This window comes from Sphaerisporangium sp. NPDC005289 (assembly GCF_040607455.1).
In the GTDB taxonomy this organism is placed as follows: Bacteria; Actinomycetota; Actinomycetes; order Streptosporangiales; family Streptosporangiaceae; genus Sphaerisporangium; species Sphaerisporangium rhizosphaerae.
On sequence record NZ_JBEXGS010000001.1, the window covers coordinates 390,168 to 447,502 of the forward strand.

General features: G+C 71.4%; 49 protein-coding genes (2 of these 49 cut by a window edge). 29 read left to right on the forward strand and 20 right to left on the reverse strand.

Translation table 11 applies throughout. The features are described from left to right. The 7 genes from mdcA to ABZT47_RS01485 form a co-directional block, all read left to right on the forward strand. A protein-coding gene (gene mdcA / locus ABZT47_RS01455; protein ID WP_354834863.1) for a malonate decarboxylase subunit alpha crosses the window boundary here: on the forward strand, positions 1–1,659 show its 3' portion. The gene continues 18 nt to the left of window position 1, outside the view; the window shows 1,659 of its 1,677 coding nt (coding positions 19–1,677); the start codon falls outside the window, past its left edge; it ends in the stop codon at positions 1,657–1,659. 6 nt (positions 1,660–1,665) lie between these two features. Continuing rightward, positions 1,666–2,667, forward strand: coding sequence for a triphosphoribosyl-dephospho-CoA synthase (locus ABZT47_RS01460; RefSeq protein ID WP_354834866.1), 1,002 nt, complete (start codon positions 1,666–1,668; stop codon positions 2,665–2,667). After that, positions 2,655–2,948 carry a malonate decarboxylase subunit delta gene (locus ABZT47_RS01465; RefSeq protein ID WP_354834869.1) on the forward strand — a complete coding sequence of 98 codons (294 nt, stop codon included), beginning with the start codon at positions 2,655–2,657 and terminating at the stop codon, positions 2,946–2,948. The genes ABZT47_RS01460 and ABZT47_RS01465 overlap by 13 nt, the downstream gene beginning before the upstream one ends. After that, a complete protein-coding gene (locus ABZT47_RS01470) occupies positions 2,945–4,807 on the forward strand; it encodes a biotin-independent malonate decarboxylase subunit beta (protein WP_354834871.1) in 1,863 nt (620 codons plus the stop codon). Before ABZT47_RS01465 ends, ABZT47_RS01470 begins: the two co-directional genes overlap by 4 nt. After that, positions 4,804–5,529: a malonate decarboxylase holo-ACP synthase gene (locus tag ABZT47_RS01475; RefSeq protein ID WP_354834874.1), complete on the forward strand. Its 726-nt coding sequence runs from the start codon at positions 4,804–4,806 to the stop codon at positions 5,527–5,529. Before ABZT47_RS01470 ends, ABZT47_RS01475 begins: the two co-directional genes overlap by 4 nt. Further along, the gene (locus ABZT47_RS01480; protein WP_354834877.1) at positions 5,526–6,566 is read left to right on the forward strand and encodes an acyltransferase domain-containing protein; all 1,041 of its coding nucleotides are present in this window, start codon (positions 5,526–5,528) and stop codon (positions 6,564–6,566) included. The genes ABZT47_RS01475 and ABZT47_RS01480 overlap by 4 nt, the downstream gene beginning before the upstream one ends. 208 nt (positions 6,567–6,774) lie before the next feature. Next, complete coding sequence (locus ABZT47_RS01485; RefSeq protein WP_354834880.1) at positions 6,775–7,227, forward strand: DUF5980 family protein; 453 nt, start codon at positions 6,775–6,777, stop codon at positions 7,225–7,227. Positions 7,228–7,310: 83 nt separating this feature from the next. Here ABZT47_RS01485 and ABZT47_RS01490 read toward each other — a convergent pair whose 3' ends face one another. Next, the gene (locus ABZT47_RS01490) at positions 7,311–7,850 is read right to left on the reverse strand and encodes a TIGR03086 family metal-binding protein (RefSeq protein ID WP_354834883.1); all 540 of its coding nucleotides are present in this window, start codon (positions 7,848–7,850) and stop codon (positions 7,311–7,313) included. Between ABZT47_RS01490 and ABZT47_RS01495 the strand changes: the two genes are divergently transcribed. Next, entirely contained in the window at positions 7,849–8,676 is an 828-nt protein-coding gene (locus ABZT47_RS01495) for a helix-turn-helix domain-containing protein (protein WP_354834886.1), read from the forward strand. The genes ABZT47_RS01490 and ABZT47_RS01495 overlap by 2 nt on opposite strands. A gap of 168 nt (positions 8,677–8,844) precedes the next feature. On the opposite strand, the gene ABZT47_RS01500 is transcribed toward ABZT47_RS01495, so the two are convergent. Beyond that, positions 8,845–9,318 (reverse strand): VOC family protein, encoded by a 474-nt coding sequence (locus ABZT47_RS01500; protein WP_354834889.1) that lies wholly within the window; start codon positions 9,316–9,318, stop codon positions 8,845–8,847. A gap of 304 nt (positions 9,319–9,622) precedes the next feature. Here ABZT47_RS01500 and ABZT47_RS01505 point away from each other — a divergent pair, with 304 nt between their 5' ends. Continuing rightward, the gene (locus tag ABZT47_RS01505; RefSeq protein WP_354834891.1) at positions 9,623–10,528 is read left to right on the forward strand and encodes an NAD(P)H-binding protein; all 906 of its coding nucleotides are present in this window, start codon (positions 9,623–9,625) and stop codon (positions 10,526–10,528) included. A 161-nt stretch (positions 10,529–10,689) separates the two neighbouring features. Here the strand turns inward: ABZT47_RS01505 and ABZT47_RS01510 are convergent, their stop codons facing one another. Together ABZT47_RS01510 and ABZT47_RS01515 are read right to left on the reverse strand one after the other, a co-directional pair. Continuing rightward, on the reverse strand, positions 10,690–11,142 hold the full coding sequence (locus ABZT47_RS01510; RefSeq protein WP_354834893.1) for a MarR family winged helix-turn-helix transcriptional regulator: 453 nt from the start codon (positions 11,140–11,142) through the stop codon (positions 10,690–10,692). Positions 11,143–11,262: 120 nt separating this feature from the next. Continuing rightward, positions 11,263–11,700 carry a MarR family transcriptional regulator gene (locus ABZT47_RS01515; protein WP_354834895.1) on the reverse strand — a complete coding sequence of 146 codons (438 nt, stop codon included), beginning with the start codon at positions 11,698–11,700 and terminating at the stop codon, positions 11,263–11,265. Positions 11,701–11,799: 99 nt separating this feature from the next. On the opposite strand from ABZT47_RS01515, the gene ABZT47_RS01520 reads away from it, so the two are divergent. Together ABZT47_RS01520 and ABZT47_RS01525 are read left to right on the forward strand one after the other, a co-directional pair. After that, complete coding sequence (locus tag ABZT47_RS01520; RefSeq protein ID WP_354834897.1) at positions 11,800–12,381, forward strand: TIGR03086 family metal-binding protein; 582 nt, start codon at positions 11,800–11,802, stop codon at positions 12,379–12,381. Between the two features lie 130 nt (positions 12,382–12,511). Then, a complete protein-coding gene (locus ABZT47_RS01525; protein ID WP_354834899.1) occupies positions 12,512–12,925 on the forward strand; it encodes a VOC family protein in 414 nt (137 codons plus the stop codon). A gap of 159 nt (positions 12,926–13,084) precedes the next feature. Here ABZT47_RS01525 and ABZT47_RS01530 read toward each other — a convergent pair whose 3' ends face one another. Beyond that, positions 13,085–13,774: a carboxymuconolactone decarboxylase family protein gene (locus tag ABZT47_RS01530; RefSeq protein ID WP_354835440.1), complete on the reverse strand. Its 690-nt coding sequence runs from the start codon at positions 13,772–13,774 to the stop codon at positions 13,085–13,087. 100 nt (positions 13,775–13,874) lie between these two features. Between ABZT47_RS01530 and ABZT47_RS01535 the strand changes: the two genes are divergently transcribed. The 4 genes from ABZT47_RS01535 (at position 13,875) to ABZT47_RS01550 (ending at position 17,859) form a co-directional block, all read left to right on the forward strand. Next, positions 13,875–14,522, forward strand: coding sequence for a TetR/AcrR family transcriptional regulator (locus tag ABZT47_RS01535; RefSeq protein WP_354834901.1), 648 nt, complete (start codon positions 13,875–13,877; stop codon positions 14,520–14,522). Between the two features lie 115 nt (positions 14,523–14,637). Next, on the forward strand, positions 14,638–15,351 hold the full coding sequence (locus ABZT47_RS01540; RefSeq protein ID WP_354834903.1) for a TetR/AcrR family transcriptional regulator: 714 nt from the start codon (positions 14,638–14,640) through the stop codon (positions 15,349–15,351). Between the two features lie 274 nt (positions 15,352–15,625). Continuing rightward, on the forward strand, positions 15,626–16,819 hold the full coding sequence (locus ABZT47_RS01545) for a hypothetical protein (RefSeq protein WP_354834905.1): 1,194 nt from the start codon (positions 15,626–15,628) through the stop codon (positions 16,817–16,819). After that, the gene (locus ABZT47_RS01550; RefSeq protein ID WP_354834907.1) at positions 16,816–17,859 is read left to right on the forward strand and encodes a hypothetical protein; all 1,044 of its coding nucleotides are present in this window, start codon (positions 16,816–16,818) and stop codon (positions 17,857–17,859) included. Before ABZT47_RS01545 ends, ABZT47_RS01550 begins: the two co-directional genes overlap by 4 nt. A gap of 141 nt (positions 17,860–18,000) precedes the next feature. Here ABZT47_RS01550 and ABZT47_RS01555 read toward each other — a convergent pair whose 3' ends face one another. After that, a complete protein-coding gene (locus tag ABZT47_RS01555; RefSeq protein WP_354834909.1) occupies positions 18,001–18,624 on the reverse strand; it encodes a maleylpyruvate isomerase family mycothiol-dependent enzyme in 624 nt (207 codons plus the stop codon). A gap of 174 nt (positions 18,625–18,798) precedes the next feature. Here ABZT47_RS01555 and ABZT47_RS01560 point away from each other — a divergent pair, with 174 nt between their 5' ends. Beyond that, positions 18,799–19,803, forward strand: coding sequence for a sigma-70 family RNA polymerase sigma factor (locus ABZT47_RS01560; protein WP_354834911.1), 1,005 nt, complete (start codon positions 18,799–18,801; stop codon positions 19,801–19,803). Here the strand turns inward: ABZT47_RS01560 and ABZT47_RS01565 are convergent. Then, entirely contained in the window at positions 19,796–21,151 is a 1,356-nt protein-coding gene (locus ABZT47_RS01565) for an ATP-binding protein (protein ID WP_354834913.1), read from the reverse strand. The two genes, ABZT47_RS01560 and ABZT47_RS01565, sit on opposite strands and share 8 nt — an antisense overlap. Positions 21,152–21,238: 87 nt before the next feature. After that, positions 21,239–21,988 (reverse strand): hemerythrin domain-containing protein, encoded by a 750-nt coding sequence (locus ABZT47_RS01570; RefSeq protein ID WP_354834915.1) that lies wholly within the window; start codon positions 21,986–21,988, stop codon positions 21,239–21,241. A gap of 364 nt (positions 21,989–22,352) precedes the next feature. On the opposite strand from ABZT47_RS01570, the gene bla reads away from it, so the two are divergent. Beyond that, complete coding sequence (bla, locus tag ABZT47_RS01575; protein WP_354834917.1) at positions 22,353–23,327, forward strand: class A beta-lactamase; 975 nt, start codon at positions 22,353–22,355, stop codon at positions 23,325–23,327. Between the two features lie 404 nt (positions 23,328–23,731). On the opposite strand, the gene ABZT47_RS01580 is transcribed toward bla, so the two are convergent. Continuing rightward, positions 23,732–24,745, reverse strand: coding sequence for a GlxA family transcriptional regulator (locus ABZT47_RS01580; RefSeq protein ID WP_354834919.1), 1,014 nt, complete (start codon positions 24,743–24,745; stop codon positions 23,732–23,734). Between the two features lie 97 nt (positions 24,746–24,842). Here ABZT47_RS01580 and ABZT47_RS01585 point away from each other — a divergent pair, with 97 nt between their 5' ends. Then, positions 24,843–25,253: a hypothetical protein gene (locus tag ABZT47_RS01585; RefSeq protein WP_354834921.1), complete on the forward strand. Its 411-nt coding sequence runs from the start codon at positions 24,843–24,845 to the stop codon at positions 25,251–25,253. A gap of 193 nt (positions 25,254–25,446) precedes the next feature. Here the strand turns inward: ABZT47_RS01585 and leuA are convergent, their stop codons facing one another. From leuA to ABZT47_RS01605, 4 genes are all read right to left on the reverse strand, one after another. Beyond that, complete coding sequence (gene leuA, locus ABZT47_RS01590) at positions 25,447–27,159, reverse strand: 2-isopropylmalate synthase (protein WP_354834923.1); 1,713 nt, start codon at positions 27,157–27,159, stop codon at positions 25,447–25,449. Positions 27,160–27,583: 424 nt separating this feature from the next. Continuing rightward, positions 27,584–28,012 carry a DUF4259 domain-containing protein gene (locus ABZT47_RS01595; protein WP_354834925.1) on the reverse strand — a complete coding sequence of 143 codons (429 nt, stop codon included), beginning with the start codon at positions 28,010–28,012 and terminating at the stop codon, positions 27,584–27,586. A 9-nt stretch (positions 28,013–28,021) separates the two neighbouring features. Continuing rightward, a complete protein-coding gene (locus ABZT47_RS01600) occupies positions 28,022–35,053 on the reverse strand; it encodes an RHS repeat-associated core domain-containing protein (protein ID WP_354834927.1) in 7,032 nt (2,343 codons plus the stop codon). Positions 35,054–35,128: 75 nt separating this feature from the next. Next, a complete protein-coding gene (locus tag ABZT47_RS01605; RefSeq protein ID WP_354834929.1) occupies positions 35,129–38,596 on the reverse strand; it encodes a LamG-like jellyroll fold domain-containing protein in 3,468 nt (1,155 codons plus the stop codon). 271 nt (positions 38,597–38,867) lie between these two features. On the opposite strand from ABZT47_RS01605, the gene ABZT47_RS01610 reads away from it, so the two are divergent. From ABZT47_RS01610 to ctaD, 3 genes are all read left to right on the forward strand, one after another. Continuing rightward, on the forward strand, positions 38,868–39,866 hold the full coding sequence (locus ABZT47_RS01610; protein ID WP_354834931.1) for a winged helix-turn-helix domain-containing protein: 999 nt from the start codon (positions 38,868–38,870) through the stop codon (positions 39,864–39,866). Positions 39,867–39,896: 30 nt separating this feature from the next. Continuing rightward, positions 39,897–40,142: a DUF2630 family protein gene (locus ABZT47_RS01615; RefSeq protein WP_354834933.1), complete on the forward strand. Its 246-nt coding sequence runs from the start codon at positions 39,897–39,899 to the stop codon at positions 40,140–40,142. 251 nt (positions 40,143–40,393) lie between these two features. Continuing rightward, entirely contained in the window at positions 40,394–42,061 is a 1,668-nt protein-coding gene (ctaD, locus tag ABZT47_RS01620; RefSeq protein WP_354834935.1) for a cytochrome c oxidase subunit I, read from the forward strand. A 25-nt stretch (positions 42,062–42,086) separates the two neighbouring features. Here ctaD and urtE read toward each other — a convergent pair whose 3' ends face one another. The 5 genes from urtE to urtA form a co-directional block, all read right to left on the reverse strand. Next, positions 42,087–42,779, reverse strand: coding sequence for an urea ABC transporter ATP-binding subunit UrtE (urtE, locus tag ABZT47_RS01625; RefSeq protein ID WP_354834937.1), 693 nt, complete (start codon positions 42,777–42,779; stop codon positions 42,087–42,089). Beyond that, on the reverse strand, positions 42,779–43,561 hold the full coding sequence (urtD, locus tag ABZT47_RS01630; RefSeq protein ID WP_354834939.1) for an urea ABC transporter ATP-binding protein UrtD: 783 nt from the start codon (positions 43,559–43,561) through the stop codon (positions 42,779–42,781). The genes urtE and urtD overlap by 1 nt, the downstream gene beginning before the upstream one ends. Continuing rightward, complete coding sequence (gene urtC, locus ABZT47_RS01635; RefSeq protein ID WP_354834941.1) at positions 43,558–44,745, reverse strand: urea ABC transporter permease subunit UrtC; 1,188 nt, start codon at positions 44,743–44,745, stop codon at positions 43,558–43,560. Before urtC ends, urtD begins: the two co-directional genes overlap by 4 nt. 70 nt (positions 44,746–44,815) lie before the next feature. Continuing rightward, positions 44,816–45,682 carry an urea ABC transporter permease subunit UrtB gene (urtB, locus tag ABZT47_RS01640; RefSeq protein ID WP_354834943.1) on the reverse strand — a complete coding sequence of 289 codons (867 nt, stop codon included), beginning with the start codon at positions 45,680–45,682 and terminating at the stop codon, positions 44,816–44,818. 210 nt (positions 45,683–45,892) lie between these two features. Beyond that, a complete protein-coding gene (gene urtA / locus ABZT47_RS01645; RefSeq protein WP_354834945.1) occupies positions 45,893–47,122 on the reverse strand; it encodes an urea ABC transporter substrate-binding protein in 1,230 nt (409 codons plus the stop codon). A gap of 327 nt (positions 47,123–47,449) precedes the next feature. Here urtA and ABZT47_RS01650 point away from each other — a divergent pair, with 327 nt between their 5' ends. From ABZT47_RS01650 to ABZT47_RS01675, 6 genes are read left to right on the forward strand one after another with little or no spacing between them, the layout of a single operon-like run. Then, positions 47,450–47,752 carry an urease subunit gamma gene (locus ABZT47_RS01650; protein ID WP_354834947.1) on the forward strand — a complete coding sequence of 101 codons (303 nt, stop codon included), beginning with the start codon at positions 47,450–47,452 and terminating at the stop codon, positions 47,750–47,752. Positions 47,753–47,778: 26 nt separating this feature from the next. Continuing rightward, a complete protein-coding gene (locus ABZT47_RS01655; protein ID WP_354834949.1) occupies positions 47,779–48,174 on the forward strand; it encodes an urease subunit beta in 396 nt (131 codons plus the stop codon). Beyond that, a complete protein-coding gene (locus ABZT47_RS01660) occupies positions 48,167–49,897 on the forward strand; it encodes an urease subunit alpha (RefSeq protein WP_354834951.1) in 1,731 nt (576 codons plus the stop codon). Before ABZT47_RS01655 ends, ABZT47_RS01660 begins: the two co-directional genes overlap by 8 nt. 13 nt (positions 49,898–49,910) lie before the next feature. Then, the gene (locus ABZT47_RS01665) at positions 49,911–50,642 is read left to right on the forward strand and encodes an urease accessory UreF family protein (RefSeq protein WP_354834953.1); all 732 of its coding nucleotides are present in this window, start codon (positions 49,911–49,913) and stop codon (positions 50,640–50,642) included. Continuing rightward, positions 50,632–51,330 (forward strand): urease accessory protein UreG, encoded by a 699-nt coding sequence (ureG, locus tag ABZT47_RS01670; protein ID WP_354834955.1) that lies wholly within the window; start codon positions 50,632–50,634, stop codon positions 51,328–51,330. The genes ABZT47_RS01665 and ureG overlap by 11 nt, the downstream gene beginning before the upstream one ends. 11 nt (positions 51,331–51,341) lie before the next feature. Then, a complete protein-coding gene (locus ABZT47_RS01675; protein WP_354834957.1) occupies positions 51,342–52,400 on the forward strand; it encodes an urease accessory protein UreD in 1,059 nt (352 codons plus the stop codon). A gap of 60 nt (positions 52,401–52,460) precedes the next feature. Here ABZT47_RS01675 and era read toward each other — a convergent pair whose 3' ends face one another. After that, entirely contained in the window at positions 52,461–53,381 is a 921-nt protein-coding gene (era, locus tag ABZT47_RS01680) for a GTPase Era (protein ID WP_354834959.1), read from the reverse strand. A 137-nt stretch (positions 53,382–53,518) separates the two neighbouring features. Next, positions 53,519–53,857 (reverse strand): cytidine deaminase, encoded by a 339-nt coding sequence (locus ABZT47_RS01685; RefSeq protein WP_354834961.1) that lies wholly within the window; start codon positions 53,855–53,857, stop codon positions 53,519–53,521. Positions 53,858–54,218: 361 nt separating this feature from the next. Here ABZT47_RS01685 and mycP point away from each other — a divergent pair, with 361 nt between their 5' ends. Together mycP and ABZT47_RS01695 are read left to right on the forward strand one after the other, a co-directional pair. After that, positions 54,219–55,397: a type VII secretion-associated serine protease mycosin gene (gene mycP / locus ABZT47_RS01690; protein WP_354834963.1), complete on the forward strand. Its 1,179-nt coding sequence runs from the start codon at positions 54,219–54,221 to the stop codon at positions 55,395–55,397. Between the two features lie 231 nt (positions 55,398–55,628). Then, positions 55,629–57,335, forward strand: the 5' portion of a protein-coding gene (locus ABZT47_RS01695; protein WP_354834965.1) for a serine/threonine-protein kinase. It continues 708 nt past the right edge of the window; only the first 1,707 of its 2,415 coding nucleotides appear in the window; it begins with the start codon at positions 55,629–55,631; its stop codon lies beyond the right edge, outside the window.

Sequence of the window (57,335 nt, forward strand, 5' to 3'; positions counted from 1 at the left end):
TGGACAGTGGGACGCAGGGAGACGGGCGCCAGAGACTGGGCGCGGCGGCGGGGCGCCAAGCGTGAGCGCTTGGAGGCCGTGCGGCCCTTCGCCTCCGGACGGGTGCTGGACGCCGGACACGTGCGTGAGGCCCTGGAGGCGCTGCTCCGCCCTGGCGACCGGGTGGCCCTCGAAGGGGACAACCAGAAGCAGGCGGACTTCCTCGCCGAAGCGCTGGCCGGCTGCGATCCGGGCGTGGTGCACGACCTGCATCTGCTGATCTCCTCCATCAGCCTGCGCGAGCATCTGGACGTGTTCGAGCGGGGCGTGGCCCGCCGCCTCGACTTCGCCTACGCGGGCCCGCAGAGCGTGCGCATGGCGCAGCTTCTCGCCGACGGCAAGGTCGAGGTGGGGGCGATCCACACCTACGTCGAGCTGTACGCGCGGATGTTCGTCGACCTCGCGCCGGACGTCGTACTGCTCTGCGCCGAGCAGGCGGACCGCGAGGGCAACCTGTACACCGGCGCCAACACCGAGGACACCCCGACCATCGCCGAGGCGGCGGCCTTCCACGACGGCGTGGTGCTGGTCCAGGTCAACGAACTGGTGGACGAGGTCCCCCGGGTGGACATCCCCGGCGGCTGGGTGGACCTGGTCGTGCGGAGCCCCCGGCCGTTCGCGCTGGAGCCGCTGTTCACCCGCGACCCGCGCCACATCGGCCAGGTGGAGATCCTGATGGCCATGCTGGCGCTGCGCGGCATCTACGAGCGTCACTCGGTGACCACGCTGAACCACGGCATCGGCTACGACACCGCCGCGATCGAGCTCATCCTGCCGACGTACGGCGAGGAGCTGGGCCTGCGCGGCAAGATCTGCAAGCACTGGACGCTCAACCCGCATCCGACGCTCATCCCCGCCATCGAGAGCGGCTGGGTGGAATCGGTGCACTGCTTCGGCGGGGAACCCGGCACCGAACGCTACGTGGCCGCCCGCCCCGACGTCTTCTTCACCGGCGCCGACGGCTCGCTGCGGTCGAACAGAGTGCTCTGTCAGCTCGCGGGCCAGTACGCCGTCGATCTGTTCATCGGCTCCTCGCTCCAGATCGACGCCTGCGCGAACTCCTCGACGGTCACCGAGGGGCGCCTGGCCGGTTTCGGCGGAGCGCCCAACATGGGACACGATCCGCACGGCCGCAGGCACGCCTCTCCCGCGTGGCTCAGCCTGCTCACCGGTGAGGCGCCAGCGATCCGAGGACGCAAGCTCGTCGCGCAGGTCACCCAGACCTTCCGTTCCGGCGGCACTCCGGCGTTCGTCGAGTCCCTGGACGCCGTCCTGGTCGGCGAGGAGACGGGCATGCCCATACCCCCGATCATGATCTACGGCGACGACGTCAGCCACGTGGTCACCGAAGAGGGAGTGGCCTACCTCTTCAAGGCCACGAGCATGGCCGAACGGCGCGAGGCGGTCGCGGCCGTCGCGGGCGCCACCCCGGTCGGCCGCGACATGGACGAGCGGCGCGTGGAGGCGCTGCGCCGCGACGGCCTGGTCGCCCTGCCCGAGGACCTCGGGGTCGACGTCCGCAAGGCGCAACGACGCCTGCTGGCGGCGCGCAGCGTCGAGGATCTCGTCGCCTGGTCGGGCGGCCTCTACGATCCACCGGCCCGGTTCCGGACCTGGTGAGGCCCGATGTCCACGATGCGCGAGCGGAGTCCGGCACGAGCACCGAGGCCCTCGGCGGACGTGCTCGCCGACATGGCCGTCCGAGCGCTGTGCGAGGAGGCGCGGTTGAGCCCCAAGCCCGGCCTGGTCGACGGGCGCGGCGCCGGCGCGCACGGGGACATGGACCTGGCGCTCCTGCTGGCCTCCGCCGAGGCGCTGCGGCCCGCGTTCCGGTCGCTCGCCGACGCGGCCCGGCGGACGGCAACCGGCGCCGGTCCTCGCGGGGAACTCGGCCTGCGCGAGGAACTCCAACCCCGCCGGGGACACGGGCCGCGCGACGAGTACGAACCTCGACGGCTACTCGCGCTTCGCGAGGAACTGGGACGGATCGGCCGCGCGGGTGAGGCCGCCATGTCACGGGTCACCGGAGGGGTGAACACGCACCGCGGCGCGCTGTGGACCCTCGGACTGCTGGTCGCCGCCGCCGCCATCGGCGCCGCCACCGACCGCGAGGCCGCTCGCGTGGCGGCGCGGCTCGCCGGCCTTCCCGACCGGAACGTCCCGGCGGGGGCGATCTCCCATGGCGAGCGGGCGCGGCGCCGGTACGGGGTGAGCGGGGCGCGCGGCCAGGCCGTGGCGGCCTTTCCGCACGTCATCGACGTCGCGCTCCCGCGACTACGCCTGGCCGGAGCGGCCGGGCTCCAGCAGGACGCGGCCCGGTTGGACGCCCTGCTGGCGGTGATGAGCCTGCTGGAGGACACCTGCGTCCTGTACCGGGGAGGGCTGGACGGCCTGCGCGTCGTGCGGTCGGGCGCCGAGCGCGTCCTGGCCGAGGGCGGCGCCGGTACGCGGCGCGGACGTGCCGCGCTCCTGGAACTGGACGAGCGGCTCGCCGCCCGGCGGCTGTCGCCTGGCGGTAGCGCCGATCTGCTGGCCGCGGCCCTCTTCCTCCACTTTGTCCCGTGGACGTCGCCCGGCGACGCACGGCCGTGCCGACGTCAAGGGAGGCGTCCCGCATGCAGACGCTGAACTACGAGTTCCCCGCCGATCGAGAGCCCGCCCGGCGGGCGCACGTCGGGGTGGTGGGGTCGGGGGACCTGGAGATCCTCATGACCCCGGAGGCGTCCGGCGGCGCTCGGGTACGCGTGCGCACCAGCGTCGACGGGTTCGACACGGTGTGGCGCACCGTGCTGGAGCGGTTCTTCGCGCGTCACCGTGTCGCCGGAAGCTTCGAGCTCAACGACTTCGGGGCGACGCCGGGCGTGGTCACCCTGCGCCTGCGGCAGGTGATCCAGGAGGGCGGCATATGACCTCCGCGCCGCTCCCTGGACAGGCGCCCCCGGACCGGGTGGCGCCGGACCGGGTGGCGCCGCTCGCCCGCGACAGCTTCATCGAGCTGCACGCCCGGGCGCGCGCCACCGCGCTGCTCGACGACGGCACCGCCCGCGAGCTGTGCGGCCCCTTCGACCGCATCGAGTCCCCCTGGCTGGCGGCCCAAGGGGTGGTCCAGCAGTCCGACGACGGCGTCGTGGTGGTCAAGGGAGAACTCGACCGGCGACCGGTGGTCGTGATCGCCATCGAGCAGGCGTTCCAGGGCGGCGGCATCGGAGAGGTCTCCGGAGCCAAGATCACCGCCGCGCTGTCCCTGGCCGCCCAGGACAATCGGCACGGCGTCACGACCGCCGCGATCCTGCTGCTGGAGACCGGTGGGGTGCGCCTGCAGGAGGCGAACCTCGGCCTGGCCACGGTCGGCGAGGTGTGCTCGGCGGTCCTGGAGCTGCGGGCGCTGAGCCCCGCCATCGGCGTCATCGCCGGAGCGCTGGGCTGCTTCGGCGGCATGAGCATCGCCGCCGCGCTCTGCACCGAGCTGATCATGACGAGGGAGGGGCGTCTCGGGCTCAACGGTCCCGAGGTGATCGAGTCCGAGGCGGGCGTCGCCGAGTTCGACGCCTCGGACCACACGCTGATCTGGGCTATCCACGGCGGCACGCAGCGCACCGCGACAGGTCTGGCGGACGTGCTCGTATCCGACGACGTGGCCGAGGTGCGATCCGCCGTACGCGAGGCCCTGGGACGCGGCGTGCCGGACGAGCACCGCTCCCAGCGGATCGGCGAGCTGCGGGCGCTCCTGGAGGCCGTCGACCCGGCGCACCCGCCGGACCCGGCCGACCTGCCCGCCCTACGGACGAACGCCGCTCCTGTCGGCAGCGCCGCACGGACGAACGCCGCACCCGGCGAATCCGCAGTACCCGCGAACGCCGCACCCGGGGAAAGCGCCGTACCGGCCAACACCGCACCCGTACCCGCCAATGCCGCACCCGGGGAAAGGGGGCGCCCGACGATGACGAGGGACGCGGCGACGGCGTCGCGGGGACTGGCCTGGATACGCGGGCTGGCCGGAGGGGAAGTGGGGTTCGTGGTCCCGTCCATGGTGACGGCGGACGTGATGCTGGGGGACGATTCGGCCCGCTTGCTCGCCGTCGTGCCCGACCCGAGCAGCCCCTACCACCGTGCTCGTCGGGGCGAAGTCGGGCTCCGCGAGGGGCTCGCGCTCGCCGAGGCGGTGACCGAGGTCGTCACCACGGACGCCGGGCTGCCCGAGGAGCGACGTCGTCCCATCGTCGCGGTCGTCGACGTGCCCAGTCAGGCGTACGGACGGGTCGAGGAACTGCTGGGCATCCACCACGCGCTGGCCGCCGCCGTGGACGCCTATGCCTCGGCCCGCACCGCCGGGCATCCCGTGATCGCGCTCATCGTCGGAACGGCGCTGTCCGGCGGATTCCTCGCCCACGGTTCGCAGGCCGGCCGGATGCTGGCGCTGGACGACCCGAAGGTGGTGATCCACGCCATGCACGAACAGGCCGCCGCGCGGGTGACCCGGCGGACCGTCGCCGAGCTGGAGGAACTGGCCCGGCGCATCCCTCCGCTGTCCTACGACGTCGCCGACTGGGCGAAGCTCGGCCTGTGCGACGAACTGCTGGACGTCGGCGATGCCGACGAGCCGACCGGCGAGGACGTGCGGCGGGTGCGGGCCGCGCTGACCGCGGCCGTCGGACGAGCCCGCCACGGACCTCGCGACCTGAGCGACCGCCTCACCTCACCCGCCGCCCTGCGCACCCGGGCCGCCTCACGCCGCATCCACGAAGCGCTCACGGCCCAGTGGCGGTGACCGGGCGACAACGATGGCGGCCGCACGACCTGGTGCGGATCACCGACATCGCGGAGATCGCTGACGCGCTGCCTGACTGGTCCTGCGCCGCGCTCCAAGACGCACCGTTCAATCCGAACCAGCCCGCATTGCCCGACCACCCCCGGCTGGAAGACGCGCTGCCGGGGTGGGCCTCGGCCTCGCTCGCCGTCTGCCCTTGGGTCGTCGTGCGCCGGGCGCCGCATCCGTTCGGCCTCATCCCGATCGGCGTACGCGGCCCCGACCGGTGGCAGCGTCATGCCGCGCTGGTCCCCTCCCACGCGGTCACCCGCACCGTGTCGCCCGAGGACCTGCGGGCTCGGCGCCCCGCCGATCGCCGGCTCGCCGTCACCCTGTCCGCCGTCGCCTCACTGCTGGCCAACGAGCCGGGAGGAGAACCCGGAGATGGCGGTCTGGTGTGGGGGCCCACCGGAGGAGTCGGCTTCGAACTCGCCACCGGGCGCGTCGTCACCCATTCCGGAAGCGACCTGGACCTGCTGGTCCGAACCCCGCACCGGCTGGATCGAGCGCGGGCCGCGCACCTGGCGACCGCCTTCGCCGCCCTGCCCGCCCGGGTGGACTGCCAGTTGGACACCCCCCTCGGCGGGATCGCCCTCGCCGACTGGGCACGCCCGGACGACCCGGTCATGGTGCGAACCGACCACGGCCCGGAACTGGTGGACGACCCCTGGGCGCTCGCATGACCGCCGGCCACCCGCCCCGCCCACGATCCGGCGGCACGGCTTCTCCCAACCCCGCGGCTGATCCGGCGTCCGTCGCCGTGGAGCGGCCGTTCCCATGGACGGCCGACCGTCTCAGGGTCGCGTACCTGTATCCGGGCCAGGGGACCCAGCGACCGGGGATGCTCCATGACCTGCCCGATCACCCGGCCGTCATCGCGACCCTCGCCGAGGCGGAGCAAATACTGCCCGGGTCGTCGCGGCAGGACTCCGCACCCGCGTTGCGGTCCACCGTCACCACGCAGGTCGCCCTGTGCGTCGCCGGGGTCGCCGTGACCCGGGCACTCGCCGCGGAGGGCGCGACTCCGGACGTCGTGGCCGGGCACTCGGCGGGCGCGTTCGCCGCCGCCGTCGCCGCCGGGGCCCTCACCTTCGCCGAGGCGCTCATCGCCGTACGCCACCGCGGCGAATTGATGCGCGACGCCTATCCGTGCGGGTATGGCATGGCGGCCGTACTCGGGTTGGGCGTCGCGCAGGTGCGGCGCGTCGTCGCGTCGGCCGCCACCGACGCGGACCCGCTCTACGTCGCCGTCATCGACACCGACCAGATGGTCGTGGTCTCCGGTGGCGTTCGCGCGCTGGAGCGCCTGTCCGCCGAGTCGTCCCGCGCCGGCGCCCGCCGCGTCCAGCGTCTCGACATCGGCGTGCCCTCACACTGCCCGCTCCTCGGCCATGTCGCCGAGGTCATGGCCGACCATCTGGCCGCGATCCCCCGGCGCCGGCTCACGGTCCCGTTCATCGGCGGCGCGGGCCGGCTGCTCCGCGACACCGACACCGTCCTTGCCGACCTCGCCCACGGCATCGCCACGACGGTGAGATGGCGTGACGCGAACGCGCTGCTCGGCGAACTCGGCACGGCACTGTTCATCCAGACACCGCCGGGGCACGTCCTGGCCGGCTTCGCACGGGCCGCGCATCCATACGCCCGCTGCGTCACCCTTTCCGACACCCCCATCGCCGAGGCCGCCCTGCTCACCCGCCACGCCCGTACCGGCACGTGAGCCCGCCACGAGCGGCCTCCTCAGGCGTCGATGCCCTCTCCGGACGTGCGCCTCGCGCATGGAGGACAGAGCCGCGTCCGGCGGCGGTCAGAGCGATGAAATCTGTGTCTGCCGAGACTCAACAGGCGCGTCTTCTCAAAGTGGTTGAAACAGTCAATAATGGCAGCGCGGTAGTAATCATCTGCACCTCGACGTCCAGGAGGTACCAGTGAGAACGACCCTTCGCGCCCTCAGACTGACGCTCGGCGTGACAGCCGGGCTGGCGCTGACGGTGTCCGGCGCCTTACCGGCCTCGGCAACGGCCTCCGCCACGAAGACCTCATCGGTCAGCACAGCGCCGACGTGGGAAGTGCGCGACATCGGGCAACGCATCTGCGTCACATCGCAATACGGTCACCCGGGCACGTACTTCTTTGTTCCGGTCTATGGAACCTGGTCGACGACCCTCACGACCGGAATACGGAACCTGCCCCCCGGTTCGACCAGCGTGGGCGGCACACCAATCCTGCCCGGCTCGAACTACGGCTCGACGATCAACGGATTCGTCCAGCTGACAGTAGCACCGGCCCCCGTCGGAACCTACGTCGCAGAGGTGTGGGCCTCGGACGGAACAGTGACCCAGACCGCCCCCGCCACCATCAACGTCCGCGAGAGCTGCTGAAGGTCGGAGCGCACGGCGGTCTCGGTCGACAGAGCCCAGGGTGACGGCGGTCCGCCGTCACCCTTCGCAATGAGCAGGGTAGGTCACGGGGTCCAGGCCGGGTCGCGGCCGATGAGGCCGAGGAGGCGGGCGAAGGGCGGGGCGTCGTCCGGTACGGCCACCGGGGGGCCGAAGGCGCCGCGTTGTCTGCCCATCTCGACCATCTGGTCGGTGAAGCGCTCCGCCCGCGAGACGGCCTCGGCGTCCGGTTCGTACTCCTGGCCGGTGGCCGTGGCCAGGTCCCAGCCGTGCACCACCATGTCGACCAGCCACAGTTCGGGCAACGTGGCCATCGGCAGGCCCATGTCGCTGGTGCCCTCCCACGCCTCGGGCTTCGTCCAGGCGGCCAGCATGCGCTCCGCCCGTTCGGGGAAGTCGCCCGCGTAAGGGCCCTGCACGGTTCTCGGCCCCTTGCGCGCCAGCGACTCGAACATCTCCGCCACCCACTCGATGTGGCTGATCAGGTTCTTGACGTCGAACTTCTCGCATGGCGTCGGGAGGCTGAGCTGCTCGTCCCGTACTCCGCGCACCAATCTCGCGGTCTGTTCGGTGGCACGCCTCATCACCGGCATCATGTCGTCCATGGCTGCCATCATGCCGCGCTCGCCCGAGGCGCGGCTTGTAGAAACGCGACAGCGCGGCTGGGTGAACCCGTACGCGGGGCTCGCCGCCTTCGACTTCGCCCGCCAGGCGCCGTCATCCGACATTTCGGCCTATGTGGACCACTTCTGGGTGGTGACCTGGACCGGCCTCGCGGAGCCGTACGAACAGCGCATCGTCTCGCATCCGACCGTCAACATGACGATCACCTGGGACTTCCACCGGATCGCAGGGGTCATCAAGGGCGGGTTCTCCTACACGATGCGAGGCGACGGTCGCGTGCTCGGCGTCCGTTTCCGGCCCGGCGGCTTCCGTCCGTTCCTCGACGGCCCGGTGTCCCAGCTGACCGGCCGTTTCGTGGAGATCGGAGAGATGTACGGCCCGGCCGGCGCAGCCCTGGTCGAGGACGTCCTGGCCGAGCCCGACACCGCGGCCGCCATCGCACTCATCGAGACCTTCCTGTCGAGTCTCAAGCCGGTGCGGGATCCCGTCGCCGAGGAGGTCGCGGCGCTGGTGGACATGGTGGAGAGCGATGGGTCCGTGACGAGGGTGGACGAGCTGGCCGCCAGATCGGGGCGGTCGGTCCGCTCGCTTCAGCGGCTGTTCCGGGACTATGTCGGCATCGGCCCCAAGTGGGTGATCCGCCGCTTCCGGCTGCACGAGGCCGCCGAGCGGATCAACGACGGCCTGGAACTCGCCACGCTGGCCGTCGAACTCGGCTACACCGACCAGGCCCACCTGACCCGCGACTTCACCGCCGCCGTCGGCATGCCCCCCGCCGCCTACGCCCGGCTGACGAACCGCCCCTGACTCATGCCACCCGCCGTACGCCGCCGTCTCCCTGAGTGGTCGCACGGAGGCCGTCGGTGCTGATCACCCCGGTGACACTTCGAGATGGACACCGGGCCCCCCGCACGCGGCAGGAAGGTACCCGGTGCTTCGGCCGGCGTCCCTGGAGTCCGCCACCGATCGTCCCTGTCAGCGGCCGGGGGCTCGTTGCTTGACTTCCTGGAGCACCCAGCCGTTGCCGTCCGGATCGCTGAAGGCGGCATACGAGCCGTAGTCGGCGCGGAGCTCGTGCGGGCCGGCGACGCGTGCCTGCCCCGCGGCGCGGTGGACGACGTCTCCGGCGGCGTGGCCGTGGTGGAAGATCCCTCCGGCATCGTGGAACACCTCGCCCACCTCGATGCCGCGGCCGACGAGCTCCGCGCGAGCCTGCTCGATGTCGCGGACCACCAGGTACAGGCCCTGGGCCGATCCCGGCGCGGCGGGGGTCATCCCCTCGCCGAACATGATCGAGCACTCGGAGCCGGGCGGCGTGAGGTGCACCACGCGGAAGTCCTCACCGGCGGCCTTGTCTAGGTCCAGGCGGAATCCCGCCTTCTCGTAGAAGGCCTTGGCCCGGTCGACGTCGGAGACGGGCAGCACGATGACTTCGAGTTTCAGATCCATTTGTTTCCCTTGATTCTCGGCGTCGATGAGGGCCGGACGTGCCGGTCGGGCATGCCGCCACGCTGCGCACCGCTTTGCCGTCCCTCATATACGAGCATATGCTCTTATCGCAGTACGCAGGCACCCGGCCCGGAATGGCCGTGTCCTGTGCCCGCGCTTGGGCGCACTGTCGCGTCACACCACGCGGCGTCCTGTGGGTACGACCCTCCGCCGACTCGGCCGCGGGTCCGCCGTTCCTTCACGCGGCATGGCATGCCTGACCACACCCGCACTCAGATGCGGTCACCGATAAGGAGCTCGACCGATGGTCGCCAGTGACCTTGTACTCATCGCCGGGGCCGGCGGCGTGGGCCGTATGGTCCTCGACCGGTTGCGCGCACAGGATGTGCCGGTGCGGGCGATGGTCCGCCGCGACGATGATCGTGCCGCCGAGATGCGCGCGCTCGGCGCGGAGGTCGTCGTCGGCGATCTGACCCGGCCCGAGACCGTGGCGGCCGCGCTGGAGGGCGTGGGGCGGATGTACTTCGCGATGCCCGTGTCGCCGGACCACCTGCTGGCGGCGACCGTGGTGGCCACCGTGGCGAGAGAGCACGGTGCACTCAGCGGCCTGGTGGGGCTGTCCCAGATGACGGTGTCGCAGATGACCGCGACCAGCACCGCGGAGTCGCACCAGCAACGGCTGCACTGGCTGGCGGAGCAGGTGCTGAACTGGTCGGGCCTGCCGGTCGTGCACCTCCGTCCGACGTCGTTCCTGGACAACCCGCTGTTCACCACGCTGGCGGCGCGGTCGATCCGGGCGAGCGGCACCATTGAACTGCCGTTCGGCACCGGGCGCACCTCTCCGATCGCCGCGGAGGACGTCGCGCGGGCGGCCGCCACCGTACTGCGCGACCCGGCCCCGCACATCGGGCACGTCTACGAGCTGACCGGGCCCCGCGCGGTGGACATGAACGAGATGGCCGAGGAGTTCTCGCAGGCGTTGGGACGTCCGGTCTCCTACATCGACGTTCCTTTGGACCGGTGGCGGGCCGAGGTGCTCGCGAAGGCGGGCCTGCCGCCGCACACCGAACAGCACATCGCCACCATGGCCAGGCTGCACCGGGAGAACCGCTACGACCGCACGTCCGGCGACCTCGAACGCATGACCGGCGCGCCCGCCCAGACGATCGAGGCCTTCGTGACCGCCCGGAGGGACTTCTACCTGGGCTGACACCGCTCGAGCGACCGCGCCGCGGGCTTACATGGCTCGTGGCCAGGGACTGATGGTCGCGGGGGCTCGTGACGCGGGGGCACGTGGCCGGGGGCACGTGGCCGCGGGGGCACGTGGCGGCGGGAACCGGCTGCTCTTGGTGGTGTTCCCAGAGCCGCGCCTCACTCGGCCCAGGGTTGGAAGCCGGTGTGGAGGACGGCTCCGAGGGAGGCGCGCAGCCGGGCCGCCTCGCCGGTTCCGAAGGTCTCCTCGAACCGGGCCTGCACGTCCCGCCACAGAGGCAGCGCGGCCTCCAGCCGGGAGAGCCCCTCAGGTGTGATCGTGACGACCCGCGCACGGCGGTCGGACGGCGACGACTCGACGGTCACCAGCCCCTCCCGGACGAGTGGCTTGAGGTTCGAGGCCAGCGTCGTGCGGTCCATGGCGATCATTTCGGCCAGCCCGGTGATCGTCGTCTCGCCGTGGACGCTGAGCTTCTGCAGGATGCTGAACTGCGTCGCGCGGAGACCGGCCGAGGCCAGGGCCTTGTCATAGGTCGCGCCGAGATAGCGAGCCGCCTTACGCAATGCCAGGTTGTTGCACGAGTCGTAGTGCTTCGCCGGCGCGGGATCCATCGTGTCCTCCAGAGCTTCTCCGTCCAGGATAAGAGCACATGCTCCCAATTGCGGCACCGCGCGCCCACGACCGCTCGGGGCGCCGGTTCGCGGAACCGAACCCAAAGCGTCGCCGGTGTACTAGGTACCGATGATCTCGTCGCGCGGAAGCGCCGCGAGGGTGCGTAGTCCACGGAGAAAGGCGTCGCGGTCCCGTTCGGGAAGCCGGGCCAGGAGGCGTTCCTCGTTACGCCGGATGGCGGCCTGCGCGGCGTCGCGTACGCGGCGGCCCTCAGCGGTCACCGACAGCAGGCGGGCGCGCCGGTCGCCGGGGTCGGGAGTGCGCTCGATGAGTCCTGCTCGCTGGAGGCGGTCCAGCACTCCGATGATGCGCGTCTTGTCGGCGCCGATGGACTCGGCGAGCGCGGCCTGGGTGCGCAGCGGCCGCTCGCCGAGGGCCAGCAGGACGGAGTACTCCCACATGGACAGGCCGTGCTCGCGCAGGACGGGCAGCTCGGCGTCGATCAGCGCCCGGGTCAGTGGGCTCATCATCGCAGCCAGGTCGGGGCGGTCGGGCACGCCAGCACTATACGGGTTGACAGATAATATGCCTACGTAGATCATAAGCACTTGCATATTATCTACTAATGCTTACGAATCACTCGAAGGAGAGCCGTCATGGACATACGTGAGCTCGATCGGCGCGCGGTGCGCGCGAGCGTCGACGTGGTGGCCGCGGTGACCCCCGCCGACCTGCGCCGCCCGACCCCGTGCACCGGCTGGGCGCTGTCCGACCTGCTCGCCCACATGACCGCCCAGCACCACGGCTTCGCCGCCGCGGCCGAGGGGAACGGCGACGACCTGACCGCCTGGAAGGTCCACCCGGCCGGCGATGACGCCGTCCCCCGCTACGCCGAGGCGGCCGAGCGGGTGATCGCCGCCTTCGCCGGCGAGGACGTGCCGGGCCGCACGTTCTCGCTGCCCGAATTCGGGCCGGACGCGCGTTTCCGCGCCGAGATGGCCATGTCGTTCCACTTCATCGACTACGTGGTGCACGCCTGGGACGTCGCCCGCACGCTCGGCAGGCCGTTCACCCCCGAGCCGGACCTGGTGGAGGCCGCCTGGCCCTACGCCCTGGCCGTCCCCAACGGGGAGGAGCGCCTGGCCCCCGGCGCCGCGTTCGCCCCCGCCCTGCCCGCGCCGGCGGACGCGTCCCGCTTCCACCAGATCCTCGCCCTGCTCGGCCGCATCCCAAGCTGAGCCCCCCGAGGGGCTTCCTGAAGGGCCCTGGGGATCGAGCCGGAAATGTCGCCGACGGAGGGTACGGTCGGATCTCGGCATCTATCCGACCTGGGAAGATCCCTCCTCCGTTACGATCCAGGAGCGTACTGTGACCTCAGTTCTCAACCCCTACATCAGCTTCACCGGCCAGGCGCGGGAGGCCATGGAGTTCTACAAGAGCGTCTTCGGCGGCGCCCTGACGCTGAACACCTTCGGCGAGCTGGCCGCGCAGCACGGCGGCGACCCCGACCAGATCATGCACGCCTTGCTGAGGACCGACAGCGGATTCACGCTCATGGCCTCCGACACCCCGCCCGGGATGCCGCACAACCCGGGGGACAACATCGCGATCAGCCTCAGCGGGGACGACGCCGAGGACCTGCGCGCCTACTGGAAGGCGCTCAGCGACGGCGGCACGGTGACCGTCCCCCTCGAGAAGCAGGTGTGGGGCGACGAGTTCGGCGCGTGCGTGGACCGGTTCGGCATCTCCTGGATGGTCGACATCGTCGCACCTCAAGCCTGATCCATCCACACCGCGAGCCTCGGCCGACGCCGGGGAGGACCGCGCCGGCGAGACCGCGGCCCTCGCCGGCGCCATCCGAGGCCGTGCGCCCGGCGGCACCGTCCGGTCCGCAGCCCACACGACACGGGTGAGACGTCAGGCGGTCAGGCGGTCAGGCGGTCAGGCGAAGACGGCGCCCGTCTCGGTGAACAGGGCGTTGAGGACGCGGAGGGCGCGCCAGGTCTTGGTCATGCCGAACTGGGCGGAGAACCGCACGACGGCGCGCACATCCTCGGGCGTCGCTCCGGAGGCGAGGGCACGAGTCACATGGACGCGGAAGCTCTCCTCCAGGGTCTGGAACAGCACGTCCACGGTCATCGTGGCGAACGCGCGCTCGCGCACGCTGAGCCGCCGCATCCCGGCGCGCATGCGCGACTGCAGGTCCATGTAGTCGGCGAACGGGGCGTCGAGGTTGCGCACCGCCCGCCGGACGGGCGCGGGGATCGGGCTGCCTTCGCCCTCGATGTCGAGCTCGTGGCCTTCTCCGGCCGGCTCCGGGAGGCCCTGTTCGCGCTCGATCTCGACGAGCCGGGCCAACGCGGCGAGGGCGGCCGGGTAGCCGCTGTCGTAGGAAATGAAGCGCAGCAACTCGCGCAGGTCGTCGGCGCTCACGCCGTGCCGCGCCGCCGCCGCGACGTGAAGCTCGAACGGGAGCCCGAGAGTCTGCTGGCAGACGTCGGCGACGACACTGAGCAGGGCCTTCTCCCGCATCGACAGCTCGGCGATCTCCTCATACATACGCCGGTCGGTGGCGGCGCTCATCTCCGCGAAGGGCGCGTCCAGCGCCTTCACCAGGATCTCGGACGTCATGTCCACGGTCTTCCTCCATCGATGAGTTTGACGGGTCGTAAGTTAACAGCTGTAGCGCTACGACTGTAGTGCAACGCTCACCCGCATACAATGGCCGCTCATGGACGTGAGCTCTCCGCCCAAGGACGGCACCCCTCGCGGCAACGGCGGCGCCCGGGGGCGCAACCCCCGTGGCCAGGGGGAACGGTTGCGCGAAGAGATCATCACCGCCGCCCTCGTCCTGCTCGACGAGCTCGCCGACGACCAGGCGCTGTCCCTGCGGGCCGTCGCCCGGCACATCGGCATCGCGGCGACGTCGGTCTACATCCACTTCGCCGACCGGGACGCCCTCGTGCTCGCAGCTCTGGAACGGTGCCACCACGACCTCGTGCGCGGCATCGACCAGGCCGAGGCCGCCTCCCCCGACCCCGTGGCCCGGCTACGCGGGCGCACCCTGTTCCTCGGGAGGTGGGCCCGCGAGCACCCTGGGCTGTACAAGGTGATGCACGAGAGCACGCTGAACCGGCGCAACGCCATGGCGTTCAAGCAGGAGCTCGCCGAGCGCACCACCGCCGCGGTGCAGCGCTGCATGGACGCCGGGCTGGCCCCCTCCGGCGACGCCGAGGCGGTCTCGCTGGACCTGCGCGCCGCCGTCCACGGCAGCGTGTCGATGCGGGTCAACCAGCCCGACCTGCCCTGGCCTCCGCTCGAAGACCAGGTCGACCGCTTCCTCACCAAACTCGTCGGCGTCCCGGTCTCGCGACCCTGACCGTCTCCGGCCGGACGACAGCGGGCATCCGACGACCTCGCCGTCGGCGCATAAGACCGCTCCGGTTCAGAGCGGTGCTCTCTGAGCATGCCGGTGCTCTGGTACAGTCGACGGGGTGAACGCCAGCCGCACCGCCCGTGAGCGGGTCAGAGCCGAGCTGATCGGCGAGATCAAGCAGGTCGCGCGGCGCCAGCTCGCCGAGCAGGGGGCAGCGGGGCTGTCGCTGCGCGCCGTCGCCCGAGAGCTGGGCATGGTGTCCTCGGCCATCTACCGCTACTTCCCGAGCCGCGACGACCTGCTCACCGCGCTCATCATCGAGGCGTTCGACGCGGTCGGCGCGGCCGTCGAGGAGGCCGAGGCCGCCTGCCCCCGCGACCGCCACCTCGATCGATGGATGGCCTCCTGCCGGGCCGTGCGCACCTGGGCTCTGGCCCACCCGCACGAGTACGCGCTCATCCACGGCTCCCCCGTGCCCGGCTACGTGGCCCCGGAGGACACCGCCGTGGCCGCCGCGCGCGACGGCATCGTCATGGCGCGCATCCTGCGCGACGCCCATGAGGCGGGCGAGCTGTCCCCGTTGCCGGGCCTGCCGCCCGCCCCCGCGTCCTTCGTCCCCGACGCGCAGGGGCTTCGCGAGGCTCTGTTCGTCGATCTGTCCGACGACGTCATCGCGCACGCGCTCGCCGCCTGGACCTCCATCTACGGCTTCGTCAGCTTCGAGCTGTACGGCATGTACAGAAACGTCATCGAAGGCGACCGCGCCGCCGCCTTCGACCACACCGCCCTCACCCAGGCCCACATCATGGGCCTGGCCCCGACACCGAACTGACCCCCGCCGGGAGCCGGAACCACGCGGGCCACGGAAGCACGTAGTAGAGGCGAGCGGATGCGGACGGCCGCGCGATGGATGACACCCACTCGCCGGTCGGCCGAGACACACCGGATGCGATCACCGTCGTCACCTGACCGGACGCGAGAGCCATCGTGACCTTGTAAGGTTCCCGGCCTTTGGAACGATGTACGGGTGAGCGGCCCACGACCGGCACGCCACCTGGGGGGTCGGGTGCCGTACCGCGCGTCCGACGGTTTCCGGGAGGTCTCCTGTGCACATCCGATTACCGGTACCACGCAAGGCGGCCTCACGGCGTCCAGGCCGGGCGCGCGTCGCCCTCGCCGTCGCCACGCTCGTCCTGGCGGTCGCGCCGGCCTGTTCCTCCCCGGCCGAAGATCTGTCCTTTCCCGACGACCTGACGACCTCCGAGGGGCACGGCCGCGCCGGCGGCTCGCAGGAACGTTCCAGCCCCGGGAATGGGCCGGCCACCAAGAACGACGGCTCAGGCGGTGGGCTGGGCAACGGCTCGGGGTCCGGTTCCGGGTCAGGCTCGGGTTCGGGATCCGGTTCCGGCTCGAGGTCGACGTCCGGATCCGGCAACGGGGGTGGCGGACGGCAGCCGCTGAAGTGGGTGCCCTTCGGCCCGGCCGATCCTCAGAGCCCGCTGAACCCGGTCAAGAAGTACGGCTCGCTGTATCGACATGACTGCACGTCCCTCCTCGGCGACGAAGAGAGCCAGCCGAGTTTCTTCAGCCTGTTCGAGAGCGCGGCCGAGGTGTGCACCGCGCTGACCGGCAACGCCGCCGAGCACTGGGAGGCGGCGCGGCGCAAGTACCAGGACCACCTCGGTGCGGAGCCCAGTGACAGCGCTCCCCCGTGTCTGGTCCAGGCCGTGCGGCGGTTCATCTCCGCGGCGCTGGCCGCCCACGACGCCGAGCCCTCGACCGCTCCCCCGGTGGTACGCGGCAGCGGCCAAGCGTGTCCCTTCGGCGTCACGTCCATCGAGGCCGACTCGGACGCGGAGGACCCGGAGGCGCACACGCTGCTGATCCACGGCACCGGTCTGTGGGTCAAGGACTCCAGGGTCACGGTGAACGGCGAACCGCTCAGCGCGGGGTACCTGTCCGGGCCCGACGGACGCGCCTGGGACGGGTACCTGACGGTCGACCTGCGGGCCGCCGCCCAGGCATCGCAGCTGAAGGTCTGCGTCGTCAACGACAACGCCCAAAGCTGCAAGACCTTCCCCAACCCCACGCCGGCCGGGCCATCGCCCGAGGCGTCGGACTCGCCCTCCACCGACGACACCGGCGCGGACCCGTCCCCGTCGGCGGAGGCCACCTCCGAGGCATCCCCGATGGACGACACCGGCTCCGACCCGCCACCTCCGGACGAGACGACGGACCAGACGGCCTCGGACCCGCCCGCCTCGGACGAAACCGCCTCGGACACGGTCGCCGGACCGTGAGGAGATCGCGCCGTTCCGCGAACCGCAGGATCCCGCTCGCGCCCGCCCGCCCGATCGTCCGCCCGAGCCGGCCACCCGCCGGGGCCTCCCCTGCCCCGGCGCCGCTGGACACACCTGCCACCGCGCCGGAGACCCCCGCCGCCGCCCCCTCCACCGCTCTGGCCGAGGAGGGACGCGTCGGCCAGGTGCTCAAGACCACGGCGGAGTTCCTGCCGCCGGTCACCGTCGCCACCGCGCTGCTGTTCTACTTCGGCTGGGCGCGCAGCGAGGTCCAGGCGCAGGAACTCGGCATCGACACCACCTCGCTGGACATGTCCGTCCAGGAGTACATGATGCGGAGCATCTCCTCGCTGTACCTGCCGCTGGGGGTGGGGGCGGCGGTGCTACTGGCGGGCATCCACCTGCACCATCGCACCGTGACGATGGCGGCCGTGCAGGAGCGGCGGCCACGGCTGCGGGTCTGGGCCCGTCTGCTGTCGTCCGGCTGGCTGGTGGTGCCGCTCGCCGCCCTGCTGGTCGAGTGGGCGGTCCCGCAGCTGCACGACCTGGTGTTCCCCTTGGGCGTCGCGCTCGGCGTCCTGCTCACGACGTACGCCGCCCGCCTGCGCGCCCTGCTGGCCCGTGAGGACGGCCGTCCGCGCGCCGCGGCGCCGAGCTCGGCGCTGCATACCGCGCTGGTCGGCGTGATGGTCGTCGTCGCCCTGTTCTGGGAGGTGTCGGCGTACGCCGGCGTGGTCGGGCGCGGGCTGGCGGACCGGGTGGCGGGCAACCTCGGCAACCGCATCTCAGTCACCATCTACAGCCCCAAGGACCTGCAGATCCACGCGCCCGGCGTCAAGGTCACGGCGTTCGACGGCGAGAACTCGGCCTACGGGTTCTGCTACACGGGCCTGCGCCTGCTCCAGAGGTCCGGCGGCAAGTACTTCCTGCTCCCCGACGGCTGGACCCCGGCCGACCGCAAGGTGATCGCGATCGCCGACGACGCCGCCCTCCGCGTCGAGTTCGGCCGCGCCGCCCCCGGCGTCCCCGCCCACTGCTGACCGAGACCGGCGGACACCCTCACGGGCAAGAGCGCGGCTGACCCCCAGGCACCGCATCTGGCCGGTGTCCTCGACATTTACGCAGGCCTGGGGTCACTGCATCTTCCTGGTGTAAGGGCCGTGAAAGTGGTTCGCCTCGAGTTATCGGGAGAAGCGTTTCGCCGGCTCGCCTGTGAGGCGGCCGGGGGGCAGGCGGCGGCCGCAGATGGCGAGGAGGAGGTCCTGGGCCAGGCCCCGGACCGGTTCTCCTGTGCCGTGGCTCCAGGCGAGGTCGGTCGCCCGCAGGCTGACGCCTGTGAGGTCGGTTCCGAAGAACGCGATGTTCTTCGGCCGCATCCCGGCCAGCACCATGGCGACTCGTTCCGGCGGGACCCGGCGGTCGAGGCCGAGGCCCACGGTGATGTCCAGGCCGTGGATGACGTCGTGCGCGAGCGCTCCGGCGGCGCCGCCGCCGGGGGGCGTCCACGGGTGGGCGACGTTGTCCCGCAACGAGGCGAGCAGCGCCTCCGGTGGCAGCTCGGCGGCGTCGCGGCGCGCGCAGCGGTCGGCCATGCGGTTGAAGTTCCCGCGCGCCTTGAGCAACTCCACCATCGTCCTGCCGAGCGAGGCGCGGAAGGGCATCGTCGTGTGGGCGACGACCTCGCGTACCCTCCAGCCGTCGCACAACGTGGGCGCGTCCCACTGTTCCGGTCGCAGAGCGGCGAGCAGGTCGGCCTGTTCGCGCCGTTCCGCCGCCACCGCGTCCCGAACGCTGTCTTCGGTCATCACGATCTCCTATCCATGCAGTGCGCACTGTCCGGCGCATGCGTTCGTGGTCGGTTCCAGTGGGGGTACGAGAGCGGCGCCGGAAAGTCATCGGTACGGCCCGCGCGATGTGTCGGTGACGGCGCATGTGGACGTCTCGCGCGATGTGTCGGTGACGGCGCATAGGGTCGGGGGATGGTGGAGACGCTGACCGGCGCAGACTCCCGTCTTGAGCCGTTCCGGGCCGAACTGACCGGCTACTGCTACCGGCTGCTCGGCTCCGGTTTCGAGGCCGAGGACGCCGTGCAGGAGACGCTGCTGCGTGCCTGGCGGTCGTTCGGCCGCTATGACGAGCAGCGGGCCTCGCTGCGCACCTGGCTCTACAGCATCGCCACCAACGTCTGCCTGGACATGCTGCGCAGCCCGCAACGCCGGGCGCTGGCGATGGATCTCAGCCCGGTGGGGACACCCGGGCCGGACATCGGTGCGCCGGCGCCGGAGCGGCTCTTCGTCCAGCCCGTTCCGGACGCGTCGGTGCTGCCGGCGGACGGCGATCCGCAGGAGCTGGCCGTGCAGCGTGAGACGATCCGCCTGGCCTTCGTCGCCGCGCTGCAGCACCTGCCGCCCCGGCAGAGAGTGGTGCTGATCCTGCGCGAGGTGTTGCGATGGAAGACCGAGGAGGTCGCGACCCTGCTGGATACCACCGCCGCGTCGGTGACCAGCGCGTTGCAGCGGGCGCGGTCGACGCTGAAGGCGATCGACGTCGTGTCCGGCGAGCCCCTCCGCCCGTCCGACCCCGCTCAGCGTGAGCTGCTCACCCGCTATTGCACGGCGTTCGAGCGCCATGACATCACCGCGCTCGTCGCCCTGCTACACGAGGACGCGACGATGTCGATGCCTCCCTTCACCTGGTGGCTTCGCGGCCACGACCAGATCAGGCGGGCGTTGCTGGACCCGGACGCGTCCTGCGCGGGGGCGCGCCTCATCCCGGTCGCGGCGAACGGCTCGCCGGCCTTCTGGCAGACCAGGCCTGGTACCGACGGTGCGCACGTCCCCTTCGCCCTGGTCCTGCTCGACGTGTCCCAGGGCCTGGTCAGCGGCATCACCACCTACCTGGACGCCGCCCGCCTGACCCGCCTCTTCGGCGACCCCGTCACGGCCGTGCCGGCGCCCGCGGGGAGCCCGCTCGCCATCAGGTGATGGCCGCTTCCCACAGTGCGCTCACCGGCATGGCGCGCATGCGCTCGCCGAAGGGCAGCGTCTGAGTGCCGGTGTACAGGACGACCCCGACGACGAAGTCCTCACCGACGCGGTCGGCCAGGTGCCGCAGCCCCCGGAAGTCGTCCGGGCGCACGGTCGAGGAGGCCTTCACCTCGATGGCGACCACCCGGCCTTGCCGGTTCTCCAGAACGGCATCGACTTCGACCTTCTCCTTGGTTCGATAGTGGAACAACTCGGCGCGTTCCTGTGACCAGCTCAGCTGGCGCGCCAGTTCCATGAGGACGAACCCTTCCAACAGCGGGCCGAACGCGCCTTCCGGCCGGATGAGGCTCCTGGCGTCGGCGCCCAGCAGGTTCGCGGCGATCCCGGAGTCGACGAACGCGAGTTTGGGAATGCTGGTCGCACGGCTGCTCAGGTTGCGCGACCATGCCGGAATGCGTTTGGTCAGGAAGACCTCTTCCAGCAGCGCGATATAGCGATGGACGGTGCTCGCGGACAGTCCGACATTACCGCTGAGCGAGTTGGCGACGAGGAGCTGACCGGACCGCGCCGCCAGCACCCGCACCAGGGCCCGCATCTGCGACGTCCGTCCGATCTCCGACAACTGGCTCACGTCACGCGCCACGAGATCGGCGACATAGGCGTCGAGAAACCGCTCTCGGCGTCGCGGATTGGGCCGTGCGACCGCCTCCGGGAAACCCCCACGGACGATGCGTTCCGCGTAGTCGCTCCGGCTGAGAGACGACGTGTGCCGCAGATCCGGGCCCGCCGTGAAGAGGGCGTCCACGAGACCGTCGGCGGTGCCGTCGATCTCGCCCTGGGAGAACGGCCACAGCTCGATGGTCTCCATCCGCCCCGGAAGCACGTCCGGAAGACCCCGTAGTCCGAGTACGCGCGCCGATCCGGTCAGCAGGAACCGACCCGGCCTGGGGTCGGTGTCCACCTGCTCCTTGATCGCGAGCATCAGATCGGGCACGCGCTGGATCTCGTCGATGACCATCAGCTCCGGGAAGGCGACGAAGCCGGCAGGGTCGGCGATGGCGGCCTGTCTCACCACGGGCGTGTCCAGGTTGCGCCACTCCGCGGCCCGGTCTTTCGCCACGAGCCTGATCAAGGTGCTCTTGCCGCTTTGGCGCGCGCCGTTGATGAGAACGACGCGCGTGTCCGCCAGCGCCGCCTCCACGGCCGCCGCCGCACGCCGGGGAAGCACTTCACCCAGAGGCGTCTGCGAGGTGTTGACCACCAGCTCAGCATTCCACAGAGGACGGCCTTCTGACATGTTGGACGGCGCCACCGTGACACGATCGTCGCAGTTTTCCTGACGCATCCGTCGCACCTTCGCTGACACGTCGGTCGCTCTGGTGCGGGAACGATGGTCGCCGGGCGATGACGGTGCGGGACAGGATGCCCGCGGTCAGCGGGCCGAGGATCGGCCGTGTTGGGGGTGGGGGTGTGACTTCCGGGGGGTGAACTGCGAGAGGTCGTGGATGCGCAGGGCCTTTTCAATGTCGGTGACCCGGTGGACCACGGCGGTGAAGCCGCGCTGCCCGAACCGGCGGTGCTCCTCGGCCTCGAAGACCTCACCCAGGCGGGCGAACTCCCTGGCGGGCGTCACCTTGCGGAAGACGGGGAAGACCACAGTGTCCTCCCGGGCCTCGTGAGGCTCGTACATGCGGATGAAGGCGGCCATGTCGGAGACCAAGGCATGGCGCTGGTGGGCCGAGAGCCTGGAATGGTGGGTGGCGGCCAGGATGCGGGCGGTCACCTCGCGTCCGCGCCTGTGCTGCTGACACAGAACGGCGACCGTGTGGCGGAGTCTGCCGGCTTCGCGGAGATGCGGGAAGACGTACTTCTCTTCCAGGTACTCGTGGTAGCGCTCGATGAAGTCGCGGATGATCCGGGCCGCGGCGTGCAACTGCTGGGCGGGCACCTGCTCGCCGCGCTGGATCCGCCGGATCCCCTCCCGGTACACCAGCAGGACCCTCTTCAGCACCCCGTGCTCACGCATGAGGTCCTCCGGAGGCGTCACCCCCGGCTTGTGCCCGTGGGCCTGCGACGGAGACGCCGCCGCGAGCGCCGGGATGTCGGCTCCGGGAAAGACGGCGAGGGGCACCGCGCCGGCCAGGGCGACGGTGGACAGGCCCAGCAGGTCACGACGGCTCACCGCCGGCGAGTGATGATCTTCCACAATATCTCCGTTTTGCCCGTTTCTCAGGTTTCACCGCACGCACCTGCGTGTGATCGGAAAGTCCCCGGTCCCGCCGAGCCCCACGCCGACACGTGGGTAAATGCTTGATCCGCGGCATTGCCTCCTACTCCTCCCGTCTCGCGCCATGTGGCCTCGCGCCCATGACCGGATACGGCTTGCGCCGGGTGAGCGGCGCGGCGCGCATGATCGGGCGGCAGGCGTCCTGAGCTGGTCCGATATCCATCGGCGGATGGATTCGGCAACGATCTCGATATTGGACGACAGCGGAACAGGTCTGCTTTGCTCGCGGTTCCGATCCGATCTGCGAGTGAGGATGAGAATGCGAAAGTTCGGGGTGCGCCGGTTCGTCGGGACGACGGCGGGCGCAGGTGTTCTGGCGGTCTCGGTCATGGCAGGCGTCAGCGGGTACGGGACCGGCACGGCCGCCGGGGCGACGGCGGTGCTGACGCCGTCGGCCCGCGCGGACGCGGCCGGCAAAGTGTCCCCGGCCGAGGCGCGACGGAAGCTACGCGAGCTGGAGAAGGCGTCCGACGTGCGCATCGGCGCGTACGTGGTCGACACCGCGACCGGGAAGGCGTTCGGCTACCGGTCCGGCGAGCGCTTCCCGCTGCTGTCCACCTTCAAGGCGATGGCCTGCGCCGCCGTGCTGAAGAAGGCGCGCACGTCAGACCCGGGCCTGATGAACCGGGTCGTCCACTGGACGAAGGAGGAGCTGAAGGACAACTCGCCGGAGACCGAGAAGCACGTGGACGACGGGATGACCGTCTCCGAACTGTGCCGGGCGGCGATCATCTACAGCGACAACACCGCGGGCAACATGATCCTCAAGCAGATCGGCGGGCCGAAGGGCCTGACGCGGTACTTCCGCACGTTGAAGGACCCGGTCTCCCGGCTGGACCGCTGGGAGACCGAGCTGAACCTGTGGAGCCCCAAGGAGCGGCGGGACACGACCACGCCGGTGTCCATCGCCCGCGACCTGCGCAGGGTGGCGGTGGGCTCCGCGCTCGACGACCGGGACGAGGCGCGGCTGAACGCCTGGCTGCTGGCGAACACGACCGGCGGGGAGCGCATCCGCGCCGGCCTCCCCAAGAATTGGATCATCGGCGACAAGACGGGCAGCACCGGCACCTACGGGGGCGCCAACGACATCGCCGTGATCCGCACCTCGCCGTCGGCCGCGCCGCTCGTCATGGCGATCTACACCAACGCCAGGGCCGCCCAGGCGACCTACAACAGCAAGGTCGTCGCCGACACCGCCACCATCCTCGCCCGCACCCTCGGCAAGCTCCCCTGACCGGATAACGGAACCGATCACCGGGTCCCCCGCCGTAACACGGCGCCGGGTTCCCACCGGTGAGACGGCGCCGGGTCCCTCACCGTAAAGGGGCGCCGGATTCGCCGTCCACCGTCCCGCCGCCGCGGCGCCGATGAACAGCCCCTGTGTGCGGAAGGAGAGAGGCGCCCGAGCTACGTCGCTGTGCGTGCGGAAGGAAAGGGGTTCCCAGGGCTACGAACCCTGTGCGCGAAAGGGAAGGGGCCCAGGGCCACCAACCCCCGCGCACGGAAAGAGAGCAACCCCACGGCCACCAACCCCCGTGCGCGGAAAGAGAGGGGCCCAAGCCCACCAACCCCCGCGCACGGAAAGAGAGGGACCCCACGGCCACCAACCCCTGTGCGCGGGGAAGAGTGGGACCCGGATCAGGGCCTTGGGCTTGTTCGGGTGGTGGGTGGGCGGGCGGGTTGCCGTGGTGCTGCGCGGGACTGGGTGCGGCGGTAGTGGGAGGGGGAGACGCCGTAGCGGTCGAGGAATGCTTGGCGGAGGGACTCAGCGGTGCCCAGGCCACAGCGACCGGCCACGGCGGCCATGGGCAGGGTGGTGGAGGTCAGCAGGTGGGCAGCGGCCTCGACGCGGGCCTGCCGCACGAACCTGCCCGGCGGCTGCCCCAGGTGCCGCAGGAACAGCCGGGTCAGATGACGCTCGCTCACGCCCGCGTGGGCGGCGAGCGTCGCGACGGCCAGGTCGGCGGAAAGGTGGGCGGTGATGTGGTCGACCACCTTTCTGACCAGGCCGTCGGAGGGGGGCGGCGGGGCGGTGAACACGCTCATCTGCGCCTGGTTGCCCGGGCGTTGCAGGTAGGTGACGAGCTGCCGGGCCACGACGCGCGCCAACTCGGGGCCGTTGTCCTCCTCGATGAGGGCGAGCGTCAGGTCCAGGGCGCTGGTCACGCCGGCGGAGGTGTAGACGTTGCCGTCCCGGATGAAGATGGGATCGGCGTCCACGCGGACCTCCGGATGGGCGGCGGCCAGCTCGGCCGCCCAGCGCCAGTGGGTCGTGGTCCGGCGGCCGTCCAGGAGCCCGGCGGCGGCCAGGATCCACGTTCCGGTGCACACCGACGCCACCCGCCGGCTCTCCGCCGCGAGCCGCCGGACGTGCCCGAGGATCAGCCGGTTGCCCGCGGCGTCCTGGCTGCCGCTCCCGCCGGACACGAGCAGCGTGTCGATCGGGCCGGTGATCCGTTCGAGTATCTCGCCTGGCTGCAGCGTCACGGTCGGGCCGCAGTCGATGGGCCGCGCGCCCGGGGTGGCCAGGCGGACCTTGTAGTAGGGGGCCGCGCCGTACCAGTTGGCGCATTCGAGGGCCGCCACGACGCAGGCGATGTCGAGCAACTCGGCGGCGTCGTAGCCGACGATCACGAAGTCTCGCGCGTCCATCCCCCGACTGTAGGCCGGAAGGACCGGATGCCCAAGATTCCGGACCTCACTGCCGGCGTTCCTTGGGCGCCGCGCGCCCGGCTCACATAGTCGGACCATGACGCAGACAACGACGACATCGACCTCCGCGGACGCGCGCGGCGGATGGCTCCGGTTCACCCTTCACTACGTCGAGATGATCATCGCGATGGCCGCCGGAATGGCCGTCCTGGGGTTCCTGCGGTCAGCGGCGGGTCTGGACGTCTCCCACACTCGGCACCCCGACGTCGGCTACCTGCTGATGGCCTTCGACATGTCCGTCGGCATGGCCGTGTGGATGCGGGTGCGCCGCCACTCCTGGCGGCACACGCTGGAGATGTGCGCGGCGATGTTCGCCCCGGCCGTCCCGCTGTTCCCGCTGCTCTGGCTGGGCGTGATCGACGGCGGCGCCCTCATGGTGCTCGCGCACCTGGCCATGCTCCCGTTGATGCTCGGCGTGATGCTCCTGCACCGCTCCGCGCACACCTGAGACTCCCGGCGGACGCGGCAGGCGGAGCCGACACGGTGTTGGTCAGCGGAGCGTACGCGCAGGCGGGGCGGCGGGGCGTGCGGGGTGGACGCGCAGGCGGGGGTGCGGGGCCCCGTCCGGCGGGCACTGTCGGACGGGGGTCCCGTCCGGCGGATCGACCGCCGGACGGGCCCGCGGCGCGTCAGCGTCAGCGTCAGCGCAGGGCGCGGTTGACGGCGCTGAGGATGGCCTTGAGGGAGGCGGTGACGGTGTTGCCGTCGACGCCGACGCCCCACAGGACGCGGTCGCCCATCTGGCACTCGACGTAGGCGGCGGCCCGGGCGTCGGAGCCCGCGCTCATCGCGTGCTCGGTGTAGTCCAGGACGCGGACCTCGACCCCGATGCGGCCGAGGGCGTCGACGAAGGCGGAGATGGGGCCGTTGCCGACGCCCTCCACCTCGCGGATCTCGTCGCCGACGCGGATGTCGGCGCTGATGGCGTCCTTCTCGTCGACCTGGGAGACGTTGCGGTGGGCGAGCAGCCCGTAGCGCCCCCACGGCTTGGTGGCGTTGGGCAGGAACTCGTCGCTGAAGACCTCCCACATCTGCGCCGGGGTGACCTCGCCGCCCTCGTCGTCGGTGTGGGACTGGATGACGCCGGAGAACTCGATCTGCAGGCGGCGCGGCAGGTCGAAGCCGTGCTCGGCCTTCATGATGTAGGCGACGCCGCCCTTGCCGGACTGGCTGTTGACCCGGATGACCGCCTCGTAGGACCGGCCGACGTCCTTGGGGTCGATCGGCAGGTAGGGCACGGCCCAGGCGAAGTCGTCGACCGGAACCCCTGCGGCGACGGCGTCGCGCTCGAGGGCCTCCAGGCCCTTCTTGATGGCGTCCTGGTGGGAGCCGGAGAAGGCCGTGTAGACCAGCTCGCCGCCGTAGGGGTGGCGGGGGTGGACCGGGAGCTGGTTGCAATACTCGACGACGCGGCGGATCTCGTCGATGTCGCCGAAGTCGATCTGCGGGTCGATGCCCTGGGAGAACAGGTTCAGGCCCAGGGTGACCAGGCAGACGTTGCCGGTGCGCTCGCCGTTGCCGAACAGACAGCCCTCGATGCGGTCGGCGCCGGCCTGGTAGCCCAGCTCGGCGGCGGCGACGGCCGTGCCGCGGTCGTTGTGCGGGTGCAGGGACAGGACGATCGAGTCGCGGTGGGCCAGGTTGCGGTGCATCCACTCGATCTGGTCGGCGTAGACGTTGGGGGTGGCCATCTCGACGGTGGCCGGCAGGTTGATGATGACCTTGCGGTCGGGAGTGGGCTGCCAGACGTCGTTGACCGCGTCGCAGACCTCCTTGGCGTACTCCAGCTCGGTGCCGGTGAAGGACTCCGGCGAGTACTGGAAGTAGATCTCGGTGTCGCCCATGGTCTCGGCGAGCTTCTTGCACAGCTTGGCGCCCTCGACGGCGATGGCCGTGATGCCGTCCTTGTCCTGGCCGAACACGACGCGACGCTGCAGCGTGGAAGTGGAGTTGTACAGGTGGACGATGGCCTGCTTGGCGCCGTGCAGCGACTCGAAGGTGCGCTCGATCAGCTCGGGACGGGCCTGGGTCAGCACCTGGATGACCACGTCGTCGGGGACGCGGCCCTCCTCGATGATCTGCCGGACGAAGTCGAAGTCGGTCTGCGAGGCCGCGGGGAACCCGACCTCGATCTCCTTGTAGCCCATGCGCACCAGCAGGTCGAACATCTGCAGCTTGCGGTGGGAGTCCATCGGGTCGATCAGCGCCTGATTACCGTCGCGCAGGTCGACCGCGCACCATTGGGGGGCCCGGTCGATGACCTTGTCGGGCCAGGTGCGGTCGGTGAGGCGTACGGGCGTGAAGGACTGGTAGCGCTTGACGGGCATGGCGCTGGACTGCTGCTGGGGATACATGCGTGCTCCTGGTCGTGTCGGAACCGGGGCGGCACACGTCAGGACACAACGCCTGAACTGGTCTGAAACCTCAGAAAGTGGTCGCCACCGGGGTTAACCCTCATAGCGGCCGACGCGCATGGCTCGCTCCGCGGCGAGGGAGCCGGCCTCTTACAGGCCCTCGCCGCGGCAGCTAAGAAGCAGCCCGCGCAGCATACGAACGACGGTAGCAGACCCCGCCCCATCCCCGTAACGCGATCACCCGATCAGGGGCCCCAGGGGATCGCAGCGCTCTCTCATCTCAGAGAGAGCTCGTCAAGTCGCCCACATCCCTTCCCAGCGTTGCCGTCACACGCGCCAGAAGCCCCACCTGATTCTCCGGTGGGGCTTCTGACTTACTGCGCCGATCATGCCGAGATGGGGCAGCGGAAAAACCTGGACGGCGTCAGCCTGATGCCCCTTGGGCAACCTCGCCGGCTTCGTTCAGGAGACGTTCCACTTCAGCTTTCCACTCGTCCCCGCGGCCTTCATCGACCCACAGGCCATAAGCCTCGGAATCCTCTTGCAACACCCTGGAAAGAGCCGAAACGACCAGCGAGAAGAAGGAGGACGGAATCTCGGGGACCGCATCCAACAGTTCTACCGATTCGAGGACACCGTCTCTTCCCTTGAACTTCGCCAAAGCAATAGCCGAAGCAGCTACCGCCGGCTCGCCCAAGTCCCGATCAAGATAGTCCCCGGGCTCGACTTCAGTCGCGGACGACAACGCCTCACGCAGCGCGTCGATCACCTCGCCCTCATCGCGTCCTCGCAGCTCATCGAGCAGATCCATCGCTGAGTCGTTCTCGAATGGCCCTACGCCTGAAGCGCTCATACCGTCCGCTTACCCCCACTGATCCAGAAAATCACGCGCAGCTTGCAAGTATTCTTGGCGTCGCGGGTTATCGAGACGGATCGCCCTTTGAGCAGCCAAGATCGGCGTGTACCGATTCTCGACCATCTCCTCCAGGCCTCGCCTCGCAGCGCGATTATCCGTCTGGTAGAGGACCACGCCTGTCAGGCCAGGATAGTCCCGTCCGTGTGTGGCGAGACGAGACCGCAGATTCGTGGCCATACCCGTTCGCATCACTGTTCCGTTCTCCGACACCAACGCGTAGATGCCGCCCCTGGCATTGGAATCACCGATGGCCTGGTGCGATGAGCTGAGAAGGCCCACCGTCGGACATCCACCGGAATTGTGCACAAGTACCGGCGTGACCCCCGCCAGCACATAGTACGTGTGAGTGTTGGCGATGGTGAGGTCGTGGACGGTGGGGTGGGTCGGCAGGGGGGTGGCGGCGACGACGGCCAGAGCCTTGCCGGTGGGGGTTCTGAGGTGGTCGGCGGGGGTGAGGTCTTCGGCGCGGGTCCAGGTTTGGTGCTTTGTGTCCCAGAACAGGTGGTGTTCGGTGGCGAGGATGACGGCGGTGTGGTCGCCCTTCTTGCCGTCGGTGTCGACGGTGATCTGGACGAGGGCGAGGTAGGCGACGCCGGAGAAGGCGGCCAGGACGGGCTGGGGGGCCGTCTTGCCGGTCAGCGGGTCGGTGGCCAGGACCTTCTCGCCGGGCTTGATCTTCTCGATGGCCTTGGCGGAGCCGTCGGCGAGCTTGACCATGGTGCCGGCGACGAAGCTGTTGCAACCCCGCGGGGAGCCTGAGCCGGCGCGCGGCTTTCCTCCCGCCTTGGCCGCCGCTTTGGCCGCCGCCCCCTCGGCGTCCTCCGCGCCGGCGCTCCCTAGCTTGCCCAGGGCGGCTCTGGCCTTGCCGGCCGCCTTGCCGACCGCTCCGGCGACGATCTTGCCCGCCGCGGTGGTGGCCAGCTTGCCCAGGGCCGCCGAGGCGGCCTTGCCCGCGAAGCCGCCGGCCGCTCCGCTGATGGCGCCGACGGCCGCGGCCTTGAAGGCGCCGCCCGCGCTCCACTGGTCCCGGGGGGTCGAGACCAGGTAGCCGGCCAGGTTTCCCGCGGCTCCGCCCGCGGCCGCGCAGCCGACGCTCCCGACCCCGCCCGTGGCGACCTCGCAGCCGACGGTGACGACGACCGTGACGGCGACGTTGACGATCGTGGCCTTGTGCTGGTCCCAGAAGTTCTTCGCCTTGCAGCCGAAGCTGAAGGTGCCGCAGTGGCGCGGGGCACTCGGTGCCGGCGGCGGCGGACCGCCGCTATCCCTCTTGCCACCGCCACCGCCGCAGTTCTTCCCGGCGTAGTAGCAGTCCTGGTTTCCGGTCAGCGGGCCGTCGAGGCCGGTGGGGTCGCTGATCGTGACGGGGTTGTTGCCCGCGTAGGCGTAACCGTTCCAGCTCTGCGGGTCGCCGTTGTCGAAGACCGGGTCGACGGAGATGAACCGGCCGGTCTCGGCGTCGTACTCGCGGGCGCCGAGGTGGGTGAGGTCGGTGGCCTCGTCGATGATGCCGCTGACGAAGCCCCGCTGGCCGGGCCAGTACGACGGCGGCGTGCCGCGCTGCCGGCCGAAGGGGTCGAAGCGCCGGCGCGTGGGCGTCTGGGCGGCGTCGTCGGAGACCGAGACGTCGGTGGTGCCGTGGTGGTCGCCGGCGAGCCAGGTGAGGCCCTTGCCGTTGGTGCGGGCGGCGACGACCTGGCCGCCGTGGCTGTAGTAGCGGGTCGCGCTCTTGGATCCGGTGGTCCTGTCCAGCCGGATCTCGGTGTCGCCGAGGTAGAGGGTGGTCGCGGCCGGGTCGCGGCGGATCAGCCGTTCGCCGTCGGCGTCGTAGACGTAGGTGCTGACGCCCGACGGGTCGATGGACTTGGCCAGGGAGCCTTCGACGTCCCATTCGAGGGTGCGGCCGGAGCCGCGTTCGGTGGTGTTGCCGGCGGCGTCGTAGGCGTAGGCGTCGCTCTGGCCGTCGCGTTCCCCGCCCTGGTAGGCGACCGAGGTCAGGGTGTGCGGCCGGGGCTTGCCGGGCCCGGCGTAGGTGTAGGTCTTGGTGAGGTCGCCGCCGGTCTGGTGGTCGACCTCCTTGGTGCGCTGGCCGAGCCGGTCGTAGGCGAAGGACTGCCAGTACGGGGCGGGTCCGCCGATCACGTCGGCCGACGGCGCCGCCGCGCAGTCGCCGGCCTGGGTCCAGGCCTCGGTCAGGCGCTGCAGGTGGTCCTGGATGAAGCACTGCACGTCGGGCGTCTGGCCGGACGGGGTGTCGGCGATCTTGGTGATGTTGCCGGACTCGTCGTACTTGTAGTTGGTGTCGGCCACCGAGATCGGGGAGGTCTCGCGCTCGAACAGCGACCGGGTGAGCCGGCCGGTGCCCTCCTCGTAGAAGTTGGTCTCCTTCAGCCGCTTGCCGCCGCTGGACAGTGTCAGGTCCAGCAGGTCGCCGAGCTTGGAATAGGTGCTGGCGGTGACGTACGGGGTCAGGCCGCGCGTGGTGGTGGGGTTGCCGAGCTCGTCGTAGTCGTAGAGCATCGTCTCCCCGGGCAGCCCGCCGGCCGCGGGCAGCGTCGTGCGGTGGACGGTGCCGTCGAGGTTGTAGTCGCTGGTGGCGGTGTAGGTGCCGGCCAGGGCGCCCTCGGCTGCGGGGATGGTCGTCTGGGTCTCCAGCGGCCGGTAGGCGTCGTCCAAGCGGGTGACGGCCGTGGTGTAGAGGTCCGTCGCGCCCGTGGTGACGTTCTTGACGTACCGGGTCGAGGACGTCGGCTGGCCCTTGACGACGGTGCCGTCCGGCAGAGTGTCGTACTTCCACTCGGCGAGCTTGGTTCCGCTCGCCGAGGTGCCCTCGTACTCGGCGGTCTTGCGGCCGAGGGCGTCGTAGGTGAAGGACAGGCTCTTGCCGCGGGCGTCGGTGACGCTTCGCAGCCAGTCGGTCCGGTCGTCGTAGGCCAGCGTGGAGGAGCCCTTGTCGGGGTCGTCGAGCTGGACGAGGCGGCCGAGCAGGTCGTAGTGGTAGCTCCAGGTGTTGCCCTCGGCGTCCTTGACGGTCGCGGGCTGCCCGGTCGGGGTGTAGGTGTAGCGGGTGGAGTCGTAGTCCCCGCTGGGGCCGTCTCCCTTGTACTGCCGCAACTCGACCAGTTGGCCGTCCGCGTCGGTGATCCGGGTGATCGGCGTGGACCCCTTGGGCGGGTCGACGCTCACCCGGTCGCCGCCGTAGGTGGTCGTGGTGCGCCACTGCTCGGCGCCGCGCTTGCGGAAGATCTGCGCGGTGGGCCACTCCATGCCGTTGTAGAGCGTGACGTCCTGCCCGGGGACGTCGTTGTCACTGGCCGGGGTCCACAGGGTGGTGCCGGGCGAGCCTTCGGCGTAGTACTCGTGGTTGCTCTTGCCGACCAGGCCGCGGGTGTCGTAGAGGGTGTCCTCGACGACCCGGCCGCCGCCCGGCGCGGGCTGCTGGGCCTGCCGGTGGCGCAGCAGGCCGTCGTAGAGGGCGTAGCCGGTGGTGTAGTTCGCGCCGTCGTTGCGGAGGGTCGAGGTGGACACCGAGGTCGGCCCGTCCGTGCGGATCAGATAGGCGAACCTCATGTTCGGGGTGGCCGCGTAGGAGGACCTGGCGCGGCCGGGCAGCCACACGCCGGTGAGCCGGCCCAGCGGGTCGTAGGCCAGGTCGGTGCGCTTACCGTTGACGTCGACGGTGGCCACGGGCAGGCCCCAGGCCGGCTCGAGTTCGGTCCTGGTGACGTGGCGAGCCGGGTCGGTCTCCTGCTTGACGGTGACCAGGCCCGTCGCCGGGGTGTAGGCGGTGGTCGTCGTGCCGCCGGAGGCGTCGGTGACCACCAGCGGCCGGCCGTAGACGTCGAAGGTGCTGGTGCCGACGGTGACGTACTGCGGCCCGCCGTTCCAGGAGCCGAGCTTCTCGGTCCTTGTGACGTCGCCCTTGGCGGGCGCGGCGCCGAGCGCCTTGCCGTCGTAGTACTTGCGCACGTCGGAGAGCACGTCGCCGGGCCGGTCGGGCGTCGCGCCGCACGCCTTGGCGACGGACTCGACGCGGGAGGCGTAGGAGATCAGCCAATTGGCGTCGTCGCGGGCGGTGTAGGTGGTGCGGGTGCACTGGTCGTCGCTCGCGGTGGACTCATCGCCCAGGTCGTCCACCTGGGTGGGCAGGCCGTCGGCGTTGTAGACGGTGCCGGTCGAGGTGTACCGCCAGCCGCCGGACGCCAGCGCCGTGCGGACGCGTTCCTGGTTCTCGCGCACCATGGTCGCGGTCGTCGTCCCCCAGGAGCGCACCCGCTTGGCGGTCTGCTTCACCCAGTAGCCGGTGACGGTGCCGCTCATGGCGGGGCCGCCGGGGCCGTCGTAGTGGATCTCCTCGCGGACCCGTCCCTGCAGGGCGTCGGCGTCGTCCAGCGGCGGGCCCTCGGAGGCGGTGACCTTCACGTCGCGGGTGCCGCCGCCGGGCAGCTCGTCGCCGTCCATGCCGCGGAAGTAGGTGGTCTCCGACTGCGAGAGCTGTTCGGGGGCCTCGCCGTGGGTGACACGCACCTTGCCGTAGCCGCGCCACTGCGACCAGGTCTTGTACTTCTCCTTGGTGAGGCCGTCGTCGTCATCGTGGTGCCAGGCGCCGCCGCCGAGGTACTCGTAGCTCGTCACCTCGTCGGGTGCTCCGCCGGTGCGGTCGATCGCGCGCACCTGGGTGACGACGTACTTGTGGAACCAGTCGAGTTTGGGAGTGGTGGCGCCCTCCGGCGACCAGTACTGGGGGTAGCACCGCCGGGTGTTGGTCCCGATGTCGGGCTTGTCGCTCGCGACGCAGTCCTCGTCGGAGTAGGCGATCGACAGGGAGCCGCCCGTCTCGTTGTCGATCGCCGAGACGCGCCACTTGGTCAGCGGCGGGCGTCCCTCGAGGGCGTCCACGCGGTTGGGCTTCTGGACGCCCTCGAACTGCACTGACGGCAGCGCGGCCGAGCCGCCGACCTTGCCGGTGTGCTCGATGCCGGCCAGCCACAGGGTGGGGGCGGTGCCGTCCCCCGGGGGGCGCATCTTCTGGTCCAGCATCCAGATGTCGACGTCCTTGTAGGTGCTGCCCGAGACCAGGACCTGCGTGGTCACCGAGGTCAGCCGCTTGCGCGACCAGAAGGTCGGCGAGTAGTCGTCCAGGCACTTCTCGCCGGAGTCGCACTTCTGGTCGTAGGGGACGTCCGGCCAGTACTTGGCGTTGTCCTTGGTGAACTTCGCGGCCGCGCAGTCGAAGGTCGACGTCGGGACGCATCGCTCATCGACCTTGAACGAGACCCGCGCGGGCGCCGAGGAGGAGAAGATCGCGTCGGCGCGCTGGCCGTAGTCGATGCGGCTGAGGTAGCCGCCGCGGTCGTAGGAGGTCGGGGTGCCGTTGGGCACGCCGTCGGTGAGCGTGGTGACGTCGCGCCGGTAGTAGTTGCCCTCCTTGCCGTACCAGAAGGTGCTGACCGTGCCGTGCGGGTCCACGACGTAGTCCAGGTTCCACCGCCATGCCTGGCGGCACCAGGAGTCGGAGAAGCCGCCGTCCTTGTGGCAGGGCTCGCCGTCGTCGTCGCCGTAGACCGGCACGGTCCAGGTCGAGTCGGTCTCGGTCTTGCCGGTGCTCCAGCCGGGCAGGTGGTTCAGGCCGAAGTAGTACTGCGTGCCGTCGGGGGTGGTGACCTTCCAGTGCTCGCCGTCGTTGTCGCCGTTGTCGGCGCCGGTGAGCCGCTGGACCTTGGTGCCGTCGTCGTCCTTGGGCTGCCAGGTCCCGGTCGCGTCGTCCAGGACGAGTTCGGTGGCCTGGCCGTTCAGCGACAGGGTGGCGTTGTGGTTGCCCCAGCACTGGTCGTTGCGCTTGGGCGTGACGCCGTCGTCGGCGCACGGCTTGTACCGGCGCTCGACGAAGCCGGGCCAGTAGTCGAAGCCCTCGCCGATCCAGGACGCCTGGTTGTTGGTGGCGACGGTGCGCCCGTCGATGCCGCCCGAGGAGTAGGCGAAGGCGAGGTTCGGGGTCGGCCCGCCGGGCGTCGGGGGCAGGCGCAGGGGGTAGCTCCAGGCGAACGCGCCGCTCTGCTCGCTGACGTCCCACGTCGCCGACGGCGACAGCGAGGTCGCCTCGTAGGTGCCCGCCGAGCCCGACGGCGCGGCCACCGCCGCGAGCGTCATCGCCGAGGCCGAAGAGAGGTCCACGTCGGCGGCCAGTCGGCCCGTCGTGACGTCGTTGCGGGTCGGCAGCGGCGTCCGGGTCTGGCACTCGGGGCGGTCGGGGGTGGTGGCGGCGCAGTCGGGCAGGCGTACCAGGCGCAACCGCGAACCCCAGTCGCCGCCGTAGGCGTACCGGAAGCCCGAGTAGTCGACCTCCACCGCCATGCGGGACCGGCCGGCGGGCGCGGTCTGGGGGGTCAGTCGCAGGCCCAGGCCGGTGATCTGGGACCGGGCGGCGGCCTGGGCGTCCAGCACCCGCACCTGGACGGCGGGGATCGGGCCGGCGGACGGCGTGGGCGACGGCCTCCCGCTCCCGGCGGCGGCCCCGTCGGGCTTCTCCTTGGACGTGCCGTCGGACTTGTCCGCGGACGTGCCGTCGGACCTCTGCGCGGCCGCGGCGCCGGCGGAGGCCGGTGGGCCGATCCAGACCGGAAGCGTCCCGGCGCGCACCTTGGCCGGCGCCGCCGTGGCCCGGCTCCTGTCCTGGTCCGTGGCCCGGTCCGTGGCCCGGTCCGCGGCGGTGGTCGCCCGTGCCGGGTCGGCCACCGCCGTGCCCGGCCGGGGCCAGGACACCGGCGGGGCGTCCTTGAGGTCGTAACGCGCGCCGGGGTCGGCGTGTGCGGGCCTGGCCTTGCCCTCGCGGCCGGGCACCGGTGACTGCTCCTGAGCCTGGTGCCACCCCGGGCCGCCGGACGCCCGCACGTCCGGCGCGGCGACGGCCAGCGTGGCCGGCACCACGACCGCGAGCACTCCTGCGACCCGAACCCAGCCTCGCCACTCAGCGAGCACGACTACCTCCGGAGGAACGTGGTGAACGTCGATGGACGAGCACGGGCAAGCCGCTCAGGGGGACGGGCAGGCCGCTCAGCCGTCCTCGGGCGGGCCCTGGGCGAGGTCGGCGATCTCGGCGCCGGTGAGCACTCCGGTGTAGACGCGGACGTCGTCGATGTCGCCGGTGAAGTAGTCGACGTAGGCGCCCTTGTACTTGACCCGGCCTATCTGCAGCCCGCCGCCGGCATGCCAGCCGGTCGAGGGCCGGAAGTCGGACAGGTACCCGTTGACGTAGAGCCGGATCTGCTTGGCGACCTCGTCGTACACCCCGGTCAGGTGCGTCCAGGAGTTGGTCGCCGAGCAGTCGACCGGGTCGGCGGACTTGGCGACCGTCATCTTCTCGCCGTCGGTGTCGTCGCTCGGGGTCGAGAACCCCCACCGGGGCACCTGGACGCCGTTCTCGGTGTAGACGCGGTAGCTGAGGTAGAAGGCGCTGTTCCTGCTGCCGTCCTGGCCGACGGCGGTCATGACGTGGTCGGGCATCGCGCAGGTGTCGTCGCCGTTGAGGCGCACCCGGGCCGCCACGGTGAAGCCGTGGTCGGTGCGCACGGGGGCCGAGGCGGTGGAGGCGTACGCGGTGGTGCCGTTGAGGCTCAGCACGGCCGAGCCGTCGAGGCCGTCGTCGGACCAGCCGGCGCCGCCCTTGAGCGTCGCGGTCCTGCCGTTGCCGGAGGCGTCGGCGGCCGTGGCGCCGGTCCCCTCGTCGAGGTTCCACCGGCCCGCCTCGACCGGGGGCCGCTTGGCCATGGCGGCGATCTCGTTGCCGAGGTCCAGGTCGGTGGCGGTCTGCGGGTCGTCGGACAGGATGCGGTCCCAGACGCGCACCTCGTCGAGGTCGCCGGGGAAGTACTCGGTGAGGTTGCCGTTCCACTTCACCCGCCCGATCTGCAGCGGGCCGCCGGCGTCCCACGGCGTCGCGGTGTACGCGCCGGGGACGGACTGGCGGGTGCCGTTGACGTACAGCCGGAGCTGCCTGGCCGGAGCGTCGTACACCCCGACGAGGTGGGTCCAGACGCCCAGCTGCGGCTCGGCGTCACCGACGGCCCGGGTGATCGTGGGATCGTCCCCGTCGGTGTCGTGCCTGTTGAAGATCCACCGCTTGTAGGAGGAGGAGTAGTAGAGCGAGAAACCGGAGGCGCGCAGGCCGGACTGGCTCACCACCGTGGCGTTCTTGGCGGTGGAGGTCAGGCGGGCCCACGCCGAGACGCTGAATCCCCGGTCGGTGCGCACCACGGGCCCGCTCGTCGCGCCGTAGCCGCTCGTCCCGTCGAGGTGCAGGGCTCCCCGCACCCGGCCGCCCGTCCAGCCGGCGCCGCCGCCCAGAGCCACCCCGTGCGGGGCGGTGCCCGAGTCGGCGGCCGTGGCGCCGGAGGTCTCGTCCAGGGCCCACCGCCCGACGGGGTCCGCGCCCGCGTTGACGTAGAAGGTGTAGGCGGCCGGAGTGGTGCCGACGTTGCCGGCCTTGTCCACCGGCCACACCCACAGGGTGTTCACCCAGTTGTGCCGGGGGGCGATGGACACCTGCACCGAGGTCTGCCCGGCCGGCAGGTTGACCTGGGTCGCGGCGGTGCCGGTGCTCGCGTCGTCCAGGGCGTACCGGAAGCCGCTCACGTCGGTCTCGCCGTCGCCGGGCGCGAAGGTGAAGGCGCCCGCCAGGCCGACCCCGCCCCGCCAGTCGTCGGTGGTGCCGGCCGGGTAGTCGGCCGAGGTCACCTTCGGCAACTGCTCGGGTCGCACGTTGTCGACCGTGAACTCGCACCAGGGGCTCCACGCGCTGCCGTCCGTGCCGTCGTAGGCCCGCACCTTGTAGGAGTAGGTCTCGCCGTCGGCCAGGCCGGTGAGGACGACCGAGTGGTCGGTCGCCTGCGTGGTGTAGGCGTAGGCGGTCCTGCCGCCGCCGGGCAGCGAGGCGGTGATGCTCTCCCAGGCCGCGGTCCCGGAGTTGTAGTGGTTCATCTCGAACTCGGCGCGGACGCCGTCGTTGGCCTTGTCCGGGTCGTAGATCCTCGCGATGAGCTTGATCGGGTGCTGGGGGTCGCCGCCGTTGAGGTAGGGGCGGCTCGCCCCCGTGACGCACGGCGCGGCGGGGTAGGTGCTCACTCCCGTGGGCACGGACGGCGGGGTGTTGTAGTCGATGACCAGCTTCGGCGAGGCGCTGAAGCCCTTCCAGCCCCACACGCTGCCGGCGCCGTCGTCGTAGTCCCTCAGCCCGAACGTGGTGTTCGCCCAGCCGCCCTTGGCCGCCGCGACGACCGTGCTCGTGACGTCGAACTCGATGCCCTTGTCCGGGCAGGAGGAGCTGTAGCCGGCGTCGGAGGCCACGCTGCCCAGGTGGTCCTTCCAGGACGGCTGGTGGCTCCACGTCGTGGACTTGGAGATCGAGCCGGTCAGCCACAACTGCACGACCTGGGGATCGGAGGTGCACCCCCACGACTTGTTCTGGGTGATGCGGAAGGTCCCCTTCAGGATGTGCTTGCCGTTGACGTTGTCGGAGTCCATCCGGAAGAACGACCGCTTGACCCCGCTGCCGTAGTAGCCGACCTCCGGGCTGTGGGTGGAGTCCCAGTACGACTGGGACGGGTAGGACTTGTCGACGTAGGTCCAGTGCTGCCTGCCGCCCGACCACTGCGGGTCGATGTACACCGGGTAGGTCGTGCCGGGGCCGGTCAGCAGGGCGCGGTCCGGTGTGAGGGCGACGCGGTCCGCGGCGACCTCGACGCCCATCACGGCCTGCCTGTTCTGGCGTTCCGGCCCCAGCGCGAGCGTCGGCCGCAGGGTCGCGCCCGAGGAGTCCCACATCCGCGGCGCGGGCGAGTGGAAGACCTCCGTGCCAGCGTCGGTCACGGCGCTGAGGCCGCCGCTCGCGGTCCCGCGCACCGCCAGGCCCTTCGCCCGCATCCCGAAAGCGATCTTGGCCAGACTCGGGTCGGCCGCGGCCTCCCTGTTCTTGACCACCAGGACCTCGGAGAACCCCAGCACCGACGCGGTGACCTTCAGGTCCACGCCGGGGAGCACGGAGCCGTACGTCGCGGTGTCCCCCTGGAGCACCGGCTTCGGCAACCTCCCCGGCCAGGTCATGGCGACCGAGCGGCCGTCCTGGCCGATGGAGGCCAGCGGAGCCGTCCCGCCACCGGAGAAGGCCAGGTCCAGCGGGGTCGCCGTGGTGTGCACGGTGCCGTCGGCGGCGAAGACCAAGGTCGTGTCGACCTCCGCCCAGCCTCCGCCACGGCGTACCCGCTCGGGCAGGGCCGAGGTCTCGGAGGTGAACGTGCCATCCGGGTTGGCGAACACCTGGCGGGTCTCCGTGCGCGCGGCGAGCGCCTCGACGCGCCTGCCGTCGCTGCGCGCCCGCGTCAGCGCGTCCTGCTCGGTCCAGGCGGGCGGGTCGGCGGTGGCCGCCGCCGCGGGCGCCGCGGCGTGGACGGCGCCGCCTGCCACGAACGAACCGGTCGTCAGGGACACGGCCACGGCCAGGACGATCGCGTGGGGGAAGCGGCGCATCAAGTCTCCAGACAATCGCCTTGACCGCGTTCACAGGAAGCTTTGAAAAACAACGGGTGCCGTCTCGGAGAGGCGGCGCCGAGCCGGTTATGATCGGCTGCCGAATTCGTTTCACGAATGAACGCACAGGAGACGGCCGTCCCCGGTGCGCGCATCGCCGACGGAGAGACGCCGGTGATGATCAGGCCCCCCGTCGGCCTCCGAGTGTCCTCGGGTTCCGGCGGCTGGAGAACCACCTTTCCATCTGCCTGGAAAAGCGGAGGTGGCGCGAGTGCTGAGGATCCATTTCACCAGCGAGGACCTGGCTCGCACGACGATCGCGCCGGGCCCCGACCCCTTGTGGGAGGCGCTGCTCAGCCTTTACCGGTTGCGCAACTCCGGCGGCGGGGTGTTCTTCTCGGAATGGCGCAGGCAGGTGCGGCCGAACCTTCCCGCCTCGACCCATCTGCTGTCCGACCTGGCGCCCCCGAAGGGTTACTCCGCCGATTTCATGACCCCCACCCGGCACATGACCTCCATCAGGGACGGCGTGGAGGCGGTGCGGAGCACCCCGCGCGCCCGATTACGCGACGACATCGCCGAACTGGCCCGGCGCCACCCGGGGCGTCCCTTGCGCGCGTGGATGAAGGGGCTGGCGGACGGCGCGGCCGGGGAGCTCGCCAGGGTGGCCGACGCCATCGACCGGTACTTCGAGGTCTCCCTCGGCCCGTACTGGACGCACGTCCGGGCCCAGGTCGACCACGACCGCGTCCGCAGGTCGCGCACGCTGGCCGCGGAGGGCTGGGAGTCGGTCTTCGCCACGCTGCATCCGTCGGCGCGCTGGAGCTACCCGGTGCTCGAACTGGACTTCCCCGCCGACCATGACATCCATCTGGGCGGGCGCGGGCTGCTGCTGCAACCGGCGTTCTTCTGCTGGGGACCCCCCACGACCCTGCTGGACACCAGCCTGCCGCCGCGGCTGGTGTACCCGATCGAGCATCAGCTCGGCTGGGCGGGCGGCGGCCTCGAGCCCGCGCGTGATCTCGCTCTGCCCGCACTGCTCGGGCGCACCAGGGCCGGCGTGCTGCGGGCCGTGGCCGAGGGCGAGTGCACGACCACCGAACTGGCCCTGCGCCTGCGCATGCCCCCGCCCACCGCCAGCCGCCAGGCGGCCATCCTCCGCGACGCCGGCCTGATCACCACGCGGCGCCACCACCAGGCCGTCATCCACGCTCTCACGCCGCTCGGTGTGAGCCTGCTCGCGGGCAGGCCGTCCGCGCCGTCGCCGTAAGCTCGCTGGTGACGACAGGAGGAACAGAAGATGCAGGATGGCGAGATCCTCGCGAAGATCAAGGGTCTTATCGCGGAGGAGCACGATCTGCGCTCGCGGGTGAGCACCGGAGAGGTCTCCTCCGACGAGGAGCACGGCCGGGTCCGCGAGCTTGAGGCGGCCCTGGACCAGTGCTGGGACCTGCTGCGCCAGCGCAAGGCGCGCAGGGAGTTCGGCGAGGACCCGGACTTCTCCAGCCCGCGCCCGGTCAACGAGGTGGAGAACTACCAGCAGTAGCCCGGCCGTGAGCGCGCCGCCACGGACTCATCTCGTGGCGGCCGCGCGCCGGTCCTCGGGCGCGCACGACCGGCGTGCGCACGACCGGCGTTCGTACGGCCGGCACCGAGGTCGGCAAAGAAAGCCTGGTCGTAGCCTCGGGGCTTTTTGCTCGCATTTTCGACACTAGGTCCCTTTTGCACGCTGTAATCGGACTACGGGACGACTTCGGAAGGACGATCTCAGGGACCGTGCGGCGAGGAGGCGGGCTGGTGATCTACACACGGGAAGCCCCGGCTCCGGCGAGCAAGGTGGCCCGCAAGGGCCGGCTGCTTCTCGGCTGGGCCACCTCCACCGATCACAAGGTGATCGGCAACATGTACCTCATCGCGTCGTTCGGGTTCTTCGTGCTCGCCGGGATCATGGCCATGGTCATCCGGGCCGAGCTGGCCCGGCCCGGCATGCAGTTCGTCACCAACAAGCAGTACAACGAGATGTTCACGATGCACGGCACGCTGATGCTGCTGCTGTTCGCCACTCCCCTGTTCGCCGGCTTCGCCAACGCCGTCATGCCGCTGCAGATCGGCGCGCCGGACGTGGCCTTCCCCCGGCTCAACATGTTCAGCTTCTGGCTGTTCCTGTTCGGCGGGCTGATCGTGACCGCCGGGTTCTTCACCGCGAGCGGCGCGGCGGACTTCGGCTGGACGGCCTACACGCCGCTGTCGCGCTCGACCTACTCACCCGACGTGGGCAAGGACCTGTGGGTGATGGGGCTGGTGATGTCCGGCCTCGGGACCATCCTCGGCGCGGTCAACTTCATCACCACCATCATCTGCATGCGCGCCCCCGGCATGACCATGTTCCGGATGCCGATCTTCACCTGGAACACCCTGCTGACCAGCATGCTGGTGCTGATGGCCTTCCCGGTGCTGGCCGCCGCGCTGCTGGCCCTGGAGGCCGACCGTAGTCTGGGCAGTCACATCTTCGACCCCGAGACCGGCGGCGTGCTGCTCTGGCAGCACCTGTTCTGGTTCTTCGGCCATCCCGAGGTCTACATCATCGCGCTGCCGTTCTTCGGCATCATCACCGAGGTGCTGCCGGTGTTCAGCCGCAAGCCGGTGTTCGGCTACATCGGCCTGGTCGGGGCGACCATCGCCATCGCGGGCCTGTCGATGACGGTGTGGGCGCACCACATGTTCGTCACCGGCCGCGTCCTGCTGCCGTTCTTCTCGTTCATGAGCTTCCTCATCGCGGTGCCGACCGGGGTGAAGTTCTTCAACTGGGTGGGCACGATGTGGCGCGGCCAGCTCACCTTCCCGACGCCGATGATGTTCGCCGTGGGATTCCTGGTGACGTTCCTGTTCGGCGGCCTGACCGGGGTCATCCTCGCCTCACCCCCGCTGGACTTCCAGGTGAGCGACACCTACTTCGTGGTCGCCCACTTCCACTACGTGGTCTTCGGCACGGTGGTCTTCGCGATGTTCGCCGGGTTCTACTTCTGGTGGCCGAAGTTCACCGGGAAGATGCTCAACGACACCCTCGGCAAGTGGCACTTCTGGACGCTGTTCATCGGCTTCCACACCACCTTCCTCGTGCAGCACTGGCTCGGCGCGCAGGGCATGCCGCGCCGGTACGCCGACTACGCCAGGACCGAGGGCTTCGAGGTGGGCAACATGGTCTCGTCGCTCGGCGCGTTCCTGCTGGGCGCCTCGACGCTGCCCTTCCTGTTCAACATCTGGTACACCTGGCGGCACGGCGAGAAGGTGACCACCGACGACCCGTGGGGCTTCGGCAACTCGCTGGAGTGGGCGACCTCCTGCCCGCCGCCGCGGCACAACTTCACCAGCATCCCGCCGATACGCTCCGAACGCCCGGCGTTCGACATCCACTACTCCCACCTGCCGCTGAAGATCCAGCGGGCGGGCCGATCGCAGGAGTGAGCGGCCCTCACCCGGCTCACACGGCTCACACGGCCAGGAGGCGGTGCACCTCCTCCTCGCGGAGCTCGTCGGCCGTCCCCGCGCGCACGACGTGCCCGGCGTCCAGGATGAGGAAGCGGTCGGCCAGCCGCAGCGCGAGGTCCAGGTACTGCTCCACGAGCAGCACCGCCAGCCCCGACCGGTGCAGCCCCTCGATGGCCTCCTCGATCTCCAGGATGATGGACGGCTGGATGCCCTCGGTCGGCTCGTCCAGGATCAGCAGCTTGGGCCGGGTCACCAGCGCCCGCGCCATCGCGAGCTGCTGCTGCTGGCCGCCGGACAGGAAGCCCGCCCGCTTCTTCAGCAACGGCTTCAGCCGGGGGAAGACCTCGAGGGCCTCCTCGATCGCCCCCGGGTCCCTGTGCGTGGACGCCTCCACCGTCACCATCAGGTTGCCCAGCACGCTGAGCTGCGGGAAGGTCTCGTGCCCCTGCGGGACGTAACCGAGGCCGAGCCGCACCCGCTCGTCCGGCCGCAGCCGCGTGACGTCCCGCCCCTCGAAGGTGACCGTCCCCGCGGTGGCGGGCAGCACGCCCATGACGGTGTTGAGCAGGGTGGTCTTCCCCACCCCGTTGCGGCCCATGACGCACACCAGGCGGCCGGGCTCCACCTCGAAGGACACCTCGAACAGCACCCGCGCCCTGCCGTAGCCCGCTGACAAGCCCTGTACCGACAGCATCACTTCACCTCTCCGGCGGTGGCGGCGGCCGCGCCCGTGGATCTCTCCTCGGCCCTGCCCAGATAGACCTCCTGTACACGGGGATCGGCCCTCACCTGGTCGACCGAGCCCTCGACGAGCACCTTGCCCTCGTGCAGGACGGTCACCTGGGAGGCGTACCGCCGCAGGAAGTCCATGTCGTGCTCGATCACGACCACCGTGTGGTCCCTGGCGATCTCGGTGAGCAGCTCGCCGGTGCGCAGGCGCTCATCCGCCGACATGCCGGCGACCGGCTCGTCCAGCAGCAGCAGCCGGGGCCGCTGGGCGATGAGCATGCCGATCTCCAGCCACTGCCGCTGGCCGTGCGACAGCACCCCGGCGGGGCGGTCGGCGAGCAGGTCGAGCCCGGTGGTCTCCATCGCCGCGGCCACCGCCTCGCTCACCCCGCGCCTGCGGCGGGCCAGCGACCACAGCGGCCTGCGGAACGACGCCGCCAGGTCGAGGTTCTCCACCACCGTCAGCTCCTCGAACACCACCGAGGTCTGGAAGGTGCGCCCCACGCCCGACCGGACGATCTCGTGCTCCTTGCGGCCGACCAGGTCGGCGCCCTCGAACCGCACCGAACCCGAGGCGGGCCTGGTCAGGCCGGTGATGACGTCGACCAGCGTGGTCTTGCCCGCCCCGTTCGGGCCGATGAGGAAGCGCAGCTCCCCCTGCTCGACGGTCAGGTCGACCCCGTCCAGCGCGCGGAACCCGTCGAAGACCACCGACAGCCCGCGCACCTCCAGCAGTGCCCCGCTCATGCCCTCGGCTCCGGTACCTCGATCAACGGCGTGCTGACGTCGTGTTTCGCGGCGGTCGCGCCCGGCGGGCCGCCGTCCCGCGCGGTCCGGCGCGGCAACCGGGCGGCCAGCAGGGTCCGCGCGGAGGCGGCCAGGCCGAACACGCCCTTGGGGGCCAGGCTGATCACCAGGATGAACAGCGCTCCCTGCAGGTAGAGCCAGCCGTCGGCGAACTCCTCGCTGAAGGCCGTCTTGGCGTATCCCATCAGCACCGCGCCCAGCACCGCCCCGGCCAGGGAGAACCGGCCGCCGACCGCCACGGCGACCACCAGCTCCAGCGAGGGCACCACCCCGAGCAGGGCGGGCGAGATGATGCCGACGACCGGCACGAACAGCGCCCCGGCCAGCCCCGCCATACCCGCCGACACCGCGAAGGTGACGGTCTTGACGGTGGCGGGGTTGTAGCCGAGGAACCGCACGCGGTCCTCGCCGTCCCTGACCGCGACCAGCAGCCGGCCGAACCGGCTGCGCACGAGCTGCCAGGCCAGCAGGTACAGCACGCCGAGGACCGCCGCCACCACCAGGTACAGCCCGCGCTGCGTCTGGTCGGCCGCCAGGTCCTGGCCGAACAGGTCGAAGAAGTTGGTCAGGCCGTTGGTGCCGCCGGTCAGCCCCTGCTGCCCGACCAGCAGGATCACCGTGGCGGCGGCCAGGGCCTGCGTCAGGATCGCGAAGTAGGCGCCGCGGACCCGCTGCCGGAACACCAGTGAGCCGAGCAGCACGGCCAGCAGCACCGGCCCGGCGACGGCGAAGGCGATGGCGAACAGCGGGTTCTCGAACGGCGCCCACAGCGCGGGCAGCTTCTCCACCCCGCTCCACACCATGAAGTCCGGCAGGTCGCCGCCCGCGTCGTGCAGCTTGAGGTACATGCCCATCGCGTAGCCGCCGAGCCCGAAGAACACCCCCTGGCCCAGGGTGAGCATGCCGCCCTGCCCCCAGGCCAGGCCGATGCCGAGCGCGACGATGCCGAAGCAGAGGTACTTGGCCAGCAGCCCGAGGCGGAACGGCTCCAGCAGCATCGGAGCGACCACCAGGGCCAGCACGGCGACCAGCGTGAACACCGCCGGGCCCCGGAGCCGGTCGCGCCACGACCCGCCGCGGCCGGGCGGCGCGAGCGGCACGACGTTCCGCGCGGTCGCCGTCATGTGAGCGCCCTCCGAATCCGCCGGACGCCCGTCCGCGGTGACGTCCCTGGTCTGCGCGGGATAGCAGCCGTCATGTGAGCGCCCTCGCTCTCAGCACGAACAGTCCCTGCGGGCGCACCTGCAGGAACCCGATGATCACCACCAGGACGATGACCTTGGCCAGGCTCGCGTTGGTCCAGAACTCGGCGTAGGAGTTCAGCAGGCCCAGGGCGACGGCCGCGATCACCGCGCCGCGCAGCTGCCCGAGTCCGCCGGCGACCACGACGAGGAACGCGTCCACGATGTAGTAGGTCCCGAGCGCCGGGCCGACCGGGCCGATCAGCGTGAGCGCCACCCCGGCGATGCCCGCCAGGCCGGAGCCGATGAAGAACGTGCGCTGGTCCACCCGCCCGGTGTTGATGCCGCTCACCGCGGCGAGCTGCCGGTTCTGCATGACCGCCTGCATGCGCCGCCCCTGCGAGGTGCGGTTCATGTACGCCCAGATCGCCACGACGCTGCCGACGGCCAGGGCGAAGATGAACAGCCGGTTGTAGGGCAGGATGCCGATGCCGCCCTGCAACCACGCCGGCGCCTGCACCTGGACGTTGGGCGCGCCGAACAGGTCGCGGGCGAGCTGCTGCAGGACCAGGCTGACGCCCCAGGTCAGCAGCAGGGTGTCCAGGGGGCGGCCGTAGAAGTGCCTGATGGCCAGCCGCTCCAGGATCAGGCCCATGACCCCGGCCACGGCGAACGCGACCGGCAGCGCGACCAGCACCGCCTGCCGTCCCGCCCAGTCCTGCATAAGGTAGGCGGTGTACGCGCCCGCCATGATGAACTCGCCGTGCGCCATGTTGATGACGCCCATCTGGCCGAACGTGAACGTCAGGCCGAGTGCGATGAGCAGCAGCACGGCCGCGATCGACAGGCCGATGGGCAGCTGGTTGACTATGGCCTCCATCCGGGGCTCACCTCCCTTGCCTTCCCCGCCGGTTCCGCGTGCCGCCGAGCGGCCGTCTCGCTGTCACTGATGGGTGCTCCTCGCACAGCCGTGTCCTTGGCGTGTCCGGTCACGGGCACCGGGCCCGGTGTCCCGTCGGGGCCAGGACTGGTGTCCCGTCGGGGGGCCGGGCGGGGACCGCTCCCCGCCCGGCCGTGCCGTCCATGGCGATCAGGTGAGGCCGCCGGCCCAGGAGTAGGTCTTCAGATACGGGTCGGGCTTGATCGGCTTGCCGGAGTTCCAGACCTCCTTGATCTGGCCGTCCGGCTCCACGACGCCGATGCGCGCCGTCTTGTACATGTGCTGGTTCTCGCCGTCGATGGTGACCGCGCCCTCGGGCCGGTCCAGCGTGATGCCGCCCGCGGCCTTCTTCACGGCCTCGACCTCGGTCGTCCCGGCCTTCTTGACCGCCTCGGCCCACAGGTAGACCGAGTTGTAGCCGGCCTCCATCGGGTCGGAGGTCACCCGGTCGGCGCCGTACTTGGCCTTGAACGCCGCCACGAACTTGGCGTTGGCCGGGTTGTCGGTGGTCTGGTAGTAGTTCCAGGCGACGAGGTGGCCGGCGATGTTGTCCACGCCGATGCCCTTGACCTCCTCCTCGGCGACGCTGACCGACATGACGGGCATGGCGTCGGCGCCCACCCCGGCGCTCTTCAGCTGCTTGAAGAAGGCGACGTTGCTGTCGCCGTTCAGCGTGTTGAACACCGCGTCCGGCTTCGCCTGGACGACCTTGTTCACGAGCGTGCTGTATTCGGTGTGCCCGAGCGGGGTGTACTCCTCGCCGAGGATCTGCATTCCGTTCGCCGCCGCGTACGCCTTGATAATCTTGTTCGCGGTGCGCGGGAAAACATAGTCGCTGCCGACCAGGAAGATCTTCTTCTTGCCCTTTTCCTTGAGGTAGTCAAGGCCCGGGACGATCTGCTGGTTGGTGGTGGCGCCGGTGTAGAAGATGTACGGCGAGCTCTCCAGCCCCTCGTACTGCACGGGGTACCACAGCAGGGCCTTGCGCTTTTCGAAAACGGGGAGCATGGCCTTGCGGCTGGCCGAGGTCCAGCCGCCGAACACGGTGGCGACCTTGTCCTGCGCGATCAGCTTGGTGGCCTTCTCGGCGAAGGTCGGCCAGTCGGACGCGCCGTCCTCGACGACGGGCACCAACTGCTTGCCCAGTACGCCGCCGGCCTTGTTGATCTCCTCGACGGCCAGCAGCTCGGAGTCACGGACGGTGACCTCGCTGATCGCCATGGTGCCGCTGAGGGAGTGCAGGAGCCCCACCTTGATGGTGTCGCTCCCGCCCGACGCGGCGGTGCCGCCCGTGGTCGTCGATGGCTGACCACCGCAGGCCGCGAGCCCGGTTGCCAGGACCGCCGCGGCGGCCCCGATGCGCCAAGCTGAATTCCGCAATTACTCCTCCTTGCCGATACCGGCCCCCGCACCGACCCGTCTGCCGCCAAGGTGATCGAGTCACGTTTCCCGTGAACGTCGCGATTGTTAATTGCCGTTTACCGGCTCTTCACCGGGTCAACGCGAAGGGACTGTATGGCGCGGCCGTATTGGCCGTTCCGGTGCCGGCCGTTTAGGGTCGGATGGGTACGCCATGGCCGACCCTCTTCGCCGTGAAATGGGCTTCTGAATCGCCGGACGGGTGAATACGCGGGCGCCGTCGCGTCCGACACAGACCGGAAATGCGGGCGACACGTCACCGAAACGACGGTTGCCTAGGGTCCGGCCATGCGGCTCACCCCACACGAACAGGAACGCCTGCTCATCCACGTCGCGGCGGGCGTCGCGCGCGACCGTCAGGCCCGGGGGCTGCGCCTGAACCATCCCGAGGCCACCGCGATCATCGCCTCGTTCCTGCTCGAGGGCGCGCGGGACGGCCGCACCGTCGCCGACCTGATGGAGGCGGGCCGCAAGGTGCTGCGCCGCGAGGACGTCATGGAAGGGATCCCCGAGATGCTCGAATCGGTCCAGATCGAGGCGACCTTCCCCGACGGCACCAAGCTCGTCACCGTCCACCGGCCGATCCTGTGACGCCCGGCCCGATCACGCCCGGCCCGATGATGCCCGGAGAGATCGTCCACGCCGAGGAGCCCATCCCGCTCAACCCCGGGCGCGAGCGCCTGGTGCTGCGCGTGGTGAACACCGCCGACCGGCCCGTCCAGGTGGGGTCGCACTACCACTTCGCCGCCGCCAACCCCGGTCTCGGCTTCGACCGGGAGGCGGCCTGGGGGATGCGGCTGGACGTGCCCGCCGGCACCGCGGTCAGGTTCGAGCCGGGCATCGAGCGGGACGTGACGCTCGTGCCGATCGCCGGGCGGCGCGTCGTCCCGGGTCTGCGCCCCGAATGGGCCGGCCGGCTGGACGCCCGTACGGCGCACCCGGACGCCGGCGCGGGCGGCGGCGGCCCGTCCGAGCCGGGCGCCCGCACGAGCGAGGGAGAGTCCGATGACTGAGCCGCGGCCCTCGATCGAGCGCTCCCGGTACTCCGCGCTGTACGGCCCGACGACCGGCGACCGCATCCGGCTGGCGGACACCGACCTGTTCGTCGAGATCTCCGACGACCTGTCCCAGGGACGCCAGGGCGCCGGCGACGAGGTGGTCTTCGGCGGCGGCAAGGTGATCCGCGAGTCCATGGGCCAGGCCAGGACGACACGCGCCGAGGGCGCCCCCGACCTGGTGATCACCGGGGCGGTCATCCTGGACCACTGGGGCGTGGTCAAGGCCGACATCGGGGTCAGGGACGGACGCATCGTCGCCATCGGCAAGGCGGGGAACCCCGACACCATGGACGGCGTCCACCCCGACCTGGTGATCGGGCCCTCCACCGAGATCCTGGCGGGCAACGGCAGGATCATCACCGCCGGGGCGGTCGACTCGCACGTCCACCTCATCTGCCCGCAGATCGTCGACGAGGCGCTCGCCGCCGGGGTGACCACCGTCATCGGCGGCGGCACCGGTCCGGCCGAGGGCACCAAGGCGACCACCGTCACCGGCACGTGGTACCTGGCCCGGATGCTGGAGTCGATGGACGGCATGCCGGTCAACGTGGCGCTGCTCGGCAAGGGCAACACCGTCAGCGAGGAAGGGCTGCTCGAACAGCTCAGGGCCGGCGCCTCGGGGTTCAAGCTGCACGAAGACTGGGGGACGACGCCGTCGGCCATCGACGCGTGCCTGCGGGTCGCGGACGCCACCGGCGTGCAGGTCGCCATCCACACCGACACGCTGAACGAGGCCGGGTTCGTGGAGTCGACGCTGGGCGCGATCGGCGGCCGCGGGATCCACGCCTACCACACCGAGGGCGCGGGCGGCGGGCACGCGCCCGACATCATCCGCGTCGCGGCGCACGCGAACGTGCTGCCGTCCTCGACGAACCCGACGCGCCCGCACACCGTCAACACCCTCGACGAGCACCTCGACATGCTCATGGTCTGCCACCATCTCAACCCGTCCGTGCCGGAGGACCTGGCCTTCGCCGAGTCGCGCATCCGGCCGACGACGATGGCCGCCGAGGACGTCCTGCACGACATCGGGGCCATCTCCATGATCGGGTCCGACTCGCAGGCGATGGGACGGGTGGGCGAGACGATCATCCGTACCTGGCAGACCGCGCACGTGATGAAGCGGCGCAGGGGGCCGCTGCCCGGTGACGGCCGTGCCGACAACCTGCGCGCTCAGCGCTATGTGGCGAAATATACGATCTGCCCGGCCATCGCCCACGGGCTGGACGCGCACGTCGGCTCGGTGGAGGTCGGCAAGCTCGCCGACCTGGTGCTGTGGGAGCCGGCGTTCTTCGGGGTCAAGCCGCAGCTCGTCGTCAAGGGCGGCGTCATCGCCTACGCGCAGATGGGCGACGCCAACGCCTCCATCCCCACCCCCCAGCCCGTCATGCCGCGGCCGATGTTCGGCGCCGCACCGGTCACCGCCGCGGCCACGTCCCTGCACTTCGTCGCGCCGCTCGCCATCGAGGGCGGCCTGGCGGACCGGCTGCGGGTGAACCGGCGGCTGGCGCCGGTCGCCGACGTGCGCACGCGCCGAAAGGAGTCCATGCCGCTGAACGACGCGCTCCCCGACATCGAGGTGGACCCCGACACCTTCGCGGTCCGCGTCGAGGGGGAGCTCATCGAGCCGGCCCCGGCCGTGGAGCTTCCCATGGCCCAGCGCTACTTCCTGTTCTGACCGGGCTCTGGTCATGGACGCGGCGCTGCTGCTTCTCGCCGACTCCCGGCTCCCGGCCGGTGGCCACGGCCACTCCGGGGGCGCGGAGCAGGCGGTACGCATCGGGGCGATCACCGGCCCGGAGGAACTGGCGCGGTTCCTCCGTGGCCGGCTCGCCACCTCAGGCCTGGTGGCCGCCGCTCTCTCCGCCGCCGCCTGCGCCCTCGCGACCCCCACCGACGTCGCCGACGACGAGCGGGCGTGGCGGGAGCTGGACGCGGAGGCCGACGCCCGTACGGCCTCGCCTGCGCAGCGGAACGCGGCGCGCACCCAGGGCAGGCTGCTGCTGCGGAGCGCCCGCCGCATCTGGCCCTCCGCCGTCCTGGACACCCTCGCGCGCGCCGTCCCCGACGGCGCCCACCACCCGATCGCGCTCGGCGCGGTGGCCGCCGCCGCCGGCTGCTCGCCCCACGACGCGGCGCTGGCCGCCGCGTACACCTCGATCACCGGACCGGCCACCGCGGCCGTCCGGCTGCTCGGGCTCGACCCCGTCGTCGTGCACCGGGTGCTCGCCGGCCTCGTGCCGGACCTGTCCGGCGTCGCCCGCACGGCCGCCGCGAAGGCGGCCCCGGCGCACGCCCCGGGCCCGGCCGGCGAGGCCGTCTCCCGCACCGCGTGGGAAGGCCTTCCCGCGCACGCCGCTCCCGCACTCGACCTGCTGGCCGAACAGCACCTACGCACGGAGGTACGGCTCTTTGTCAGCTAACCACGAGGACCGTCACCCGTCCTCTGACCCCCACGGAAGGGCGCTGCGCCTCGGCGTCGGCGGCCCGGTAGGAAGCGGCAAGACGGCGCTGGTCGCCGCGCTGTGCCGCACGCTCGGCCCGGTGCTGCGGCTGGGCGTGGTCACCAACGACATCTACACCACCGAGGACGCCGACTTCCTGCGCAGGGCCGGCGTCCTGGACCCCGAGCGCATCGTGGCCGTGCAGACCGGCTGCTGCCCGCACACCGCGATCCGCGACGACATCGCCGCCAACATCGACGCCGTCGAGACCCTGGAGGAACGCCACGGACCGCTGGACCTGGTGATCGTCGAGAGCGGCGGCGACAATCTGACCGCCACCTTCAGCCGGGGACTCGCCGACCAGCAGATCTTCGTGCTCGACGTGTCGGGCGGGGACAAGGTGCCGCGCAAAGGCGGCCCCGGCGTCACCTCGGCCGACCTGCTGGTGGTCAACAAGACCGACCTGGCGAAACACGTGGGAGCCGATCTGACCGTGATGTCCAGGGACGCGGCGGCCGTCCGCGACGGCAAACCGGTGCTGTTCACCTCGATCAGGGAGGTGCCGGAGGTGTACGCCGTGGCCGAATGGGTGCACGGGGTGGTCCAGTCGTGGTCGCACGCCCGCTCCCACCCCCACGGCCCCGCCGTCCCCGCCCCGAACGCCTGACCCACCCGCCCATGCACGAGACCACCCATCCCGTCCTGCGCCCACAGCCCCCGGGCACCGGCCACCACGACCCGGGCGCCCGGCCACCCGACACCGGGCGGCAGCGGCCCGGTCCGCGGACCCCGGCCGCCGACCTGCCAGGACCGGACGCGCGGCCACCGGCCGACGACCGACCGGAGCAGGACGCGCGGCCACCGGTCACCGGTCACCGGCGGCCGCCCGGCGCCCGGGCGACCGCCGGGCGGCGTGGGTTCGAGGCGCGGGCGGCGGTGGGCACCGAGTCCTCCGGTGGGCGCACCGTGCTCGGGACGCTGCGCTCGGACCCGCCGCTGACCCTGCGGCAGACCGGGCCGGACACGGTTCACCTGGTCTCGACCGCCGCCGGGCCGCTCGGCGGCGACCGTCTCACGCTGGAGATCGACGTCGCCGCGGGAACGCGCCTCACCATCGCCTCGGTGGCGAGCACGCTCGTCCTGCCGGGGGACGGAGAGTCGGTCATGGTGGTGCGGGCCCGGGTCGGCGCGGGGGCGACGCTGGTGTACGCCCCGGAACCGACGGTCCTGGCGGCCGGATGCGACCATCGCATGATCGTCCGCCTGACCCTGGCGGAGGGCGCGTCGGTGTCGTGGCGCGAGGAGATCGCCTTCGGCCGGTACGGCGAGCCGCCGGGCCGCTGCCACGCCCGCTTCGACGCGACCATCGACGGCGTGCCTCTGCTCCGTCAGGACTTCGTGGTCGGGGACCCCGCCGCGGACGGCAGCCCCGCGGTGTACGGCGACGCCCGCTGCGTCGGCAACATCCTGCTCACCGGCCCGGCCTTCGCCCGCCCGCAGGCCGCGACCGCCTCGCGGCCGGGCGAACCGGCCCTCACCCCGCCGGTCGCCGGTGCGGCCTCGCCCTCGTCCGGCGCGGAGGGGAGCGGCGCCGTGCTCGCCGAAGGCTGCGCCGTCCTCCCGCTCGCCGGGCCCGGCACGCTGATCTCCGCCCTCGCCCCCGACGCCCCCACCCTGCGCTCCCGCCTCACCTGGGGCGCCGCGCAGGCGACCGCACCCTTCGATGACGGTGACTGACGGACGCGTCCGAGCAGGCCCGGGGCCCCGGGAAGGGACATCGGGCGTCTTGGGCGAGGATCAGTCGTAGAAGCCCAGGCGGCGGAGCTGTTTGGGGTCGCGTTGCCAGTCTTTGGCCACCTTGATGCGCAGGTCGAGGTAGACGTGGGTGCCGAGGAGCGCTTCGATCTGCTTGCGGGCGCGGGTGCCGACGTCCTTGAGCCGGGCGCCCTTGGGGCCGATGACGATGGCCTTCTGGGACGGGCGCTCGACGAACATGTGGGCGTACACGTCGAGCAGGTCGTCGCGGCCCTCCCGCGGGGTCATCTCCTCGACGACGACGGCGATCGAGTGGGGAAGCTCGTCGCGGACGCCTTCTAGAGCCGCCTCACGGATCAGCTCGCCGACCAGCACCTGCTCGGGCTCGTCGGTCAGCTGACCGTCCATGTAGAGCGGCGGGGAGTGCGGGAGGCGCTCGATCAGCAGGTCGCCCAGCACGTCGAGCTGCTCCCCCGACTGGGCGGAGACCGGGACGATCTCGGCGAAGTCCGCCAGCCGCGAGACGTCGAGCAGACGGGAGGCGATCTGCTCGCGGGAGGCCAGGTCGCACTTGGTGACCACGGCGACCACGGGGGTCTTCTTGACGGCCGCGAGCTTCTCGGCGATGAACCGGTCGCCCTTGCCGATCTCCTCGTTGGCGGGCACGCAGAAGCCGATGACGTCGACCTCGGTCAGGGTGGACAGCACGAGGCTGTCGAGCCGCTCGCCGAGCAGGGTGCGGGGCCGGTGCAGGCCCGGCGTGTCGACGATGACGAGCTGGGCGGCGGGCCGGTTGACGATGCCGCGGATGGCGCGGCGGGTCGTCTGCGGCTTGGAGGAGGTGATCGCCACCTTGGCGCCGACCAGCGCATTCATCAGCGTCGACTTGCCGACGTTGGGCCTGCCGACGAAGCAGGCGAACCCGGCACGGAACTCAGCGGCTGAGGAACTCACGCCACCCATTGTCCCCGATCAGAGCGACCGCCCCTCCCCGCCACCAGGACGACGGGCCCCGTCACGGGCCGGGCGGGGCCCTTCACCGGGCGGGCAGGGCCCCCGCACGGGCCGGGCGGGCCCCCTCGCGAGCCGGGCCGGGCGGGTCAGCGGTAGCGGCCCTTGAGGGCGCCGTCGGGGGCGGCGAGGAAGAGGATGGCGTCGCCGAGGTCCTGGACGACCGCCATGTCCTGGTCGCCGGGCTCCTCCTCGTCGGTGACCAGGGCGGCGGCCTCCAGGGAGACCGCTCCGCTGGAGACGGCCATGGCCACGGCGACCTGGATCGCGGACAGCCGCAGCGAGGGCAGGTCCACGTTGGTCGCGGTGTAGGTGCGCCCGGTCTCGTCGCGGACGGCGGCGCCCTGGGCCGTCCCGTTGCGGGCGCGGGCGGCGCGGGCCAATGTGATGATCTTGCTGTCCTCGGCGCCGAGGATGGTGTCGGTCACGGGCATCAGGCTACTGGGCGGCCCCGCGGTCACCGGCCCGCGGTACGGGTCCGTCATGCGTCGCGATCGCTCCTTCTCGGGCCGGACGCCCCCACCCCTCGCCTCTTGGCCCCGGCAGGGGCCGGGCAGGCCGGGAAATGGGATTTCCGGTAATTAGCACGGTCCATTCAATACGCAAGGACACCTTTCCTGTGCGCAGGGTGATCAACGCCCGAAAAGCGGTCGTCGCGCGATATATCCGGCAATCGGCGACCCGCCATTGGCTAGGCTTCTCCGTCGTATTCGGACAGGCGCTCCGGACGCCGGCGGTCGCCCCGCGGGAGGCGGCCGGGGTCGCCTCGCCGGGAGATGGAGCTGATGCATGGTCGCTCGGGGGATCCTCGCCGGCGCGCTGGCGCTCGCGCTCGCCACCGGACCGGACGCGGCGGCGTCGGCGCTCACGGCGCCCACGATGGCCCTGCGCGCGCCGGAGCAGTGCTCGCCGCCGCACGGCGGCACCCAGGTCGGCGAGTCGTGGGCGCAGCGCCGACTGGCGTTCACCGGGGTCTGGCCGCTCACCAAGGGCGAGGGCGTGACCGTGGCGCTGATCGACAGCGGGGTGGACACGCGCCATCCTCAGGTCCGGGTCGCCCGGTCGGTCGACCTGACCGGCACCGGCCCGCTCGACTGCGTCGGCCACGGCACGGCGGTGGCCGGGATCATCGCCGGAGCCGACATGAAGGAGATCCCCTTCGCGGGCGTGGCGCCCAAGGCGCGGCTCATCTCCATCAAGCAGACCAACAGCGAGCGCGGGGACGTGGCGCTGCTGGCCCAGGGCATCAAGCAGGCGGCAGACCTGGGCGCCCAGGTCGTCAACATCTCCGTCCAGACCAGCGACCAGCCCGACCTGAAGGCGGCCGTCGAGTACGCGCTGGCCAAGGACGTCGTCATCGTGGCCGCCGCCGGGAACATCAGGAAGGAGGACGGCACCCCCGCCGCCGTCTACCCGGCCTCCTACCCGGGCGTGCTGTCGGTCGGCTCGGCCGGCCCGGACGGCAGGCGCAACGACTTCTCCAACTCCGTGACGCCGGTCTCGGTGATCGCGCCGGGTCAGGACATCACCAGCACCTGGCCGGGCGGCGCCTACCGCCAGGACCTGGAGGGCACCAGCTACGCCGCGCCGTACGTGGCCGGGGTGGCGGCCTTGGTGCGCGCGCGGCATCCGGAACTGGACAACGTGCGGGTGCGGCGGCGCATCGAGATCACCGCCGACGGCGCGTCGGGCACGGGGACCGGCGCGGGCATGGTGAACCCGCTGATGGCGGTGTCGGAGATCCTGCCGTCCGAGGTGGTGGCCATCGCGCCCCGCCCGGCCCAGGCGCTTCCCTCGACGATCGTGACCCGGCCGCGGCCCGCGGACCAGGAGGCGATCAACGTCTCCGCCGCGGTGGCGGTGATCGCGGTGCTCGCGGCGGGGCTGGTGGCGGCCGTGGGCGTCGTCATCCCCATGGGGCGCCGCCGCGGGTGGCGGCCGGGCCGCGCGGTGACCCCGGGCGAGTGAGCGGCGACCCGGCGCGAGGGGTGGAAAGCCCGGGTGAAGTGGCGGGACGGAAGCGCTTGTACGGGATGAGATGAATCGCCCTATCCGTTTCCCCGCCCCCAAGATCAACGAAACCGTAACATGTGATGCAGACGTGACAAATTACGTTAAGTGCGACTCAAACATGTGGTGTCATGATGCTTGAGATCTCCAGGGGCTTGAGATGATCCACAGGGGAAGGCGATAAAGGACATGCAGTCGTTGCTGCCGGATGACCCCAAGCAGGTGGGCGCGTACACGCTTCTCGGGCGACTGGGTGAGGGAACCCGGGGCGTCGTCTACCTTGGCCGCCTCTCCGGTGAAGCGCCGATCGCAGCGCCCACGGCCGCCGAGGCCGAGGCCCCCGCCGAGTCCGGCACCCAGGGCGAGAGCGCCGCCGCGACCGGAACGCCCGCCGAGTCCGCCCCCTCCCCCGCCACGGGCGAGCCCGGCCGGCTGTTCGTCGTCAAGCTGCTGCCCCCGTGGCCGGAGGCCGGCGACGAGGCCCGCGCGCGGGTGGTCGACGACCTGTCCGCCGCCCAGCGGGTGTCCAGCGCCTACGCGGTGCGCAGCGTCGACGCCGGCTGGATCGACGACCGCGCCTACGTGGTGCGCGAGCACGTCGAGGGCCGCTCGCTCCGCGAGGCCGTCGAACTGGACGGCCCGCTGACCGGCGACGCCCTCGAGCGCGTCGCCGTCGGCACGCTGACGGCGCTCACCGCCGTCCACCTGGCCGGCATCGCCCACCGCGGCCTCACCCCCGACAACGTCCTGCTGTCCGCCGACGGGCCCCGCGTCTGCGACTTCGGCCTCGGCGAGACGGCCTACCGCTCCCCGGAGCAGGTGCGCGGCGAGCCCACCGGCCCCGCCGCCGACCTGTTCGCCTGGGCGAGCACGATGGTGTTCGCCGCGACCGGCGCCGAGCCGTTCGGCGAGGACGCCGAGGCGATCGCCACGGCCCGCGCCGACCTCGGCGGCCTTCCCGCGCCGCTGCGTGACGTCGTGGGCTCCTGCCTGGCCAAGATGCCCGCCGAGCGGCCCACCGCCCAGGGCGCGATGCTGTGGCTGCTCGGCGAGGAGAAGGCGGCCCCGCCCGCCCCGGCGATCCCGGCCGCGCCCGTCCCCGGCGCGCCCCTGGTCGGCATCCCCGTCCCGGGCGTCCCCGGCGCGTCCTCCTCCAGCACGCCGACCGTCCCGGCCGGGCCCGCGGGTCAGGCCGGTCCGGCGGGACCCGCGGGTGACCCGCCGCAGCACACGTTGATGGAGGCGGGCGGCTCGGTCGCGCCGCCTCCGGCCGTCGTCCCGCAGGGCACGGAGAGTCTGCCCCCGACGGTGTACGCGGCCGAGCCGCAGCCGCCGGCCCCGCCGGTGTGGGGCGCTCCCGCCCTCCCGTCGGAGGAGCCCGCGCGGCCCGAGTTGCCGGCCGCCGCCGGAGGCGAGGCGCCGCCCGCCGCGCCGGTGCGCAAGAGGACCGGCGCCCACTTCCCCGTCGGCCTGGCCGCGGGCGTCGGCGTCGTGATCGGCCTGTCCGGCCTGGGTCTGTGGGGCGCCGGCCACTACGCGGGCAGCAGCCAGCAGATCGGCCGGGTCGCGGCCGAGGGACAGGCCGGCGGCACGAACGTCCCCGAGCCGTCCGGCGGCCTGGGCGACGTCGCCGGCGTCGGCGGCGTCGGCGAGAGCACCGCGCCGCGCCCGCAGGTCACCGTGCCGTGGGCCGGCTCCCCCGCTCCGCAGCAGACCGGCGTCTACCCGATGCAGCTGACGACGTCGAGCCCCGCGGCGAACATCCCGAACTTCTCGCCCGGCCCGCAGTTCACCCCGCCGCCGATCCCGTCGGCCCCGCCGACGCCCACGCGGTCGTCGCCGACCCCGGTGCCGACGGTCACCGTCACCATGACGCCGAGCCCGGTGGTCAGCCCG

Coding starts and splice junctions, on each gene's coding strand:
- leuA (WP_354834923.1), bottom strand. CDS start 27,159: ATGTATCCCCAGCAGCAGTCCAGCGCCATGCCCGTCAAGCGCTACCAG.
- mycP (WP_354834963.1), top strand. CDS start 54,219: ATGGTCGCTCGGGGGATCCTCGCCGGCGCGCTGGCGCTCGCGCTCGCC.
- ABZT47_RS01605 (WP_354834929.1), bottom strand. CDS start 38,596: ATGCGCCGCTTCCCCCACGCGATCGTCCTGGCCGTGGCCGTGTCCCTG.
- ABZT47_RS01650 (WP_354834947.1), top strand. CDS start 47,450: ATGCGGCTCACCCCACACGAACAGGAACGCCTGCTCATCCACGTCGCG.
- urtB (WP_354834943.1), bottom strand. CDS start 45,682: ATGGAGGCCATAGTCAACCAGCTGCCCATCGGCCTGTCGATCGCGGCC.
- ABZT47_RS01470 (WP_354834871.1), top strand. CDS start 2,945: ATGACCTCCGCGCCGCTCCCTGGACAGGCGCCCCCGGACCGGGTGGCG.
- ABZT47_RS01595 (WP_354834925.1), bottom strand. CDS start 28,012: ATGAGCGCTTCAGGCGTAGGGCCATTCGAGAACGACTCAGCGATGGAT.
- ABZT47_RS01665 (WP_354834953.1), top strand. CDS start 49,911: ATGGACGCGGCGCTGCTGCTTCTCGCCGACTCCCGGCTCCCGGCCGGT.
- ABZT47_RS01580 (WP_354834919.1), bottom strand. CDS start 24,745: ATGGACGCGCGAGACTTCGTGATCGTCGGCTACGACGCCGCCGAGTTG.
- ABZT47_RS01500 (WP_354834889.1), bottom strand. CDS start 9,318: ATGGATCTGAAACTCGAAGTCATCGTGCTGCCCGTCTCCGACGTCGAC.
- ABZT47_RS01560 (WP_354834911.1), top strand. CDS start 18,799: ATGGTGGAGACGCTGACCGGCGCAGACTCCCGTCTTGAGCCGTTCCGG.
- ABZT47_RS01460 (WP_354834866.1), top strand. CDS start 1,666: ATGTCCACGATGCGCGAGCGGAGTCCGGCACGAGCACCGAGGCCCTCG.
- ABZT47_RS01675 (WP_354834957.1), top strand. CDS start 51,342: ATGCACGAGACCACCCATCCCGTCCTGCGCCCACAGCCCCCGGGCACC.
- ABZT47_RS01555 (WP_354834909.1), bottom strand. CDS start 18,624: ATGACCGAAGACAGCGTTCGGGACGCGGTGGCGGCGGAACGGCGCGAA.
- urtD (WP_354834939.1), bottom strand. CDS start 43,561: ATGAGCGGGGCACTGCTGGAGGTGCGCGGGCTGTCGGTGGTCTTCGAC.
- ABZT47_RS01520 (WP_354834897.1), top strand. CDS start 11,800: ATGGACATACGTGAGCTCGATCGGCGCGCGGTGCGCGCGAGCGTCGAC.
- ABZT47_RS01615 (WP_354834933.1), top strand. CDS start 39,897: ATGCAGGATGGCGAGATCCTCGCGAAGATCAAGGGTCTTATCGCGGAG.
- bla (WP_354834917.1), top strand. CDS start 22,353: ATGCGAAAGTTCGGGGTGCGCCGGTTCGTCGGGACGACGGCGGGCGCA.
- ABZT47_RS01565 (WP_354834913.1), bottom strand. CDS start 21,151: ATGCGTCAGGAAAACTGCGACGATCGTGTCACGGTGGCGCCGTCCAAC.
- ABZT47_RS01530 (WP_354835440.1), bottom strand. CDS start 13,774: ATGACGTCCGAGATCCTGGTGAAGGCGCTGGACGCGCCCTTCGCGGAG.
- ABZT47_RS01495 (WP_354834886.1), top strand. CDS start 7,849: ATGGCTGCCATCATGCCGCGCTCGCCCGAGGCGCGGCTTGTAGAAACG.
- era (WP_354834959.1), bottom strand. CDS start 53,381: ATGGGTGGCGTGAGTTCCTCAGCCGCTGAGTTCCGTGCCGGGTTCGCC.
- ABZT47_RS01585 (WP_354834921.1), top strand. CDS start 24,843: ATGACGCAGACAACGACGACATCGACCTCCGCGGACGCGCGCGGCGGA.
- ABZT47_RS01465 (WP_354834869.1), top strand. CDS start 2,655: ATGCAGACGCTGAACTACGAGTTCCCCGCCGATCGAGAGCCCGCCCGG.
- urtC (WP_354834941.1), bottom strand. CDS start 44,745: ATGACGGCGACCGCGCGGAACGTCGTGCCGCTCGCGCCGCCCGGCCGC.
- ABZT47_RS01490 (WP_354834883.1), bottom strand. CDS start 7,850: ATGGACGACATGATGCCGGTGATGAGGCGTGCCACCGAACAGACCGCG.
- ABZT47_RS01660 (WP_354834951.1), top strand. CDS start 48,167: ATGACTGAGCCGCGGCCCTCGATCGAGCGCTCCCGGTACTCCGCGCTG.
- urtE (WP_354834937.1), bottom strand. CDS start 42,779: ATGCTGTCGGTACAGGGCTTGTCAGCGGGCTACGGCAGGGCGCGGGTG.
- ABZT47_RS01505 (WP_354834891.1), top strand. CDS start 9,623: ATGGTCGCCAGTGACCTTGTACTCATCGCCGGGGCCGGCGGCGTGGGC.
- ABZT47_RS01535 (WP_354834901.1), top strand. CDS start 13,875: ATGGACGTGAGCTCTCCGCCCAAGGACGGCACCCCTCGCGGCAACGGC.
- ABZT47_RS01655 (WP_354834949.1), top strand. CDS start 47,779: ATGATGCCCGGAGAGATCGTCCACGCCGAGGAGCCCATCCCGCTCAAC.
- ABZT47_RS01480 (WP_354834877.1), top strand. CDS start 5,526: ATGACCGCCGGCCACCCGCCCCGCCCACGATCCGGCGGCACGGCTTCT.
- ABZT47_RS01510 (WP_354834893.1), bottom strand. CDS start 11,142: ATGGATCCCGCGCCGGCGAAGCACTACGACTCGTGCAACAACCTGGCA.